Origin of the sequence: Mesorhizobium sp. B3-1-7, assembly GCF_006439385.1 — a bacterium.
Lineage (GTDB): Bacteria > Pseudomonadota > Alphaproteobacteria > Rhizobiales > Rhizobiaceae > Mesorhizobium.
Window position 1 is genome coordinate 168,097 of the sequence record NZ_VFTL01000006.1, and the last position, 53,365, is coordinate 221,461.

Here is a 53,365-nt window from a genome sequence, read left to right on the forward strand (position 1 = left end):
GATCTCGATGGTCCCAGTGGTAGCCCCTTTCGCCCGCTTCCTGCCGTCCTTCGATCTCGCGCCCGCCGCCGCCGTCGCGGCCCTTGTCGGCGCGCTGCCGCCGGCGGCGCCGCCATTCCACGGCCATGATGGCGGCCGAGGGTGGGCGAAAGCTTAACCGATACGTGCTGTTCTGCTTGGCAAGGGGAGGCGCTCTCCCTATGTTAGGCCCAAGCTTCTCCATCATCGCGGGTCCGTACGCGGAACCCCAACGGGACAATAGATGAATCCGAATTATCGCAACCTCGCGCTCTGGGCGATCATAGCGGTCCTGCTCATCGCCCTGTTCAATCTTTTCCAGACGCCCCAGACGCGCGGTGCCACGACGGATATCGCCTATTCGCAGTTCCTGCAGGATGTCGCGTCCGGCCGGGTCAAGAGCGTGACCATCGCCGGCGCCCGCATCTTCGGCAACTACACGGACAACGCCAATGGCTTCCAGACCTACTCGCCCGGCGACCCGTCGCTGGTCTCCAGGCTGCAGGACAAGAACGTCACCATCACCGCCAAGCCCGAAACCGACGGCTCCAACTCGCTGTTCGGCTATCTGATCTCATGGCTGCCGATGATCCTGATCCTCGGCGTATGGATATTCTTCATGCGCCAGATGCAATCAGGCTCCGGCCGCGCCATGGGCTTCGGCAAGTCGAAGGCCAAGCTTTTGACCGAGGCGCATGGCCGCGTCACCTTCCAGGACGTCGCCGGCGTCGACGAGGCCAAGGAGGATCTCGAAGAGATCGTCGAATTCCTGCGCGATCCGCAGAAATTCCAGCGCCTCGGCGGCAAGATCCCGCGCGGCGTGCTCTTGGTCGGCCCGCCCGGCACCGGCAAGACGCTGCTCGCCCGCTCCGTCGCCGGCGAAGCCAACGTGCCGTTCTTCACCATTTCCGGCTCGGACTTCGTCGAGATGTTCGTCGGCGTCGGCGCATCGCGTGTGCGCGACATGTTCGACCAGGCCAAGAAGAACGCGCCCTGCATCATCTTCATCGACGAAATCGATGCCGTCGGCCGCCATCGCGGCGCTGGCCTCGGCGGCGGCAATGACGAGCGCGAGCAGACGCTGAACCAGCTGCTGGTCGAGATGGACGGTTTCGAATCCAACGAAAGCATCATCCTTATCGCCGCCACCAATCGGCCCGACGTGCTCGACCCGGCGCTGCTGAGGCCCGGCCGTTTCGACCGCCAGGTCGTGGTGCCGAACCCCGACATCGTCGGACGCGAGAAGATCCTCAAGGTGCATGTCCGCAACGTGCCGCTGGCGCCCAATGTCGACCTCAAGGTGGTTGCGCGCGGCACGCCGGGCTTTTCCGGCGCCGATCTGATGAACCTCGTCAACGAATCCGCGCTGATGGCGGCGCGCCGCAACAAGCGGCTCGTCACCATGGCCGAGTTCGAGGACGCCAAGGACAAGATCATGATGGGCGCCGAGCGCCGCTCGTCGGCCATGACGCAGGCCGAGAAGGAGCTCACCGCCTATCACGAGGCCGGCCACGCGATCCTGGCGCTCAACGTGCCGTCCGCCGATCCGCTGCACAAGGCGACGATCATCCCGCGTGGCCGCGCGCTCGGCATGGTCATGCAGCTGCCGGAAGGCGACCGCTATTCTATGAGCTACAAATACATGGTCTCGCGGCTCGCCATCATGATGGGCGGCCGCGTCGCCGAGGAGTTCAAGTTCGGCAAGGAGAACATCACCTCCGGCGCCTCCTCCGACATCGAGCAGGCGACCAAGCTGGCACGCGCCATGGTCACGCGCTGGGGCTTCTCCGACAAGCTCGGCCACGTCGCCTATGGCGACAACCAGGAAGAGGTCTTCCTCGGCCATTCGGTGGCGCGCACGCAGAACATCTCGGAAGAGACCGCCCAGATCATCGACGCCGAGGTGCGCCGGCTGATCGACGACGCCTATTCGACCGCGAAGACCATCCTGACCAAGAAGAAGAAGGAATGGATCGCGCTCGCCGAAGGGCTGCTCGAATACGAGACGCTGTCGGGCGACGAGATCAAGCAGCTGATCGCCGGCAACAAGCCCGCCCGCGACCTCGGCGACGACACTCCGCCCAGCCGCGGCTCGGCCGTGCCGAAGGCCGGCACCGGCGGCCGCCGCAAGAAGGGCCCCGAGCCCGAAGGCGGCATGGAACCGCAGCCGCAGGGCTGAGGTTCGGTAGACGATACAAACAAACGCTGCGGATCAAACCGCGGCGTTTTCGTTTTGGGAGCGCCAAAGGTTTAGCTGGCGCGGCTGGTGATTGGCGAAACCCGGCGCGACAGCCAATCTCCCCCCTTGTGGGGGAGATGCCCGGCAGGGCAGAGAGGGGCGCTGTCCCGCCGGCCTCTTTTCATCATCCTCGGGTCTGACCGGCTTGCCGTGACCGTAGCCGAAGGGCGCTTCCAACCTCTCCCTTTGTGGAGGAGATGTCCGGCAGAGAGGGTGAAGGATCGCTACTTTGCGGTCGTCATTCTAGGGCGGAGCAAGGAGCGGAGCGACGCGCGCAGACCCTGGAATCCATGCCGTAATGCTAAGGCGTTGCAACGGTTGAGAATTTTGCTTCGACGCGTAGCCGACGGCGAGCCTCCTTGTAGCGTGGGTATGACCTTTGTGAGCCACCCAACAAAAAGGCCCGCGCATTTTGCGATGCGCGGGCCTTTCTCTGGAAGAGACTAAGCGATCAGCTCTTCAGCTTGGCATTGCACAGGCTGTAGAAGCCGCCGCCCTTCTGGATCCACTTCAGGCCGTTCAGCGTGTTGGCATCCTTGTTGGCGTAGTACTGCTCGAGGCAGGTATGCATGCGGCCCTTGGCCGGGGTCTCGGTGGCGAATTTCGGCGAAATCGCCTTCGGGAAGCTGACGCCCTTCGGCGCGGCGACGGACGGCTTCGCCGGCTCGCTGGTGTAGGTGGCTTCCGTCGGAGCCGGCACGGTGTCGTCATCGTCGGCGCCCGCGCCACACTCGGCCTTGCGGAAGTCGTTCCACTTCATGCCCTTGAGCGTGTTCGCCGTTTTCGCAGCTTGGTACTTGGTGCTGCATTCGGCCATGCTCAGGCCCTTGCCGCCGTCGGCAGCCGCGGTCGAGGTCTTGGCCGTCTTGGCGGGCGCGGTTGCCGCCGCGGCGGTTGCGCCGGCGCCGCACTCGGCCTTGCGGAAGTCGTTCCACTTCATGCCGTTCAGCGTGCCGGCGGATTTCGCAGCCTGGTATTTGGCGCTGCATTCCTTGGAGCTCAGGCCCTTGGCGGCGTCGTCGGTAGCGGCGGCGGCCGCCTTCGTCTTCTTGGCGGGCTTGGTGTCGGCGGCCTTCGTATCGGTCGCCGCCTTGGCGTCTGTCGCCGCCTTGGTGTCGGTGGCGGCGGAAGCGTCGCTGCCGCACTGCGCCTTGCGGTACTGGTTCCAGGTCTGGCCAGCGAGCGTTCCCGCATCCTTGGCCGCGTTATACTTGGTGCTGCACTCGGCCATGGTCAGCGCGTTGGCCGGCGCCGCCAGGAACAAGGTTGCGACGGTGATACCCGTCAAAGCTGCAAGTCTATGAATAAGCATGGCGTTTTCTCCCTTGCTGCCGCCAATAAGTGTCCCTATGCCAAAATCAATAACTCTCAATGTCCGGTTGCGCCAGATGCTTCCGGCATGGGCACCGTCACAAAGTGTGTTGCTCCCGATAAGGTGATGAATTGCTTGCCGGTTCGCCGCCAGTCAAGCTTTGCCGGTGGATAGGGCGCCGAAGAGCCTCGCACGGGCAGGTGTAGCGCCGCCAAGTCAAAGGTGGTGATAGGCTGCCGAATCACTTGCGCCGCCCGCGACAATGTTTTTCTAAGGATTGGTAATATATAATCACGAAATTTGATGATCGGATGCGGCCCCAATTGTGGCAATACGGGCGGCTGAAGAACCGACGGGGACTGTAAGGCACATGGCAGGTCAGTATTTCGGCACCGACGGTATCCGCGGACGCGCCAACAAATTTCCGATGACGGCCGAGGTCGCCATGCGCGTCGGCATGGCCGCCGGGCTCTCCTTCCAGCGCGGCAATCATCGTCATCGCGTCGTGCTCGGCAAGGACACGCGGCTTTCCGGCTACATGATCGAGAACGCGATGGTGGCGGGCCTGTGCGCCGCCGGCATGGACGTGTTCCTGCTCGGTCCCATACCGACGCCCGCGGTCGCGATGCTGGTGCGCTCATTGCGCGCCGACATCGGCGTGATGATCTCGGCCTCGCACAATCCTTACTACGACAACGGCATCAAGCTCTTCGGTCCCGACGGATACAAGCTCTCCGACGAGATCGAGGAGCGCATCGAAGGCATGCTCGACAAGGACATCGAGCTGGCGCTCGCCGATTCCGACGGGCTCGGCCGGGCCAAGCGCGTCGACGGCGTGCATGATCGCTATATCGAATTCGCCAAGCGCACGCTGCCGCGCTCGATGTCGCTTTCGGGCCTGCGGATCGTCGTCGACTGCGCGAACGGCGCAGCCTACAAGGTGGCGCCCGAGGCGCTGTGGGAACTCGGCGCCGAGGTGGTGGCGATCAATGTCGAGCCGAACGGCTTCAACATCAACAAGGAATGCGGCTCGACCCATCCGGCCGGCCTGCAGAAGAAGGTGCACGAGGTGCGCGCCGACATCGGCATCGCGCTCGACGGCGACGCCGACCGCGTCGTCATCGTCGACGAGAACGGCGCGATCGTCGACGGCGACCAGATCATGGCGCTGATCGCCGAATCCTGGCACCAGAGCGGAAGGTTGGCCGGCGGCGGCGTCGTCTCCACCGTGATGTCCAATCTCGGCCTGGAGCGCTTCCTCGGCGACATGAAGCTGCAGCTGCACCGGACCAAGGTCGGCGACCGCTACGTGGTCGAGCATATGCGCGCGCACGGCTTGAATGTCGGCGGCGAGCAGTCCGGCCATATCGTGCTTTCCGATTTCTCGACCACCGGCGACGGCCTCGTCTCGGCGCTGCAGGTGCTGGCCTGCATCAAGCGGCAGAACCGCCCGGTCAGCGAGCTGTCGAAGAAGTTCGAGCCGGTGCCGCAGCTGCTGAAGAATGTCCGCATCTCGGGCGGCAAGCCGCTGGAGGAAGCGCCGGTCAAGGCGGCGATCGAGGAAGGGCGCAACCGGCTCGGCACGTCCGGCCGCCTCGTCATCCGGCCCTCGGGCACCGAGCCGCTCATCCGCGTCATGGCCGAGGGCGACGATCCGCAGCTGGTCGAAGCGGTCGTTAACGACATTGTCGGCATCCTGCAGGAAACCCGCAGCGCCGCCTGAAGCCGGCCGCCGGGTTTCACAAGGTCTTCAAGCCCGCCGTCAGGCGGGCTTTTTCGTCGCCGAGCGGGTCATTCGGACAACGGGGTTCCCTCTAAAATTGTATAGATTCGTGGTTAATCGGTACGGTTAAACGGCTTTTAACCTTTGCAATTCATTATCCACACCCGAGGTCAATCATCTTCGGGCGATGTCGTCCCGAGGCTTCTTAGGGGTGACAGAATGTTCAAAACAGCAAGAATGGCATTGCTTGCCGCGCTGTTCGCGGGCTTGGCCGGACCGCTCTTCGCGGCCGACCTCCCCGAACCGCAAATCGAAGAGGCGCCGCCGCCGGTCGTCGAACAGCAGCCGATCGATGTCGGCGGCTGGTACATCCGCGGCGACATCGACTATCACAAGTCGACCGTGCGCGGCATCGACTACATGACCTACGCTGTCGATCCTTGTAACTGCTCGGTCACGCCCGGCAGCAAGAGCTTCGATTTCGGCAAGCTCAAGGGCGGCTTCTCGCTCGGCGGCGGCGTCGGCTACAAGATCAACGATTATTTTCGCACGGACGTGACCGCGGACTACTGGTTCAAGTCGGACTTCAATGGCCAGACCTCGGACCTCGTCTCGACCTCGACCGAAGTGTCGAGCATGAGCGCCCTGCTGCTCTTGGCCAATGCCTATGTCGATATCGGCACCTGGCACGGCGTCACGCCCTATGTCGGCGCCGGCATCGGCGGCGCGCACGTCAAGTGGGACACGGTCCATGATCCGAATACCACGGAGACCAATCCCGGCTCTTCCAACTGGCGCTTCGCCTATGCTCTCATGGCCGGCGCGTCCTACTGCCTGACCGACAGGGTGATCCTCGACGCGGGCTACCGCTTCACCCATATCCAGGGCGGCCGCATGTTCGACTGGGATGCGAGCAGCGCCGGACCGGGCTTCGATCGCGGCATCAACACCCACGAGGTGCGCGGCGGCCTGCGCTACCAGTTCGGCGGCAACAATGGCTGCGCCGCTCCGGTGGCCTACCAGCCGGAACCGGAACCGATCTACACCAAGTAATCGTCTTCATTATCCCGAAATTCGTCAGCCGCCCGGCGCCAGCCGGGCGGCTTTCGCCTTTTATGACCGCTAAAATCCGATCGAAATCAATTCGGTAACCGGCTGTTATCCTTAACCGCCACTTAACCACTATGGTTAACAATGGCTCCTTGAAACGGCGTCCGCGTTCGCGGCTGGCGCCAATTTCGGGAGCCGGGGACCATGATATCCAGATCGCGTATCGCGTCAGCGCTTGCCGCAACCATCCTGTTGCCGATGACGCCGGGGCTGGCGGCGGACTACGATCCGCCGGTCTATGCCGACCAGGCGCCGGACTACCAGCCGGTCGAGGTCGGCTCGGGCTGGTACCTGCGCGGCGATGTCGCCTATCTGCCGCAGAAGAGCTTCAAAAACGGGGATTTCACCTTCCCGTCAGCGATCGCCAGCACAAGCTTCAGCGAGAGCGAGGACGCCTATTTCGCGAGCGTCGGCTTCGGGTATCATTTCAATGACTATCTCCGCGCCGATCTAAACCTCGGCTACCTGCCCGGCAACAAAGCCAGCTTCAGCTATGACGACACAGCGACCGTGGTGGCGCCGGCAACGGCGACCGTGGGAGCCGGAAGCCTCAAGAACTATGCCTTCTCAGGCATATTGAATGGCTATGTCGACCTTGGCACATATGTCGGCGTCACGCCCTATGTTGGCGCAGGTATCGGCATCGTTCAAAGCAAATACAGTCTTTCGGCGGATTATTTCACCGACAACGGTGACGCAAGCGACGACTTCTCTCAGCGCAGCAGCAAAACGAAATATTCCTTGGCGTACACATTGAATGCGGGCCTTGCCTACCAGGTCTCGAAGAATGTTCTGATCGATCTTGGCTATCAGTATTTCTCCGCGCCCGACGCCGAATATGTTACGGCCGCAAGCCTGAATTCCTTCCCAGTCCACAAAGGCATCAGCAACCATCAGATCAAGCTTGGGCTGCGTTACGATCTCTGGTGAGCGGAGTAGGCGCAGAGGTTTCGACGGCGGGTCCTGAAGGCCCGCCGTTTTCGTTTCGGATCGAGCATCAGTCGAAGGGAATATCCTGACAGCGACAAAAACTTTGTTCTTGACGCCGAAGGTCTAAGCGCATATCGCCGTCCGTGGGCCACCCCTCCCCAACGAGGGGCCACTATCTGGAAGGATAGACCACGATGACGACGCTTACCAAGCCCGGACTCCGTCCGGCAAACCCCAATTTCTCTTCAGGTCCTTGTGCAAAACGCCCCGGCTGGTCGGTCGAGGCGCTCAAAGCTGCCGCGCTCGGGCGCTCTCACCGCGCCAAGATCGGCAAAAGCAAGCTCGAGCAGGCAATCGAGCTGACGCGCGAAATCCTCAAGGTTCCGGCGGACTACCGCATCGGCATCGTGCCGGCGTCGGATACCGGCGCGGTCGAGATGGCGCTGTGGTCGCTGCTCGGCGAGCGCGGCGTCGACATGGTCGCCTGGGAAAGTTTCGGCTCCGGCTGGGTGACCGATGTCGTCAAGCAGCTGAAGCTCGCCGACATGCGCAAGATCGAGGCCGGCTACGGCGAACTGCCCGACCTGACCCAGATCGACTTCGACCGCGACGTGGTTTTCACCTGGAACGGCACGACCTCGGGCGTGCGCGTGCCGAATGGCGATTTCATTCCTACGAACCGCAAGGGCTTGACCATTTGCGACGCGACGTCGGCCGCCTTCGCGCAGCGGCTCGATTTCGAAAAGCTCGATGTTATCACCTTTTCCTGGCAGAAGGTGCTGGGCGGCGAGGGCGCGCATGGCATGCTGATCCTCAGCCCGCGCGCCGTCGCCCGGCTGGAGACCTACAAGCCGGCCTGGCCGCTGCCGAAGATCTTCCGCTTGACCTCCGGCGGCAAGCTGATCGAGGGCATCTTCAAGGGCGAGACCATCAACACGCCGTCGATGCTGTGCGTCGAGGATTATCTCGACGCGCTCCACTGGGCGAAGTCGATCGGCGGGCTCGAGGCGCTGATTGCCCGCGCGGACGCCAATGCCGCGGTGCTCAACCGGTTCGCCGACAAGTCGGCGTGGCTTGGCCACCTCGCCGTCGATCCGGCGACGCGCTCGAACACGTCCGTGTGCCTTTCGTTCACCGACGCGCAAGTGGCGGCGCTCGATGCGGACGGGCAGGCGGCCTTCGCCAAGGGTATCGTGTCTTCGCTCGACAAGGAGGGCGTCGCCTACGACATCGGCTCCTACCGCGACGCGCCGCCCGGCCTGCGCATCTGGTGCGGCGCCACCGTCGAGACCGCCGATCTCGAAGCGTTGCTGCCCTGGCTCGACTGGGCCTTCGCCACGCAAAAGGCGTCGCTCAAGGCAGCGGCCTGAAATCCGTGGCGGCCTCCGGCCGCCACCATTTTCCGACACATCCAATCCCCTTCAAGGAGGCCGTGATGGCGCCCCGCGTTCTCGTTTCGGATAAACTTTCCACCACCGCTGTGCAGATCTTCAAGGATCGCGGCATCGAGGTCGACTACTTGCCCGACCTCGGCAAGGACAAGGAAAAGCTGCTTGAGGTGATCGGCCAGTATGACGGCCTCGCCATCCGCTCGGCGACCAAGGTCACCGAGAAACTGATCAATGCCGCCGGCAGGCTCAAGGTCGTCGGACGCGCCGGCATCGGCGTCGACAATGTCGACATCCCGGCCGCCAGCCGCAAGGGCATCATCGTGATGAACACGCCCTTCGGCAATTCGATCACCACGGCCGAGCATGCGGTGGCGATGATCTTCGCGCTGGCGCGACAGATACCGGAAGCCAATGCCTCGACCCATTCCGGCAAGTGGGAAAAGAACCGCTTCATGGGTGTCGAGATCACCAGCAAGACGCTGGGCGTGATCGGCTGCGGCAATATCGGCTCGATCGTCGCCACGCGCGGCGTCGGCCTGAAGATGCATGTGATTGCCTTCGACCCGTTCCTGTCGGACAGCCGCGCCGAGGAGCTCGGCGTCCAGAAGGTCGAGCTCGACGAGCTCTTCGCCCGCGCCGACTTCATCACCTTGCACACGCCGCTGACCGACAAGACGCGCAACATCATCGATGCGGCTGCGATCGCCAAGATGAAAGACGGCGTGCGCATCATCAATTGCGCCCGCGGCGGGCTGGTCGTCGAGGCGGACCTGGTCGCGGCGCTGAAGAGCGGCAAGGTGGCGGGCGCCGGCATCGACGTGTTCGAGGTCGAGCCGGCCGAGCAGAACGCGCTGTTCGGCATGGATAATGTCGTGGCGACCCCGCATCTCGGCGCCTCGACCACCGAGGCGCAGGAAAATGTCGCGCTGCAGGTCGCCGAGCAGATGAGCGACTACCTGATCAAGGGCGCGGTCTCCAACGCCATCAACATGCCTTCGATCAGCGCCGAGGAGGCGCCGCGGCTGAAGCCTTTCGTCAAGCTCGCCGAAGTGCTCGGCGCCTTTGTCGGCCAGGTCACCGAGGATCCGATCAAGGAGGTCGAGATCCTGTTCGACGGCTCGACCGCGACGATGAACACGCGCGCGCTGGTGAGCGCCGCCCTTGCCGGCCTCATCCGGCCGCAGGTCTCCGACGTCAACATGGTGTCGGCGCCGATCATGGTGAAGGAGCGCGGCATCATCGTTGCCGAGGTCAAGCGCGACAAGTCGGGTGTGTTCGACGGCTATATCAAGCTCACCGTCAAGACCGAGCACAGGACGCGCTCGATCGCCGGCACCTGCTTCTCCGACGGCAAGCCGCGCTTCATCCAGATCAAGGGCATCAATCTCGACGCCGAGGTCGGCCAGCACATGCTCTACACCACCAATGCCGACGCGCCCGGCATCATCGGCCTGCTCGGCACGGTGTGCGGCGAGAACGGCGTCAACATCGCCAACTTCCAGCTCGGCCGCAACCGGCCGGGCGGCGATGCGATCGCGCTGCTTTATCTCGACGCGCCCTTCCCGGAAAAAGTGCTGGAGCAGGTGCGCGCGCACAAGTCGATCGACTCGGCGAAGCGGCTTCGCTTCGACGTCGGTGTCGAGTAGCCGATCATCCATCGTCCGACATGAAATGCCCCGCCTGCAGCAGCAGGCGGGCCGCTAATTTATGATATGGCCGTCACCCGGCGGCTGCTTGGCGCATGATTTGAGACATCATCCCGTCTGCAGCGCTGCTCGGCTGCCGCTGTACTCGGCAAGTGCAATGCCGCCGAGGACAAGCGCCAGCGCGAAAGCCTGATAGGCCTGAAACTGCTCGCCGACGATCAGCACCGAAAGCAGCGTGCCGAAGATCGGCACCAGGTTGATGAACAGCCCGGCGCGGTTGGCGCCGATCAATTCGTTGCCCTTGATGTAGAGGACCTGCGAGACGACCGAGGCGCCAAGCGCTGTGTAGAGCGTGAGCGCCCATCCACGCGCATCCGGCACGATGACGCGGCCAGATGCGACCTCCCAGACGAAGAAGGGCACGGAGATCAGCAGCGCGGCGATCGACAGCGCCAGCATGAAACTCTGCCAGCGGATTGCCGGCTTGAGGCGCAGCCCCACCGAATAGAGGCTGTAGCAAAGCACCGCGACAAGCATGATGGCGTCGCCGAGGTTGAGATCGAGCTTCAAGAGCTGGCCGAGGTCGCCGTGGCTGGCGGTCAGCGCGACGCCGACGATGGTGAGGACGACGCCGACGACCTGCAGAGGCTGCACGCGCAGCCTGAACAGCACGAAATTGGCAAGGATGATGACGATCGGAATGGCCGCCTGCTCGATCGAGACGTTGATGGCGGTCGTGTAGTTGAGCGCCGTGTAGAAGATGACGTTGAAGATGGTGAAGCCGCAGGCGCCGAGGCCGGCAAGCAACCTCCAGTGCCTGCGCACTTCGGGCCAATCCTCACGCAGCGTCCGCCAGCCGACGGGCAGCAGGATCAGCACCGCCATCACCCAGCGCAGGAACACCAGCGTCATCGGCGAGACATGGCCGACGGCAAGCTTGCCCGCCACCGAATTGCCGCCCCACAGGAGCATGGTCGACAGAAGGAACAGATAGGCGGCTCGGTGCATGGAGGTTCCGGCCTCGGTGTTCGAGGGTTCAGCCCGGCCTAAAGTGGAGGCGGCGGCAAGTAAATGATGCGAAAGCCGGAATTTGTTGTGCCTGGATAAGGTTGATGTTTCGCCGGCGGCGTCATTTTGATCCAACTCCTGTGTGGGGCATGGTCACTTGCGAAAGCCGGTTCCCGCTTTTTGGGTTCGCTCACCTTCGGTTCGGGGTCATGCTCCAAGGATGGTTTCGGCGGCAAAGAAAGGGTCGCGCCCGCCTGCGCTAGACGCTATAGAGGCCTGTCGTTTCAGGCCGCCCGCGCGGCATTTCAAGGGAAAAGAACATGGCCAATGTGGTGGTCGTCGGCTCGCAATGGGGCGACGAAGGCAAGGGCAAGATCGTCGACTGGCTGTCGGAACGGGCCGATGTGGTCGTGCGCTTCCAGGGCGGCCACAATGCCGGCCATACGCTGGTCGTCGACGGCAAGGTCTACAAGCTGTCGCTGCTGCCCTCGGGCGTGGTGCGGGAAGGCAAGCTTTCGATCATCGGCAATGGCGTGGTGTTCGATCCGCATGCCTTCGTCGCCGAAGCCAAGAAGCTCAAGGAGCAGGGCGTGGAGGTCACGCCGGAGCGCCTGAAAATAGCCGAAAACACCGCGCTTATCCTGTCGCTGCACCGGGAGCTGGACGGATTCCGCGAAGACGCCGCCTCAAATTCCGGAACCAAGATAGGCACGACCCGCCGCGGCATCGGCCCCGCCTATGAGGACAAGGTGGGACGGCGCGCGGTGCGGGTGATGGATTTGGCGGATTTGGAAACGCTTCCCTTGAAGGTCGACAGGCTGCTGACGCACCACAACGCGCTGCGCCGCGGGCTCGGCCATGCGGAAGCGACGCATGAGGCGATCATGCAGGAGCTGACCTCGGTGGCCGCCGAGATCCTGCCCTACATGGACCGCGTCTGGAAGGTGCTCGACGACAAGCGTCGCGCCGGCGAGCGCATCCTGTTCGAGGGCGCGCAGGGCACGCTGCTCGACATCGACCACGGTACCTATCCCTTCGTCACCTCGTCCAACACCGTGGCCGGGCAGGCGGCTGCCGGCTCGGGCGTGGGCCCCGGCGTCATCGGTTATGTGCTCGGCATCACCAAGGCCTACACGACGCGCGTCGGCGAGGGACCGTTCCCGACCGAGCAGAAGAACGAGATCGGCGAGTTCCTCGGCACGCGCGGCCATGAGTTCGGCGTGGTCACCGGCCGCAAGCGCCGCTGCGGCTGGTTCGACGCCGTGCTGGTGCGCCAGGCCGTCGCCGTCAACGGCATCAAGGGTATCGCTCTCACCAAGCTCGACGTGCTCGACGGGCTGGACGAGATCAAGGTCTGCACGGGCTACAGGCTCGATGGCGAGACGATCGATTACCTGCCGGCCAGCCAGGGCGCGCAAGCGCGGGTCGAGCCCATCTACGAGACGCTCGAAGGCTGGAAGGGAACCACGGCCGGCGCCAGAAGCTGGAATGATCTGCCGGCGCAAGCCGTCAAATATGTCCGCCATATCGAGGAGCTGATCGGCGCCCCGGTGGCGCTGCTCTCCACCAGCCCCGAGCGGGACGACACAATACTTGTGACCGATCCGTTTCAAGACTAGTTTCACAGCCCTTCCCGGCGCTACGTCTGATTTGCGGCCGGCGGGAAAAGAATGCAGGTCACCTGACGCATGGCAGATTTCGTTAGTGTTCTGAAAAAGCAGATCGACAAGAAGGTGGACCCTTCGTTCGAGGTGCGCAAACAGATATACGACGGTGCCCGCGCGGTGCTGGCGAAGAAGCTCGCCGAGTATTCCCCGCCGCTTGCGCCCGATGTCGTCAGCAAGCAGAAGCGCTCGCTGGAAGATGCCATCTCCAGCGTCGAGCGTGAATATGCCAAACCCGTTCCGGCCGAGGATCCGCTGGCGGAGCTGGAGCATATTTTCTCCTCCATCGACCGCAACAAGAACCAGCCGAGCCATTCCCGCCAGCCGGCGGCCCCTGAGCCTGCCAAGCCGGATCCGTTCAAATCCGAACCGTTCAGGCCGGCGCCCGCGCCCGCCAGGACGGAACCAAGCTGGCAAAGTGCGCCGAAGGCGGAGCCCGCGCGGCAGAACCCCGTGAAAGCCGAGCCGGCGTGGCAGAACACGGCAAGGACGGAGCCGAACTGGCAGATCGCGCCAAAGGCCGAACCAGCCTGGCAGAAGGCGCCGCCGCCGATGCCGTCGCCGCGCGAGGACGATGTAGGCCTGACGGGCATGGACGATGCCGATGACGGCGGCGATGTCTTTGCCAATGACGAGCAGCCGGCGGCCGATACCTTCCAGCGCCTGCGGCCACAGCGGCAGGAACGCAAGCGCAGCTATGGCGGCTTGATCGCCGCTCTCATCGCGCTGTTGGTGCTCGCCGGCGGCGGCTACGGCATATGGCTGAACAAGAATGCGTTCGGCTCGCTCTTCGGCCTTGGCGGTGGCAGCAAGACGGTCTCGACCGAGCCGCTGGTCAAGCCGGCTCCGGCCAAGCCGGCGACGGAGACGGCGGCCGCGCCGGCTGCGCCCAGCGCCAGCGAGCCGGCCGACGCGACCAAATTCACGCAACGCCTGACACCCGAGGGCAAGGAGACCGATCCCGGTCCGGCCGGCGGACAGGCCACGATCGGCGAAGGCGAATCCGTCGCGGCGCTGACCTCCCGGCCGCCGGCCGCGCCGGTGACGACACCGCCTGTTCCGGCCACGCAAACGCCCGAGGCGCCTGCCGCAACGCCGGCTCCGACCGACGCCGCCAATCCGACGCCGCCAGCGGCCGGAACAACACCGCCCGCGGCTGATGCGGCAACGCCGCCCGCGGCTGGCACCACGCCACCGGCGGCTGGAGCAACGCCGCCGGCCGCAGGCACGACGCCGCCCGCGCCAGCGCCGACGACTGCGACCGTGCCGGTAGGACAGAAGGCGATCTTCTATGAGGAGCGCACCAGCACGCAGCAGGGCACGGCCGAGCCCGGCAGCATCGTCTGGTCGCTGGTGCAGGAATCGCCCGGCGGCGATCTGCCGCCCGAACCGGCGATCCGCGCCGAGGCGACGATCCCCGGCAAGAATATCCAGCTGCGCATGACGATCCGGCGCAACACCGACCAGACGCTGCCGGCCAGCCACATCGTCGAGATGATCTTCCTGACGCCGGAAGGGTTTGACGGCGGCGGCGTCGACAACATCCTGCGCATCGCCATGAAGAGCTCCGAACAGGACGCCGGCAGCCCGCTGATCGGCATTCCGGCCAAGATCGCCGACGGCTTCTTCCTCGTCGCGCTCAACGACACCAAGGCGGACGAGGACGCCAACCTGACGCTGCTTCGCGGCCAGGACTGGATCGACGTGCCCGTGGTCTACAAGACCGGACGCCGCGCGCTGCTCACCATGGAAAAGGGCATCCCGGGCGAGAAGGTTTTCGACGAGGCGCTGAAGGCCTGGGCGGCGAAGACGTCGGGGTGAGGAACAGCGGCGGTCTTGAGCTACCGCTCAGAAGCCCTGAAACAGCATGTCGAGAGCGGCGACGATCTCGTCGTGATGTCTTGCGAGGTTTCCTTCTGCCGCCCGCAATTCCGAAGCCATTACAGCCGAAATGAATTGAGTGACCATCACGTGGTCTTTGCCATCGATTCTGAAGATCGGATTTAGCCTGCGCGCCGGCAACGGTGCGATGTTGGGCGGCAGAAGCGGAACGACGACGTTGGTGTCGAGGTGTTCCAGTATGTCGGACTGGACATCAAGGAGATAACCGTCGCTTCCTGCGTTCCGATAGAAATCATAACGGGCCATCAAAACAGCCGGTGCTTGGCTAAAGGCAGACCGTTGCGTTTGACATATTCGTTGGAGCTTTCGAGCGCTTCCTTGTTCTCTTCCTGCCAGCGACGCGTTTTCTCGGCAGAAATTGCCTTAGCGATCCCTTGCTCGGCAGCGCGGGACATGTTGATGCCCAATGCCTTGGCCTCCTCGATCAATCTGGAATCAATCGAGGTGTTGACCGATTTGCGTTGCGGTTTTGCAGTTGAATGGAGCATGGCCTACCTCTTCATGCGCATAGAATAAGCGCATATCTGCGTGCAAGCAAGCTGCTCATCCCTCCATCTCTTCCCGTAGCATCTCCAGTTCCAGCCACTCTTCCTCGAGCGCGGCCAGCGTCGTGCGCTCCTTGTCGAGCGCGGCAATGGTCTTCTGGAACGAGGCCGGGTCGCGCTCGTAGAAGGACGGGTCGGCGATGTTGTTCTCCAGCCGCGAGATCGAGGCCGTCACCGCCTCGATCTTCTTGGGCAGCGAGTCCAATGCGAATTTCTGCTTGAACGAGAGCTTTTTGGCGGGGCCTTTGGGTGCTGCCTGTTCGGCTTTCGATCCAGCCTCGCTCGCCTCGGCCTTCGACCTCGCCTTGCGGTCTTCCAGCTTCGAGCCGCCGCGCTGCGCCAGCATGTCGGAATAGCCGCCGGCATATTCGATCCAGCGGCCGTTGCCGTCCGGCGCGATCACGCTGGTGACGGTGCGGTCGAGGAAGTCGCGGTCGTGGCTGACCAGGATCACGGTTCCGGCAAAGCCCGCGACCAGTTCCTGCAGCAGTTCCAGCGTCTCCATGTCGAGATCGTTGGTCGGCTCGTCGAGCACCAGCAAATTCGCCGGCCGCGCCAGCACGCGGGCCAGAAGCAGGCGCGCGCGCTCGCCGCCGGAAAGCTCGCGCACCGGCGTGCGCGCCTGCTCCGGCTTGAACAGGAAATCCTTCATGTAGGAGACGACATGGCGCTGCTCGCCATTGACAACAAGGTTCTCACCGCGCCCGTCGGTGAGGTAATGCGCCAGCGTCTCGGCCGGGTCGACGGACTCGCGCTTCTGGTCGAGCGTCGCGATCTCCAGATTGACGCCGAGCCGCACGGTGCCGGCATCCGGCGCCAGCTCGCCGGTCAGCATCTTCAACAATGTCGTCTTGCCGGCGCCGTTCGGGCCGACCAGGCCGACGCGGTCGCCGCGCTGGATGCGGGTCGAGAAACCCTTGACCACGGTGAGCTCGCCAAAGCTCTTGTCGATGCCCTTGGCCTCGACCACCAGCTTGCCGGATTCGGCTGCATCGCTCGCCACCATGGTGGCAGTGCCTTCGGCGCCGCGATGGCTGCGGAAGCGCTGGCGCATGGTCTGCAACTCGCCGAGGCGACGCATGTTGCGCTTTCGCCTGGCGGTCACGCCATAGCGCAGCCAGTGCTCCTCGCGCACGATCTGGCGGCCGAGCTTGTGCTGCTCGCGCTCTTCTTCTTCCAGCACCTGGTCGCGCCATTCCTCGAAATGGGCAAAGCCCTTGTCCAGCCGCCGCGTCTGGCCGCGGTCGAGCCAGACGGTAGCGCGCGTGACGCGCTCGAGGAAGCGGCGGTCATGCGAGATCAGGATGACGGCGGAGGAGGTGCGGGCAAGCTCCTCTTCCAGCCATTCGATGACCGACAGGTCGAGATGGTTGGTCGGCTCGTCGAGCAGGAGGATATCGGGCTCCGGCGCCATGACGCGGGCAAGCGCGGCGCGGCGCGCCTCGCCACCGGAAAGATCGTTCGGACGCTCCTCGCCGGTCAGGCCGAGATGCTCCATCAGATAGGTGGCGCGATGCGGATCGTCGGCCGGGCCGAGGCCCGCCTCGACATAGGCGCGCACGTCGGCGAAGCCGTCCATATCCGGCATCTGCGGCAGATAGCGGACGGTCGCCGAAGGCTGGCGAAACACCTCGCCGTCCTGCGGCTCGATCATGCCGGCGGCGATCTTGAGCAGGGTCGACTTGCCAGAGCCGTTGCGGCCGACCAGCGCGATTTTCTCGCCTGCGGATGCGCTGAGCGCCGTGCCGTCCAGCAGCGGGGTGCCGCCGAAGGTCAGTTTAATGCCGTCGAGATTGAGGAGTGGCGGCGCCATGTTAGCTTTCTGGAAGAGGATAGGGGTGGGCCAGAAGCAGCGCCCGGCCGCGCTCCAGCGCGATGCCGAGCCGCCCTTTGACCTCGTTTGATATAGTGAGCGAGGAGCCGAACGCCACCTCGACGCAGTCGAGCGGCCATTTCGCGCCGGTCACCGTCAGGCCGGCGAGCTCGGAGAAGCCGAGCACCGAAAACAAGGTGCCGTCGTCATAGTCGAAGCCGGCCTTGCCAGGCAGGATGGGAACGCCTTCCTGCGCGCCGCTGGTCAGCAAGACCTCGGTGCCGGCCTCTGCCAGCCGAAGCGCAAGCGCCAGGTGCAAGAAAGCATGGTCGGCGCGCTTGCCGCCGAAGGCGCCGGCCAGCACCAGGCTGGTGGCGCCACGCTTAAGCGCTTCCGCTATGGCGAGCTCGCCATCGGTCATGTCCTTCTCGGCCGGGAAGACTTTTCGCGGAACGGCGGCGAGATCATCCGGTAGATTGGCAGGCACCGAGTCGAAATCGCCGACCCACAGCTCCGGCACCAGTCCAAGCATGCGAGCATGGCCGATGCCGGCATCGGCGGCGATGACGCGCGAAGCTTCGATCTGGCGTTCGAGCCGGGGCGTGCGAATAAGCTCGCCGCCAAGCAGGATGGTGAATGTGCCCATGGCCGTGGCCCTTACCAGCCCTCCAAGCGAAACGGAAGCCGGACGGCCCGCGCTTCGGTTGCGCGCCTGCTGTCCGAACATTAGCTGCCCGGCAAACTTCCGCTTGCGCGCCGCTTCGGCGGGGCCTATCTGTCGAAACGCTCTAACGGGGTGCCGGACGTGATCCGGCTGAGAGGCGATCAAGCCAACCCGCTGAACCTGATCCGGTTTGTACCGGCGGAGGGATTAGACGTTTCGGACCATCCGGCGCCTCAATCCTTGTCATTCGAACGAAGGAGGCGCCGATGCGCGCAATGCTGTCCAATCTCATTCTCGCAACCGGTCTTGTCTCGCTTCTGGCGAGCGTCGCGCCTGCAGAGGCAAAGGACAAGCTCACCGTCTATACCTATGAGAGCTTCACCGCCGACTGGGGACCCGGCCCGGCCATCAAGAAGGAGTTCGAGGCCGAATGCGGCTGCGATCTCGAATTCGTCTCGGTGGCCGACGGCGTCGCCCTGCTCAACCGCGTCAAGCTGGAAGGCGCCAGCACCAAGGCCGACATCGTGCTCGGCCTCGACACCAACCTGACGGCAGATGCCAAGGCGAGCGGCCTGTTCGCGCCGCATGGCGAAGTCTCCGGCATCAACGTGCCCGGCGGCTGGAGCGACGACACTTTTGTCCCCTTCGATTATGGCTATTTCGCCGTCGTCTATGACACACAAAAACTGAAGACACCGCCCAAGAGCCTGAAGGACCTGGTGGAGGGCGCCGGCACGGACAAGATCGTCATCCAGGATCCGCGCACCTCGACGCCCGGCCTAGGCCTGCTCTTGTGGGTGAAGTCCGTCTATGGCGACAAGGCGCCGGAGGCCTGGGCAAAGCTCAAGACGAAGGTGCTGACGGTGACGCCGGGCTGGAGCGAGGCCTACGGCCTGTTCACCAAGGGCGAGGCGCCGATGGTGCTCTCCTACACCACCTCGCCGGCCTATCACATGGTGGCCGAGAACACCGAGCGCTATCAGGCGGCCTCTTTCGAGGAAGGCGAGTACCTGCAGATCGAGGTTGCCGGCATCACCACGACGGGCGCGAAGAACCCGCTGGCGCAAAAGTTCATCGCCTTCATGACCGGACCGAAATTCCAGGACGTGATTCCGGAGACCAACTGGATGTTCCCGGCCGGCAAGACCGACAAGCCGCTCAACCCGGCCTTCGACAAATTGGTCAAGCCGACCAAGACCTTGCTGTTCAGCCCCGAGGAAGTGGCTGCCAACCGCAAGGCCTGGGTGGATGAGTGGCTGGCGGTGATGAGCAAGTAGGGCTGCGATGCTTGCGCCGAGGCCCCCCTCTCTGTCCTGCCGGACATCTCCCCCTCTAGGGGGGAGATTGGCTGTCACGCCGGCCTTCGCCAATCTCCGGCGTTGCAGGATCGAGCGCGGCGTCGAAGTTGCTAATCTCCCCCCTAGAGGGGGAGATGTCCGGCAGGACAGAGGGGGGCGCGAAGGAACGCGGCGTTTGCTGAATTCCACCAAGGTGCGACGTGCAAGCCGCCGCGCACCCTGACTCCCGCATCCCCGCCGGCGTCATCGCCCTTGCCGCCATCGGCTTCCTCATCAGCGGCGCCTTCGCCGGCCTCGCCGTCGAAGGCGCGCAGGATCTCTCCGGCGCTGCCGCGGCCTTCGACAGTTATCTCTTGCGCGTCGCCCGCTTCACGCTGTGGCAGGCGGCTCTGTCGACGCTGCTGTCGGTCGCGTCGGCGCTGCTGGTCGCGCGCGCATTGTCGAGACATCCGGCTTTTCCCGGGCGTCGCCTGATCCTGCAATTGTTCACCGTGCCGCTGGCCTTGCCGGCGATCGTCGCCGCGCTCGGCATATTGGCGCTCTATGGACGGGCGGGGTATCTTGCCGGCGTCTTCGCCGAACTTGGCGGCGGGGATTGGCCGGGGATCTACGGCCTCTCCGGCATCCTTGTCGCGCATGTCTTCTTCAACCTGCCCCTGGCCACGCGCCTCTTCCTCGAGGCGCTGGGCACCGTTCCCGCCGACCAGTGGCGGCTGGCGAGTCAGCTCGGCATGGGCGCGCGGCCGGCCTTCCGGCTGATCGAATGGCCGGTACTGCGCGCGGCCCTGCCGGGAATCGCCGGGTTGGTCTTCATGCTCTGCATAACCTCCTTCACCATCGTGCTGACGCTGGGTGGCGGTCCGGCCGCGACGACGCTGGAGGTCGCCATCTACCAGGCGCTGCGCTTCGATTTCGATCCCGCGCGCGCCGTGGTGCTGACGCTGCTGCAGATCGCGCTCACCTTCGTCGTGGTCGTCGCGCTCACTCGGCTCGGCGCCAACACGGTCGGCGATGCCAATCTGCCGGTGGCGCCACGCCGCTACCTTTCGGCGGAACGGACCGAAAGCGTGCTGAACGCCGGCCTCATCGCGCTGGCCCTGCTGTTCGTCGCCGGGCCGATGCTGGCGACCGTGCTTTCAGGCCTTCAGGCCGACCTCGGCCGATTGGCGGGTGAAGCGGCGGTGCGTCGCGCGACGCTCACCAGCGCGGGCCTCGCCCTGCTTGCGGCGTTGCTCAGCGTGACGTTGTCGCTGGCGCTGATCGCGGCGCGGCGCGCGCTGGCCCTGCGGCGCCGGGCAGGCGGCGCCATGGGCCTGCTCGAACATGCCGCCGACACCGGCGCCGGCTTCGTGCTGGTCGTGCCGCCAATCGTGCTTGGCGCCGGCTGGTTCCTGTCGCTGCGCCACGTCACCGATGTCTTCGCCATCGCGCCGGCCATGGTCGTCGCCGTCAACGCGGTGATGGCGATGCCCTTCGCCATCCGCGCCATTCGTCCGGCCTATGACGCGGCGAGCGAGCGCCACGAGCGGCTTTGCCTGGCGCTCGGCATATCCGGCTGGACCCGGCTCAGCCTGATCGACTGGCCGTCGCTCAGGCGGCCCCTGGCCACCGGCTTTGCCTTCGCCATGGCGCTGTCGCTCGGCGATCTCGGCGTGATCGCGCTGTTCGGCAGCGATTCCTTGCAGACCTTGCCCTATCTACTTTTGGCGCGCATGGGCAGCTACCGGACAGCCGACGCAGCGGGACTTGCCTTGCTGCTCGGCCTCGTCTGCCTGATGCTGGTGGTCGCCGCCGACTGGCTGGGGCGAGAAGGAAAGTCATGACGACGAGCATCGATGGCGCCGCCGCGCAAAAGGGCCTCACCGTCGCGCTGGATGGCGTCTCGTTCAGCTATGGCGAATCCTCCTTCAGTTTCGACGTCGAATTCGCGGCCGGCAGGATCACCGCCATCATGGGGCCGAGCGGCTCCGGCAAGTCGACGCTGCTCAATCTGATAGCCGGCTTCGAAACGCCCGATGCGGGCAAGGTGCTGATCGGCGGCGCCGATGTCGGCAACACGCCGCCTTCGGCGCGGCCGGTGTCGATGGTGTTCCAGGAAAACAATTTGTTCGCGCATCTTTCGGTCGAAGCCAATGTCGGGCTCGGCCGCTCGCCGTCGCTCAAACTCGGCGATGCCGATCGCGCCGACGTCACCGAGGCGCTGGCGCGGGTCGGTCTTGCGGGCAAGGAAAGGCGGTTGCCGCGCGAGCTTTCCGGCGGCGAGCGGCAACGCGTGGCGCTGGCGCGGGTGCTGCTGCGCGACCGGCCAGTCTTGCTGCTCGACGAACCTTTCGCGTCGCTCGGCCCGGCGCTGCGCGACGACATGCTCGACCTTATGGCCGGCATCCATGCCGAGCGCGAAATGACGGTGCTCTTCGTCACGCATCAGCCGGAAGATGCGCGCCGCATCGGCCAGGACGTGGCTTTTCTCGACGAAGGCACGATCGCGGCAACCGGGCCGGCGGATGATTTCTTCGATCGGTCTGGACCGGACGCCTTCCGGCGCTATATCGGCGATCGAGGCGGCACCGTTGCCGGATCACAACATATTGCCTGGAAGCGGACATAATTTACGGCCAAACCGGCAACGGGCGATCCGGCGTTTGCTTGCCTTGTCCGGGGGAGTGTGGCTAGGTCCGGCCATGCTGGTCCGGCTGGGCCGCGATTTGCCGAAAGAGTTCGAAAGGAAGCCGATCTGTCGACCGGCGCTGAGAAGGTTTGGATGAAGCCGCTGGCACGATTTCTCGCGCTGGCGAGCGTTGCCGTGCTGGCCAGCTGCCAGATGTTCACGCCGCCGGACGTGCAGGAAAGCGGCTTCCAGCCTTCCGACAAGCCGATCACCGTCGACAATGTCGTCGCCAACGCCAAGCTCGCCGAAATGGCGAAGGCGCAGCATCCGCGGATTCTCGCCACCTATGGCGGCGAATATTCCGACCCCAGGCTCGAACGCATGGTGGCCAAGGTCGTCGGCAATCTGACGGTGGTGTCGGCCAACCCTACCCAGACCTATCGCATCACCATCCTCAACTCGCCCAACGTCAACGCCTTCGCGCTGCCGGGCGGCTATCTCTATGTGACGCGCGGCTTGCTGGCGCTGGCCAACGATTCGTCCGAGCTTGCCGCGGTCATCGCGCATGAGATGGGCCACGTCACCGCGAATCACGGCCTGCAGCGGCAGCAACTCGAAGCCGAGGAAGGCTTGGCGACCAAGGTGGTTTCCGATGTGCTCGGCGACAGCCCGACGGCCAAGGCGGCGCTCATCCGCGGCAAGCTCAGGCTTGCGCAATTCTCGCGCAACCAGGAACTGCAGGCCGACGCCATCGGCATCAAGTCGATCGGCGAGGCGGGCTATGATCCCTATGCGGCGGGTCGCTTCCTGCAGTCGATGTCGGCCTATACGGATTTCCGCTCGGTCAGCGGCGCCACCGACGCCAGCCTCGACTTCCTGGCGACGCACCCCAACACGCCGCAGCGCATCGAGTTGGCGCAGCGCCTTGCGCGCAATTTCGGCCCGCCCGGCGTCGGCACGCGCGACCGCGACGCATTTCTGGCCGGCATAGACGGCCTGCTTTACGGCGACACGCCGGAAGAAGGCTATGTGCGCGGCCAGACCTTCATGCACCCCAATCTCGGCGTCTCCTTCACGGTGCCGGACGGCTTCGTCATCGACAATTCGGCGGCCGCCGTCACCGCGACCGGGCCTGGCGACATCGCCATCCGCTTCGACGGCGTGGCGATCGACAAGTCCGTCTCGCTCACCGATTACATCCGCAGCGGCTGGGTGGCGGGGTTGGAAGACGCCAGCGTGCGCCAGGAGACGATCAACGGCAACGATGCGGCGACTGCGCATGCCAGCGCGCAAGGCTGGCAGTTCGACATCGCAGTGATCCGCGCCGGCGGGCAGGTCTACAGGCTGCTGACGGCCGCGCCCTCGGCCAGCACTTCGCTGGATTCAGTCGCGCGCTCGGTCAGCGGCTCCTTCCGTGTGCTGAGCCCGGCCGAGAAGGCGGCGCTGAAGCCGCTGCATATCAGGGTCGTCACTGTCCAGGCCGGCCAGACCATGGGCTCGCTCGCCGCGCAGATGGTCGGTGTCGACCGCAAGCTCGACCTGTTCCGCGTGCTCAACGCCATGTCGCCGGGCGCGACAGTGTCGTCGGGCGACAAGGTCAAGATCGTCACCGACAGGTAGGACTCGCGAATTCGCACCAACCAGGCGCCGTCGGCTATTTGAACAATCGCCCGGGCCGGGAGCCGTTGTCCTTCACAAGCCGTCACTACCGGTGTCGCCGCCGTCACCTTCGCCGTCGCCGGTATTGCCACCGCCGGTGCTGGCAGCGTGGCTACTGCCACCAGTCCAGGATGTCCTCCCGGTTCCCGTTGGCATCGGCTTGACCTTTGGTGCCCCCGGAATTGTCGGTGTGACGGTCTTCGGTTTCGACACGGGCACGCGCACCACTTTTATCTTCGTGATGACCTTCGGGGCCTTGCACGCCATGACCACGGGGGTGGTGCGCGCGGGGTGCGCGGAAAGACCGAGAATGCCCATCGAATAGACGTCTTGCCGCTCCATGCCGGCTTTGAGGAAAGCCAGGGCGCGGGCCGGGTCGGCGGGCACGCCGTTACGGCCTTCCGTGAAGATCACGGCAAGCTCCTTCATGGCGTCGACATGTCCCATCGCCGCTGCCTGGAGCAGCAGGTCCAGGCCCTTGCCGGTGTCGCGCTCGACGCCGATGCCATTGAACAAAGCGCGTCCCCAGGCGGCCAGGGCGTAGGGGTCTCCCTTGTCCGACGCCTTCGAATAGAGGCCGTTCGCCTTCGATGTATCGACAGCCGAGCCGAGCGTGAACAGGGCGCGGATATGTCCCTTGTCCGCGGCTTCCTGGATGGCCTGCCTGGCCTCGTCGATCCTGCCCGCCGCCAGCAGCGCCCGCCCCAGTTCGTAACGGAAGCGCGCAATGTCGGGGTATGACTTCACCGCCGCCTCGCAGCTCTCGAGAGCCCCGCCGCCGATCTCGTTCGGCAACCGTCCCGGGACGACGCCCTGCAGGTCGAGCGGCTCGCCAGCGGCCTGGTCGCAAGGGTCGACGCCCGGCGACAGTTTCATCGTCGCCCGCTTCGCGGCGTTGCCCACGCGGATCTCGAAGCCGACTTCGACGGGAGCGGCCGAGCCGATCTGCGGCTCGTAGCGTAGACTGTCGACCTCGGCGGCCATCAGGCTCGATTGCGGCGACAGGACGCGACCGGGCAAGGACAGCGTTCCGGTCGCCGGGTAGCTCGCAAGCTTGACGCTGATCGAGGCATCCTTGGCCGGAAGATCCAATTTCAGCGGAACCGGGCCGACGCCGACCGGGACGCGGATATCGCGACTTCCAATCGCCTCGGCGACATCGGTAACCTGGATTCCGCGCTCGGCCACCTGCTCGTTCTGCTGCGCGTCGGAAGGCGGTAGCGCTGGTTGCTCCGCCCCGCGCATCAGCACGACATCGTCGATCAGCGAGGAGTTCTCCCACGGAACCTGCTTGCCGTTGGTGGCCTTGACCACGTCGCGGCGCACGGCCGCCATGACCGAGCGTATCTCCTGGTCCGGCGCCAGCGCGCGGCGAGAGAAGGACGACGAGAACGGGCTGAGATCGCCGGAACCATCATAGGCGACCGCCCCCGGCTCGGTTGCATAGGCAATCAGCGTGTTCTGCGAACCTGTTACCTGCGCAAGTCCGCTGTCGCCGGCGACGATCAACTGGTCGCGCAGCCAATAGTCCTTGCGCGGGAAGGGATTGTTGCGGCAGGCGTCGAGGATGATCATCTGGATCTTCGATCTCGAGCGCAGTTGCCGCAATATGTCGTCGACCTTGATGGCCTGGACCTCCATGTCGGCCGCATCTTTCAGCGACGCATCGACCGGAATCAGGAAATTCTCGCCGCCGATCTGAAAGCCGTGTCCCGAATAGTAGACGACCGCGAGATCGGCGCCGTCGGCCGCCGCCAGATAGTTGCGGAACCGCTCTTCGAACTGAAGCCTGGTCAGGTCCTTGGCGGCGAACACCTCGAAGCCGGCCAGCCGGAACGTATTGGAGACGTCTTCCGCGTCCTTGTCCGGATTCTTGAGCGCCGGGATTTCGCGATATTCGGAATTGCCGATGACAAGCGCAACCCTTCGATCGGCGTGCGCTTCGAATGTCGTGAGGCCCACGAGGAACAGGGTTGCAAGGAGCGCGCAGCATCGCAGCATGGCAGATCCCCCATATGTTATGATCTGGAGGCGTCAAAAAAGCCGATTGCGGCGCAGCGGTCTGTTAAAGAGCTCACAATCAATATGCGTTATCGAGGAAAAATCGCCTCGACGGCGAATATATTCTTATTTAATAAATTTCTTATCTTTGATTTTTTAATTACATTAATTTCAGGCCGCTTCCGCCAAAAATTCCGGATTCTGCTTCACAAGGGCCAGCTTCAGCTTTTCCATGGCGCGGGCCTCGATCTGGCGGACGCGTTCCTTGGAGATGCCGAGCTGTTCGCCGAGCGCTTCCAGCGTGGCGCCGTCGTCGCTCAGCCTGCGCTCCTCGATGATGTGAAGCTCGCGGGCGTTGAGCGCGCCGAGCGCGCTCTTCAGCCAGACTGCCCGGCGCTGGATGTCGATCCGGTCGCCGACGATCTCGTCGGGGAGCGGGTCTTCGGAGACCAGGAAATCCATCCGCTCGGCGGCACCGTTCTCGTCGGCCAAAGGCGCGTTGAGCGAGCTGTCGGGCGAGGACAGGCGTGAATCCATCATCGCCACGTCGGCTTCCGGAACGCCGAGCGCGGCTGAGACCTCGCGATAGAGCGTGGCATTGGAGAGCGGCTCGGCGCCGTTGGCGAGGCGGGCGCGCAGACGCCGCAGGTTGAAGAACAGCGCCTTCTGCGCCGAACTCGTGCCGCCGCGCACGATCGACCAGTTGCGCAGGATGTAATCCTGCATGGAAGCGCGGATCCACCAGGTGGCATAGGTCGAGAAGCGCACTTCGCGCGCGGGCTCGAAACGGGCGGCAGCCTCGAGCAGGCCGACATGGCCCTCCTGGATAAGGTCGCCGAGCGGCAGGCCGTAATGGCGGAATTTCGAGGCCATCGAGATGACCAGGCGCATGTGGGCGACGGTGATCCTGTGCAACGCGTGCTGGTCGTTCTCTTCCTTCCAGCGCAAGGCGAGGACGTGCTCCTCGTCGCGCTCGAGATAAGGAGCCTTCATTGCCGCCCGGACCAGCGTCCGTCCTGCCGCGCCCTCGATCATGCCGGCTCCTTTTGGTGGTGAGTGAGCTTACAGCGGTTGAAAAGATGCCGCCGCGCCCTACAACAGCCATGCAACGTGTCAGGCGCATCGATGGTTCCGCCGTCCGAGGGGGCAAATATTGCCAGCGGGAACGTTTTGTTATCGGCCCGAAAGAGTCGCTTGGCGGTTATCAGGCAATTTTGAGAATCAGATTTCTGGCAGAGCCGATTTTTGAAATCTGGTTCCTTATTTCGCGGCCTTCTATCTGTCAGTTTCCGGCTCTTACAATCGCGCCGGGGCACCGGTCAAAACGGGATCACAGAAAAATGAAATGGCTCAAATCGCTCCTTGTCGCCGGAACGTTGCAGGTTCTGGCGGTCACGGCCGGGCATGCCGGCGCCAATCTCGACCAGATCAAGCAGGCGGGCGTCATCAAGGTCGGCACCGAAGGCACCTACGCGCCCTTCACCTATCATGACGAATCCAACGCCCTGGTCGGCTTCGATGTCGAGATCGCCAAGGCCATCGCCGACAAGCTCGGCGTCAAGGTCGAGTTCCTCGAAGGCAAGTGGGACGGGCTGATCGCCGGCCTCGACGCCAATCGCTACGACGCCGTCATCAACGAGGTCGGCATCACCGATGCGCGCAAGGCCAAGTACGACTTCTCCGATCCCTACATCGCCTCGAAAGCGGTGCTGATCGTGCGCGGCGACAACACCGACATCAAGACCTTCGCCGACCTCAAGGGCAAGAAGTCGGCGCAGTCGCTGACCTCCAACTTCGGCAAGCTCGCCGAGTCCAATGGCGCCGAGCTCGTCGGCACTGACGGTTTCGACCAGTCGATCCAGCTTCTGCTCACCGGCCGCGCCGACGCCACCATCAACGACAGCCTGTCCTTCCTCGACTTCAAGAAGCACAAGCCGGACGCCAATGTGAAGATCGCCGCGCAGGAAGAGAATGCCGACTATTCCGGCGTTATCGTGCGCAAGGGCGATCCGGAGCTGGTCGCGGCCATCAACAAGGCGCTGGCCGACATCAAGGCCGACGGCACCTACCAGAAGATCGCCGACAAATATTTCGGCCAGGACGTTTCGAAGTAAGGCAATCGTCCTCTGTTCGGAAACCGGCGGGCCGTCAAAGACGGCCCGTTATTCTTTGCACGATATTCATGCGCCGCCGTCTTTGACGGCCCGTCGGCTTTTGCATGATAGTCAGTCCATACGGAGGAACGCGCCGCCGTATCTGGAAGGGAGAAGCGCTCCGTGCCGCACTGGCTGCAATTGATGCTGGAATCGTTGCCGACGCTGTTGTGGGCGGCGCTGATCTTCACCGTGCCGCTGACGCTCCTGTCCTTCGCGCTCGGGCTCATCGCCGGACTGGCGACCGCGCTGATCCGGCTGTTCGGTCCAAAGCCGCTGGTTGCGCTGGTTCGCTTCTATGTCTGGATCTTTCGCGGCACGCCGCTGCTCGTTCAGTTGTTCCTGATCTTCTACGGCCTGCCGTCGGTCGGCATCCTGCTCGATGCCTTTCCCGCCGCGCTTATCGGCTTCACGCTCAACATCGGCGCCTATACGTCGGAGATCATCCGCGCCGTCATCGGCTCGGTGCCGAAAGGCCAATGGGAGGCATCCTACTCGATCGGCATGACCTGGAGCCAGGCGATGCGGCGCACGATCCTGCCGCAAGCCGGCCGCGTCGCGGTGCCGCCGCTTTCCAACACCTTCATCTCGCTGGTCAAGGATACCTCGCTGGCGGCGGCGATCACGGTGCCCGAGATGTTCCAGGCGGCGCAGCGCATCGTGGCCACCACCTATGAGCCGCTGATCCTCTATGTCGAGGCCGCGGCGCTCTATCTCGCATTGAGCTCGGTGCTGTCGGCGCTGCAGGCGCGGCTGGAGGTGCGACTCAACCGCTATGGCGGGTTCCTGGAGGCCAACGCATGATCGGCCTCACCAACATCGAAAAGCGCTTCGGCGACAATCTGGTGCTGAAAGGCGTCACCGTCAGCCTGGACGAGGGCAGCGTGACGGCGCTGGTCGGCCCTTCGGGCGGCGGCAAAAGCACGCTCTTACGCTGCATCAACCTGTTGGAGATCCCGACGTCCGGCGCTTTGCGCATCGGCGAGGAGAGGCTGGAATTCCATCCGGGCATCAAGGTGCCGGCCAAGGACATCCAGCGCATTCGCCTGCAGACCGGCATGGTGTTCCAGAATTTCCAGCTCTTCCCGCATCGCACCGCGATCGAGAATGTCATGGAAGGGCTGGTGACGGTGCTGAAATGGCCGGAGCCAAGGGCGCGCGAGCGGGCCATGGCGCTGCTCGAAAAGGTCGGCATGGCGCACAAGGCCGATGCCTGGCCGGCGACGCTGTCCGGCGGCCAGCAGCAGCGCGTGGCGATCGCCCGGGCGCTGGCTCCGTCGCCGCGCGTGCTGCTTTGCGACGAGCCGACCTCGGCGCTCGATCCGGAACTGGCGCAGGAAGTGGTCGACGTGCTTGGGCAGCTTGCCCGCGAAGGCACAACCATGGTGATGGCGACGCACGATCTGAGGCTCGCCTCCAAGATCGCGCAGGAGGTCGTCTTTCTCGATGCCGGCTCGATCGTCGAGAAAGGCCCGGCCTCGGTCGTGTTCGACAATCCGGAGCGCGAGCGGACCAAGCGGTTTATCGCTTCGCTGCGGCAGGAAGAAGCGCAGAAGGAGTCTGGCGGCTGAGTCCTTTACCTCCCCTTTTGTGGGGAGACCGGACCGAAGGTCCGGGTAAAGAGCGGGGGCCGCCGCTTCTTCAAGGCTTTGTTTTCATGCATGTCGTTGTCGCAAAACCGCTGCACACTTTTGCGCGACATGCATTAAAGCAGGTCGCGTGAAAAAGGATTCACGCGACCTGCTTTAAGTTTTGATTTTAAGCATGTCTTTGTCCCGAAACCGGGTCCACTTTCGGGAGACATGCTTTAAGCCCAAACAAAAAACCCGACGCGAGGCCGGGTTCTTCGTAGTTCAATGAGCGAAAAAGCTCAGGCAGCTTCTTCCTGTTCGGATTCTTCGTTGTCGGCCTTGGCGCCGCGCTTCGGACCCTTGTTGAGGTTGACCTCGATGAGGCGAACCGCCTCGGTCTCCGACATGCGGTTCACAGCGGCGATCTCGCGGGCCATACGGTCGAGCGCGGCTTCATAGAGCTGACGCTCGGAATAGGACTGCTCCGGCTGGTTGTCGGCGCGGTAAAGGTCGCGCACCACTTCCGAGATCGAGATCAGGTCGCCGGAATTGATCTTGGCATCATATTCCTGGGCGCGGCGCGACCACATGGTGCGCTTGATGCGGGCGCGGCCCTGCACGACCTTCAGCGCGCGGTCGACATAGTCCTCTTCCGACAGCTTGCGCATGCCGATCGAGGTCGCCTTGGCGACCGGTACCTTGAGCCGCATCTTGTCCTTCTGGAAATCGATGACGAACAGTTCCAGCTTGTGACCCGCAACTTCCTGCTCGTCGATCGCCACGATCTGGCCGACGCCATGCGCCGGATAGACGATGAACTCGCCAGTCTTGAACCCGTGGCGGGCCGCGTTGGACTTCTTCTGCGGGGTGATCGTTGCCATTACGCCCTGAACTCCTTAGTTGTGCAGCCGGCATCATGCCGGCTCGAACCGATGGGGTCGGCGATAGCCGACCATTAGCCGCGCAACAGGATGAACCCACCGGAAAAGCAGGGACCGGCATACCGCACGAATGCGGCCGCCTGCCCCAGATCGCTCTGGTCCGGATCTAAAAGCTCACCTTTCAGTGATTTGGGGCGTTAGCGCCATAAATCGACGTTGTGTCACCGGCATGTTTCGTTGATGTAACACAAAAAGTCGGAAGAATCAAGGTTTTGCTGCGTTCGCTAACGCCAAACGGGGTCGCTGCCTGTCAAGACAGCAACCGTATCGGTCGCGTTACGTCGCGTCATGCCGGCGTCGCCGGCGCCAGCATCAATCGCCTTCACCGGGCTCCGGCGAGAAATATTTCTCGAACTTCCCGGCCTCGCCATCGAAGGTTTTGGCGTCCGCGGGCGGCTCTTTCTTGGCGGTGATATTGGGCCACTTCTCGGCGTATTCGGAATTGACCTGCAACCATTTGTCGAGACCGCCCTCGGTGTCCGGCTTGATCGCGTCGGCAGGACATTCTGGCTCGCACACGCCGCAGTCGATGCACTCGTCGGGATGGATGACGAGCATGTTCTCGCCCTCGTAGAAACAGTCGACCGGACAGACCTCGATGCAGTCCATGTATTTGCATTTGATGCAATTGTCGGTCACGACATAGGTCATTGCAGGCTCCGGAACGTCCCGATTTGCTCGGCTTTTTCAGGTTGAGGTAACGCCTTTGCCGGCTGCTTGCAAGGGCAGCGCATTCGGGCACTGCCGGCCCCGGGGAATAGAATTCCAGCGGTCTCGCCGCTGGCGGTCCGGCTGGCCCAATTCAATCTTCGCCGAGCAGGCGGTCGGTCTGCCGCCGTTCGCGTTTGGTCGGGCGCCCGCTGCCGGCCTCGCGCAGACCTGGAATGGCATCCGGAACCGCCTCGCCCTTGGGTGTCGGCGCCGGCGACCTATCCTCGTAAAGCAGCCGCGCCTCGTCGGCCGGACCGCGTCGCGTGCCGCAATTCAGCACCTTCCAGACCAGGATACGGCCCTCGAGCGTGATGGTGAGAACGTCGCCGGGCTTGACCAGATCGGAGGCCTGCGCTGCTTTGTCGCGATTGATGCGGACGCGCCCGGCGACGACGACTTTCGCCGCCAGGGACCGCGATTTCACCGCGCGCGAAAAGAACAGCCATTTGTCGATGCGCTGGCGGCCCTCTCCAACCATCGGGGCTAGCTTTGTTGGAGCGTGATCTTATCCGAAAACCGGTTCCCACTTTTCGCTGGCGCGGTCCTTCGGTTCGGGATCATGCTGGCTCTTTGATGGAGCATGATCTCGCCCGAAAACCGGGTCCCACTTTTCGGGATCATGCTCGAACCTATTTCTTCAGCTGGTCGCGCAAGGCGGCGAGCTTGGCGAAGGGCGAATCCGGATCGAAGCGCTGCGGGCGCTCCTCGCGCGGCTTGCCCTGGAAGGCCGGCTTGCCGCCCTGGGCGTTGCCCTTGCCGTCCTGCCTGTTGCCCTTCCATTCGGGCCGGCCCTCGCGGCGGCCCCCCTCGTGGCGATCTGGCCGCTCGCCTTGCGGTCTGCCTTCGCGCCGTTCGCCACCTTCGCGCCTGTCGCCGGTTTCCGGCCGTGGCTTGAACTTCGAGCGGTCGAAGCGCGGCTTGCCGGCGCCGTCGCGCTGCTCATGCGCCGGCCTGTCACCGGGCTGGCCGCCTCCGGCGCCTGCCTCGCGCGCGGGCTGGCCGCCACGCGGACGATTGTCGCGACGGTTGTCCTGGCGATGGCGCGGACGCTGATGATCGAAGCGCGCCTGGCGCCACAGAAGGACAGGCTTCGGCTCTTCAGCCTCGGCTTCCGTCGTCATTTCAGTCGATGCGGGGGTCTCGCTCTCGGCCGGGGTTTCGGTCTGCAAGGACTCGGCCTGAACCGAGGGCAAGCCTTCCTCCGTCACGGCCTCTCCGGCCGGCTCATCGCTTTGCGCTGCCGGTTCGCTTGCCGCCATGGTTTCCGTGGCCACGGTCTCCTGTCCAGCTGTGTCGTCGACAGGCTCCGCCGCGCTCTCGGCCGGGGTTTCGGTCTGCGAGGACTCGGCCTGAGCCAAGGGCACGCCTTCCTTCGTCACGGCCTCGCCGGCCGGCTCATCGCCTTGCGCCGCCGGTTCGCTTCCCGCCGCGGTTTCCGTGGCTTCCGCGGCCAGTGTCTCCTGTCCGCTTGTTTCGTCGACAGGCTCCGCCGCGCTCTCAGCCGGGGTCTCCGCGGCATGGGTTTCGGTGCTGTCCGTCTCCGGGCTCTCGCCGGACGTTGCCACGGTGGCGGCCTCGGGGGCGGGCGCCTCCGTCGCCTGCGCGGCGCGAGCGGCCTCTTCCGCGGCGAGCTTGGCCGCGGCCGCTTCACGGGCGGCGTCGTCCTGCGCGTCGAGCTTCGCTTTCACCTCGGCGGCCGGCTTCGCCTCGGAGCGATAGCCGAGACCCTTGAGGATCTCCTCCATGTCGTCGGCGGTGGCGCCGAGGATCGACATCATCGGCGGCGTCACCATGAAGGCGTGGCCGTCATAGGCGCCGTCCGGACGCTGGCCGAGGCCAGGCTTCCAGTTGGTCGCCGGGCGGATGAGGTCGGCGAGCCTTTCCAGGATGTCGACGCGCACGGCGCGGCGGCCGAGATTGCGGTAGCCGGCGAGCTTGTAGAAGGTCTTGTCGAAGGCCGGGTCAATGACCACGGAGGTGCGGCCGGAGGCCAGCGCATGCACCACGTCGCCGAAGCCCGGCTTGTCCTTGCCGTCATTCTTCAGCGCCCAGAGCAAGGTCACCAGGCCGGCCGGCGCCGGCTTGATCAGCGCCGGCACGAAGACATGGTAGGCGCCGAAGCGCACGCCGAGGCGGCGAAGTGCCGCGCGGCCTTCCTGGTCGAGAGACTTCATCTCCTCCGCGATGTCGCGGCGATTGATCAGGCCGAAATGCTCGACCAGCTGGAAGGCGATGCCGCGCGCGATGCCGGTGAGTTGGTCGGCATTCTTCAAGTCGACCAGCGGCTTCAAAAGCGACTCGATCTGGAAATTGACGAAACGCTCGGCGCGCGCCGCGACCTTGTCGCGGGCAGGCCCGGTCAGCTGCTCGTCGGCAAGCAGGATCAGGCGCGGCTTCAGCGCCTCGTCGCCGGCGACCAGCGTACCGATCGGCGCGCCGATCCAGCGCAGGACGCCGTCCGAGCCCAAAGCCAGGTCGCCATTGGCGCAAGCGGCAAAGCGTTCGGCGCGCGCCTCGAACTCGGCCGCGAGCGCCTTCTGGGCGGCGGTGCGCACCGCCTTGGCGTCCTCGCCGCCGGCGCTCTGGTCGGCGGTGAAGCGGAACCCCTGCAGCTCGCCGACATGATGGCCTTCGACGAGGACGGTTCCGGTAGGGCTGATTTCGGCTTCAGGCATGGTATTTTCTCTAAGGCGCCGCATGAGGACGGAAGTCCTGCGGTCTACGAAGCGTTTCGTCAACCGCTCATGCAGCGCATCCGACAATCTGTCTTCGATTTCGCGCGTCTTTTCCTGCCAGTGTAGCTGATCGGCCAGCCAGCCGGGGCGGTTGGAGACGAAAGTCCAGGTGCGGATCTGCGCGATCCGGTGCGAGAGCGTGTCGATATCGCCGTCCGTCGTGTCGGCGCGCCGCACCTGCTCGGCCATGTAATTCTCATCGACATGGCCGTGACGCGCAAGGTCCATGTAGATCGAGGCGACGAGGTCGGCATGATGGGCCGGCGCGATCTTGCGGTAGTCCGGCAGGGCGCAGGCTTCCCACAGCAGCGCCACGCGCTCCTTGCCGGTGGCCAAAGCGCGGATGTCGCCATCGCGCGACAGATGCTCCAGCGCCTGCGCGTCCACGGCCGGCAGCGCGCGGGTCAGCCCTTCGACCGGCGCATTGGCCTCGATCGAGCGTTTCAGCGCATCGAGGCTGGAAAAGTCGAAATCGGCGGTGCGCCACTGCAGCACCTTCACCGGATCGAAGTCGTGTCCCTCGATCTTGGCGACCAGATCCTCGTCGAACGGATCGACCTGGCCGGTGACGCCAAACGTGCCGTCGCGCAGGTGCCGGCCGGCACGACCGGCGATCTGGCCAAGCTCGGCGGCTGTCAGGTTGCGGTATTGGTAACCGTCGAATTTGCGGTTCTGGGCGAAGGCGACATGGTCGAGGTCGAGGTTCAGTCCCATGCCGATGGCGTCGGTGGCGATGAGATAGTCGACATCGCCGGATTGGAAGATCTCCACCTGCGCGTTGCGGGTACGCGGCGAGAGCGCGCCGAGGACGACGGCCGCGCCGCCCTGCTGGCGGCGGATCAGCTCGGCGATGGCGTAGACCTCGTCGGCGGAGAAGGCGACGATAGCGGTGCGCCGCGGCAGCCGGGTGAGCTTCTTCGAGCCGGCATAGGCAAGATGCGAAAGCCGCGGCCGCGTCACCACCGACACGCCCTTCAACAGGCGCTGCAGGATGCCGTGCATGGTGGCGGCGCCGAGAAGCAGCGTCTCCTGGCGGCCGCGCAGATGCAGGATGCGGTCGGTGAAGATATGGCCGCGTTCGAGATCGCCGGCGAGCTGCACCTCGTCGATGGCGACGAAGGCGGCGTCGGTTTCGCGCGGCATCGCCTCGACGGTGCAGACCGAATATTTCGCCCCGGCAGGCACGATCTTCTCCTCGCCGGTGATCAGCGCCACCTTGTGGGCGCCGACCTTCTCGCAGACCCGGGCATAGACTTCGCGGGCGAGCAGCCTGAGCGGCAGGCCGATGACGCCGGTCTCATGCGCGACCATGCGCTCGATGGCGAGATGGGTCTTGCCGGTGTTGGTGGGGCCCAACACGGCCGTCACGTCGCGGCCCGAAAGGATCAGCGGCTGGGAGTGTTTCGGCTGGATGTTCATCGGCTCGGAAATAAGGTTTCTGCCGCTTGTAGTCTGAAGCACGGCGGTGCCGCCGCGTGTGACAGGCGACACATAGGGACTTCGGGCGTGAAGCGAAAGCGGAATGTTCCTTTGGCGACAGGCAGAGCGGGCCGGGGTGGGCAAAATCGATCGTTGTTAACGGCTGGAACGAGTCTGGAACGAATCAGCGACGAATCGCTGACTCGCTCTGATTCAGGTTTTGTTCACGGCTATATGTGGTTTTTTTGACGGCGAGTCTCACCACATGCTGAATCGCTGAATTGGCCCGATTCCTGCGTGGCCCCGTCGGGCCGAGACCGCCGTTAACTTTTGCCGGGCAACGGTCGCGGTCGACTTGAGCCTTGTCCTCAAAGTTATGAAATTGTTGATTTTTCTTAATCGCTTTTAGCGAATTCGGTGACGTTTGCGCCGTCCGCCGTTAACTTTCCGGTCAAAGCCAGAACGAATCGGCGACGAATCAGCGATCCGGTTATTTTCCCGGTTTGTTCACCCCTAGATATGGTGTTATCCACAGCTTACCCACCGAGAATTCACAGCTTGTTGGCGGAGTTGCGCATAAAGGAGGCTGCTGCCGTTAACCTTTGCGTGCCGAATTGAGGCAAGGTGTCGCGCCGAGCTTGTCGACGGGGCAAAAAGGCGGCTCCGACGTCGGGGCCGCCTCGGCGCAAAAGGGTATCAGGCGAAGTTGGGTATCAGGCGAAGTATTGGCCGCCATTGGCGGTGATGGTCGAGCCGGTGATGAAGCCGGCCTCGTCGGACGCCAGGAAGACGACGCAGCGCGCGATCTCTTCCGGCTCGCCGAGGCGGCCAACCGGGATCTGCGGGATGATGCGCTCGTTGAGCACCTTTTCGTCGATCGCCTTGACCATTTCGGTCGCGATATAGCCGGGGCAGATGACGTTGACGGTGATGCCCGCGCGCGCGCCTTCTTGGGCAAGAGCCTTACTGAAGCCGATATCGCCGGCCTTGGCGGCCGAGTAGTTGACCTGGCCGGCCTGGCCCTTCTGGCCGTTGATGGAGGAAATGGTGATGACGCGACCGAACTTGCGGTCGCGCATGCCGCTCCACAGAGGATGCGTCATGTTGAAGACGCCGGAGAGGTTGGTGTCGATGACTTCCTTCCACTGCGCGGGCGTTATCTTGTGGAACATGGCGTCGCGGGTGATGCCGGCGTTGTTGACCAGCACCCCGACCGGGCCGAGATCGGCTTCGATCTGCTTGATGCCGGCGGCGCAGGCCTCGTAGTCGGCAACGGACCATTTGTAGACCGGGATGCCGGTCTCGGCCTTGAATTTCTGCGCCGCCTCGTCATTGCCGGCATAGTTGGCGGCGACCGAATAACCGGCGGTTTTCAAGGCGACCGATATCGCCGCGCCTATGCCGCGCGATCCGCCCGTGACGATTGCTACCTTGCTCATGTGGTCCTCCCTTTAAATTCGTCTGAGCGAATAGAGAGTAGCGAATAGCGAGTAGGGGTCCGATGTCCCGCCGCGCGACGCTTCTTCTTCCCTATTCGCTACTCCCTATTCGCTACTCGCTGAACTCACAGCGCTTCCACGCACATGGCCACGCCCATGCCGCCGCCGATGCAAAGCGTGGCGAGGCCCTTCTTGGCGCCGCGGCGGCGCATCTCGTGGACCAGCGTGTTGAAGACGCGGGCGCCCGAAGCGCCGATCGGATGGCCGATGGCGATGGCGCCGCCATTGACGTTGACGATCGAGGGATCCCAGCCCATGCCCTTGTTGACTGCGCAGGCCTGCGCCGCGAAGGCCTCGTTGGCCTCGACGAGATCGAGGTCCTTGACCGCCCAGCCGGCCTTCTCCAGCGCCCGCTTCGAGGCAGGGATCGGACCCGTGCCCATGATCGCCGGATCGACGCCGGCGGTCGCCCAGGAGGCGATGCGCACCAGCGGGGTGATGCCCCGCCTTGCAGCCTCGGCCTCGGTCATCAGCAGCGCGCCGGCGGCGCCGTCATTGATGCCGGAGGCGTTGGCGGCGGTGACCGTGCCGTCCTTGTCGAAAGCGGGCTTCAGCTTGGTCATGGCGTCGAGCGTCGCGCCGTGGCGGATGTACTCGTCCTGGTCGACTGTTGTGTCGCCCTTCTTGCCCTTGATGGTGAAGGCGACGATCTCATCCTTGAACCTGCCGGCCTTCTGCGCGGCCTCGGCCTTGTTCTGCGAGGCCAAGGCGAACTCGTCCTGCGTTTCGCGGGTGATCTGGAACTGGCGGGCGACGTTCTCGGCGGTGTTGCCCATATGATAGCCGTTGAAGGCATCCCAAAGGCCGTCCTTGATCATGGTGTCGATCATCTTGTAGTCGCCCATCTTGACGCCGGCGCGCAGGTGCTCGGCGTGCGGCGACATCGACATCGATTCCTGACCGCCGGCGACGATCACCTTGGCGTCGCCGGTGGCGATCTGCTGCATGCCGAGCGCGATGGCGCGCAGGCCCGAGCCGCAAACCTGGTTGAGGCCCCAGGCGGTGGTCTCCTTCGGCAGGCCGGCATTGATCGAGGCCTGGCGAGCCGGGTTCTGTCCTTGCGCGGCGGTCAGCACCTGGCCGAGGATGACCTCGTCGACTTCCGCCGCCTCGACATTCGCCCGCGCTAGCAGTTCCCTGATGACGACGGCGCCGAGCTCATGCGCCGGCGTGGCGGCGAAACTGCCGTTGAAGGAGCCGACCGCGGTGCGGGCGGCGCTGGCGACGACGATGGAATTGGAAGCGGACATTTTCTTCTCCAGACTTCGAGGTGTCGTATTTTCGAGATCGCTTTAGGACTTTCTTGCCCGTTCGAAACCCTGAGTCAAACCGGAAATGGGCATGACCGCCATGCGCGGCAAGCAGAGCGCGCGCCAGTCGCGGTAACGTGACGTTGGCCATGCGGCGGATTTTGCAATGGCTGTGCAGCATTAATTGATGCCGCAGTGCACAAACCGCTTGGAATTGTGACGCTTTTGCGCGTATCTTGGTTAAAGGGCGCAATCGTTACCGGCCGCTTACTCCTAGAGGTGCCGGTGTCCTGGGGAGGATACGGATGGCCGCAAAAGACGACCCGATCGTCATCAAGAAGTATGCCAATCGCCGGCTCTACAATACCGGCACAAGCACCTATGTGACGCTCGAGGACTTGGCCGAGATGGTCAAGAAGGGCGAGGAGTTCACGGTCCAGGATGCAAAGACCGGCGATGACATCACCCACCCGGTGCTGACGCAGATCATCTTCGAGCTGGAGAACCAGGAAGGGCAGAACATGCTGCCGATCCCGTTCCTGCGCCAGCTCATCTCCTTTTACGGCGATCAGATGCAGATGATCGTGCCGAGCTTCCTCGAACAGTCGATGATCGCCTTCTCCAAGGAGCAGGAGCGATTTCGCGAGCAGCTCAAGGGCGCCTTCGGCAAGACGCCGATCGACATGATGAAGACGCCGATGAAGGCGCTCGAGGAACAGACGCGACGCAATGTCGAGATGTTCCAGAACGCCATGCGCATGTTCACGCCGTTCCCGCCCGCCGGCGGCAATTCGGCAGCACCGGCCGAGCCGCCGAAGAAGGAAGAAAAGGGCGACGATCTGCAGGAATTGAAGGCGCAGATTGCGGCCATGCAGCGCAAGCTGGACACGATGTCCTGACGGGTGGTGGCTGTCGTTGATGGTCGTCGCTGCGCCTGAGATTAGCCGAACCGACCCATCCCTTCGTCATCCTCGGACAGGTTTTGACCGAGACCGACACTTACTTACGGTGGAAATTTGAGGCCGAACAGTTCCAGTGTCGCTTATGGTGCCGATTTGAAGAAGACCGAGGTCGCCGAAAGGCGGCTTTCGGCGTTTCGCGACAGATTAGGCTGTCGAGGCTGCGGACGAGAAGCGCTCCATCTCCTGCACCGCCTGACCGGCCTTCAACCGCATCGAACGGTTGAAGGCCGGTTCAAGGGCCGCCCCAAAGTCCCACCCTCGAAACTCCCGGCCCGCCCGAGCAACAAAGCTCCGAGAGGCGCGTCCTCACCGATTGTGGGCCGTCTACCCTCCTGAATTCGATTCGGATAGGTGACCTCTTCACCCGTCATCGGATCACGTCCGAGCTGATATTTGGCCGACAAATCGACGCGCCTCGTCTTCAATGGCCATAACGGTGCCCGACCGGCGCGTGGACGCAAAATCGAGCCCGGCAAAATAGATTCCGGGAATCGAGGCAACGCCGTCTTCGTGAACCGGCTGGCCTCGCTTGTCGAGAACACCGGATACATCGATCCAACGGAAATCGCCCTGGAAGCCGGTGCACCAGACAATCGCTGAAATGTTCCGCTCTACGAGATCGAGCGACAGAATGGGGCGCTGGGGTAGGCGCGGAGCGACTGCCTCCGCCTCCTCCTCAACGGGTGCGGGGGCATCGAGACCGCTGCGTTCGATAAACTCATCGATACGTTTTTTGAATTGCGCGGAAATCTCGTCGCCGAACCGAATATTCCCAACAAGGTCGTCGGCGAAGACAGGCTGGCCGTTCTCCACGCCGAGAAATCGTCCGAGCAGCATGACGCCTTGGGCGCTGAGGGATTGCAGACTTATCGTGTGCAAAGCGCCAATCAGGGGCCTGCCGGCAACGCGACCGGAGGGATCGACGAAATCCTTGCGCGGCGCATCGACCAATCCGGTCTTCACCATCCATACGACAATGTCGCGCCCGCGATAGCATCGCGGCAGGCGGCCAATATGGCCCGTCGCAAGATAGGTCTCCCTGCCTGCCAGAATCAAATCTTCGGCGATTTGACTGCCAGACTGCGCACTGCCGATGACGAGGATAGCTCCGGCGGGAAGGTCGTCGGCATTACGGTAGTCAGAGGCATCGAGCTGTACTGGGCCATCCGTCAACGCGGAGGCGGAAACTGGCCGACGCGGACGGTTCAAGCTGCCGCTGGCGACAACCACGTTTTTCGCCCGCCACGTCCGCTCCGGCGTCACAATGTGAAAGAGCCCGTCACTTGATTCAGTTTTGTGACCGAGATGCCGTTACGAACCGGGAGTTGGTAGCGCCGCGCATAGTCTTCAAGGAGAGTCGCAAACTCTATATGCGTCATAAACCCTTCTGGGTCCGGGCCATCGTAACGATCGCCCGGCATCACGCTGTACATGTTGGGAAGATTGAAGTGGAAAGAGTCCCAACGCTGGGTCCGCCAGGTTTCGCCGATTCGCCCGCGTTCAAGGACGCAATGCCGGATATCGGATTGGGCAAGCATATAACTGACGCCGAGGCCGGCCCATCCAGCGCCCACAACCACGGCATCCAGAACGCCCATTTCGTTCATGGCCGCCCCCAATGGCCATCGTTCATCTCGTCACCATCCTTCCGACAGCCCCTCGAACGCGCTGGGCGCGCGGTAACCGACCGCGGGCCAGCCCGCGATGCGCGGCGACCTGTCTCCTGCTTGGACGAGCTTGCCCCGACGCCTCGCATGCGAATACTCCACAAAATGTAGTATCTTGCGTTGATACGCTGACAGAAGGAGCGGGCCATTGAGAAGTTACGGGCAGTTCTGTCCCATTTCCAAAGCCGCCGAGATATTCTGCGAGCGCTGGACGCCATTGATCCTGCGCGACCTCGGTAAGGGCGTTTCGCGCTTCTCTGAACTTCAACGCGGTGTTGCGCGGGCGTCTCCGACCCTCCTTTCCAAGCGCCTCAAACAACTGGAGGCGGAGGGACTTGTTGAGCGGCACCGACCGGAATCAGGGCGCGGTTGGACTTACCACCTCACGGCGCCGGGCCAAGATCTGATGCCGCTGGTGCACGCGCTCGGCGTCTGGGGTCAGCGGTGGTCTCGCCGAGAGCTAATGGATCATGAACTCGATGCTGGTCTGCTTCTCTGGGCAATTGAAAGGGGGGCGCATCCGGATGCCTTCGGAGCACGGCGTTCGGTCGTGAAGCTTACGTTCCGCGAGCGACCGGCTCGCTGGCGGCACTACTGGTTTGTCGGCGAGAATGGCGCGACGCAGCTCTGCATCACTGATCCTGCGTTTGATGTCGATCTCTACCTAACCACGACCTTGCGCGACATGATCTACGTCTGGCGCGGTGATCTTCCACTTCACGCCGCGCTCAGCCAAAGCAGGATCGAAGTGATCGGCAGCGCCCGAGCAAGATCGGCCCTGCCACGTTGGCTTGCCAGGTCCAAGTTTGCCGACGTGAAGTCCGAGCGAGTAGAGAGGCGTGTCGCAAAGAGTCCCAAGGCGGCCTAAGCAGCATTGCGTTGGCGGGCCAAGGCGTTTTGCACTTTGTCGATGCGATGATCTCGGGCAAAGCCTCCAATATGGCGATGCCGCCCTGCCATTGCCTGTTCCAGTTCTATGTCTCGGAGGGCAGGCTCTCGTGCCAGCGCTACCAACGCTCGGCCGATATCTTTCTCGGCGCGCCGTTCAACATCGCTTCCTATGCCTTGCTCACCATGATGGTGGCGCAGGTGACCGGGCTGAAGCCCGGCGATTTCGTCCACACGCTCGGCGATGCGCATCTTTATTCGAACCATTTCGAGCAGGCGCAGGAGCAGATGCTGCGTACGCCCCAAGGCCTTGCCGACGATGTGGATCAATCCGGAGGTGAAAGACCTCTTCGCCTTCCGCTTTGAGGATTTCCGGCTCGAGAATTATTTCGCGGATGCGAGCATCAAGGCGCCGATCGCCGTCTAGAGTCCCCGATAGCGCGGCAGCCACACGCTCCGCCCCAGGATGACGACCTCAAACGCGTTCCGGCTGATCTCCAAGGTCATCATCCCGCGCCAATTGGTCCGTCATAGCGGGCGCGGGGCCTGATCAGCCTGTTGCTGGTCACCTGCTCGACGGCATGCGCGGTCCAGCCGACGCTGCGGCCGAGCGCGAACAGGCGGAACGGGGCGTCGGCGGGCAGGCGCAGGCCGCGCGTCATCGCGGCCAGCGCGAAATCGATGTTCGGATGCAGCCCGGTCGCGGCAAGAACCGCCTTGCGCAGTTGCAACAGGCCGTCATCGATCCTGAAGTCGGAAAACAGCCCCTCGGCGCGCGGATCGCCTTCGGGGTAGAGTGGGTGGCCGAAGCCCGGCAGCGGCCGATCGTGGGCGAGCCAGCGGGCGATCGCTTCGTCAGGACCCAGCCGCTCGGCGTCCTCGACCAGCGCGATCGCCGCCGCGCCCGCGCCGCCATGGCGCGGGCCGCTCAGCGTCGCGAGACCCGCGAGCAGGCAGGCGGCGACCGGCGCGCCGGTGGAGGCCGCGACGCGGGCGGCGAAGGTCGAGGCGTTGAGCTCGTGATCGGCGAGCAGCACCAGCGCCTTGCGGATGAGTTTTGCCCCGGCGGCGTCCACCGACCAGCCCTGCGCCAACCTGTCATGCACCGGCTCCGAGCCCGGCGTCGCGCCGAGCGCGGAGGCCAGCGCGCTGGTCGCGGCAGCGCCGTCCTGCTGCAGCATGGCCGGCCTGCGGCCGAGCGAAGGCCAGCCTTCGGCAGCCAGCGCCGAAAGCCTGGCAAATGCCGTTGGCGTGCCGCTTTGCCGGGCAGCCGAGGGGGTCAGCGAAGCGAACGACACCGGACGGTCGGAAGCCCACACGAGTTCGGCGGTCTCCTCGAGCGTCGCCGTCGCCGAAAGCTCCACCGCGTCCCTGCCGCGATAGACGAGGCGGCCATGCAGCACCGTCGAGATGGAGGTGGCGATCGCCGGCTCGCCCCAGGCGATGGCGCTCTCGGCGATCGCCCGCGGGCTCCTTCCGCGGTCGCGGCGCGTGGCGAGCACGGCGATGTCGTCGGCGCGGTACTGGCTGCGGCGCGGGTCAGGGTCGTCCGGCTTCATGCCGATGCGGCCGCGGCTGACATAGGCATAAAGCGTCTGCGGCCGGACGTTCAGCCGCTCCAACGCTTGCTCCCGCGACAGCCATTCCGTCATTTGCCGCCTTACATTGATTATCTTGATCAAGATTGATGCATTGATTGCGCAGCATTAATTGCAATGCACAAAAGGTCAAGGAGACGATCATGGCGAATGGGCTCGATGATGTTGTGGCGGCCGACACGGTGCTTTCCGACGTCGACGGTGTAGGCGGGCACCTCACCATCCGCGGCCATTCGCTGATGGAACTCGCCGGCCATTGGCGCTACGCGCAGGTGGTCCGGCTGTTGTTCGACGGCTTCTTCGACGACCTTCCCAGCGATGCCGAAATGGCGAAGGCGATCGGCAAGGCGCGGGTGGAAGTATTTGATCGTGTGAAACCGATGCTTGCGCAGTTGGCGCCGCTCGATGTCTATAGCAGCATGCGGGCCGGCATGGCCGTCCTGCCGGACGGTGACGGGCTTGCCGACGCGCTGCGGCTGATCGCGGCACCGGCGGTGCTGACGCCGGCGCTGCTGCGCCTCGGGCGTGGCAAGACGCCGATCGCTCCCGACGAAAATGCCGATCATGCCGGCGACATGCTGCGGATGCTTGCCGGCACCGCCTCGCCGGCGCTTGCCAAGGCGCTGGACAGCTATCTGGTGACGGTCTGCGACCACGGCCTCAATGCATCGACCTTCGCGACCCGCGTGGTGGCCTCGACGCAGGCCGGCCTGACCTCGGCGATCCTGGCCGGTCTCGGCGCGCTGAAAGGGCCGCTGCATGGCGGCGCGCCGGGGCCGGTGATCGAGATGCTGGACGCCATCGAGGCCAACGACGACGCCACGGCATGGCTGCGCAACGAGATCGCGCATGGCCGGCGCATCATGGGTTTCGGCCACCGCATTTATCGTGTGCGCGATCCGCGCGCCGACGCGCTGAAGGCCGTCGTGCGGCAGCTCGGTTCCCGCAACGAGACCGGCAGCCGGCTGGCCTTCGCCGAGACGGTGGAGCAGGCGGCGCTCGAAGTGCTCAGGATCGCCAAGCCGCAACGCTCGATCCAGACCAATGTCGAGTTCTACACCGCGCTTCTCCTGGAAGCGGTAGGCTTCCCGGAAGAGGCATTCTCCAACGTCTTTGCCGCCGGCCGCGTTGCCGGCTGGATCGCCCACGCCCGCGAACAGCAGGCGACCGGACGGCTCATTAGGCCGCAGTCGCGCTATGTCGGGCCGGTGCCGGATCTCGTCGCCTGAGGGTAGTTCCTCGCCCCACTTCGTCTACGGCATGCACACATTTCCAAGCGGCTGGCCTTTGGCGATAGCGTGTATGGCAGCTTGGCGCATACATTGGCTAATGTAGCGCTGATCGACCCCCACTCCGTCTCGGCTTCGCCGAGCCACCTCTCCCCCGATCGACGGGGTAGAGGAAAGGCGCCAAGCTTTTTGCCGTCAATGCTCGTCCAGCAACGCTCCCTTCCTTTCCCTCCGGAGGGGGAAGGTGGCGCTGCGAAGCAGCGACGGATTGGGGGAACCACGTGGCAATCAAGCCTCAGGTCTGATCAGTCACGCCAGTCACAGCATGCTGTAGCCCACTTCGTGGGGCGAGGAAAATCCATGATCACGCTTGTGTGTTCGTGTTCTTGCCTTGGTCCGCCCTTATATGCTGCACTGCAACATAGGCTGACTGCACCGGCTCCGTCCAAATGACGCGGCGGTAGGCCAGCGCATCGGGACAAGGAACGCCATGGCGAAGAACGGCAAGGCGGAGGAAAAGAAGAAGATCAACATTGCCCTCCAGGGCGGCGGCTCACACGGCGCCTTTTCCTGGGGCGTGCTCGACCGGCTGCTGGAGGATGGGCGGCTGGAGATCGCGGCGGTGTCCGGCACCAGCGCCGGCGCCATGAACGCGGTGGCGCTGGCCGACGGGTTTGTCCGGGGCGGCGTGGAAGGCGCGCGAAAAAAGCTCGACGATTTCTGGCGGGCGGTGGCCTCGAAGGGCCGTTTCAGCCCGGTGCAGCGCATGCCTTGGGATGTGGTCTGGGGCAACTGGTCGATCGAGAACACACCCGGCTATGTCTTCTTCGACACGATGTCGCGGGTGTTCTCGCCCTATGTCGCCAATCCGCTCGGCCTCAACCCGCTGCGCGACGTGGTCGAAAAGGAGATCGATTTCGACAACGTGCGCGCCTGCAAGTCGATGGAACTGTTCATCTCGGCGACCAATGTCGAAACCGGGCAACTGCGCGTCTTCTCCGACGGCGAGATCGACCTCGACACGGTGATGGCCTCGGCCTGCCTGCCGCAGCTGTTCCAGGCGGTCGAGATCAAGGGCGTGCCCTATTGGGATGGCGGCTATGGCGGCAATCCGGCGCTCTATCCATTCTTCAAGACGGCGGCGACCGAGGACGTGCTGCTGGTGCAGATCAATCCTGTGGTGCGCGAAGGCACGCCGAAGAGCGCCAACGAGATCCAGAACCGCATCGACGAGATCACCTTCAACGCCGGGCTGCTGCGCGAATTCCGCTCGATCGCCTTCGTCAAGGAACTGATCGCGGCCGGGCGCCTGCCGCATGGCGAATATCGCGACATCCGCATGCACCGCATCGATGCCGACGAGGCCTTCAAGGACCTGTCCGCCTCATCCAAGGTCAATGCCGAATGGGCTTTCATCGCCTATCTGCGCGACCTCGGCCGCAGCGCCGCCAGCGACTGGCTGGAAGAAAATTACGACGCCGTCGGCCAGCGGGCCACGCTCGATCTCTCGGGTGAGCTCGACGATGGCTTCAAGCCGCTGCGCGGCCCGGCGCCGGGCCGTCGCGTCAAGGAATTCCTCGCCGCGCGCATCAAGCCGGAATCCGCGCGGCGCCGTGCCTGATTGCGGGGTTCTGAACCTGCAAGACCGAGACCTTGTGGACAGCGGCCGGTCCGTTTTTTGAGTGGACAGGCCGCCGTCAGAGGGCGGCGCTATTTCAGCGGCAGAAACAGCTCGACAATGATTTCAGGCACCGGCGCGTCCGGGGAAAAGGACAGCCGCCGCTGGCAATAGATCGGGAAGTCGCGTGCTTCCTCGCCGCTGGCCGGAAGCCAGTCGCGATAAAGATAAAGCGCGGCCGGCTCCAGATTGTTGGTGTTGCCGGGGTAGCGCAGCACGGCGCAGCGTCCGCCGGGGATCACGCCAGCCTTCATCTGCTCGTCGCCCGCGTCGATCGGCCGGTCGGTGCCGACACAAATGTCCATGCTGTAGTCGGCCGCGACAGCGGGACATCTCTCGGACCGGAAGACGTTGAAGGTCGGGCTCGTTTCGGGCGACAGGCCGGCTGCCTTGCGCCAGGCGATGAACCGCTGGATGGTGTCGCCGAGCGTCGCCCGAGCCCCGCGATGTTCCATGATCGCCACCGGGGTGGGCGGCACGTCGCGGATCATCACGTCTTCCGGTGTAAAGATTATCTGCATGAGCTTTCTCCTCGCGTTGTCGAGCGGCCCGAAGGCCATCAGCCACGAACCCCAGTCGGGAGACCTTCGGAACGACGAGGGCGATTGCCCGCACCGTTGCCGGAAGGCGCGGGCGAAGGCATCAGGTGCGTCGTAACCGGCATCCATCGCTATATCGGTGACGCTTTCGGCATCCGCGCAGCCCAGCCGGCATGAAGCGCGCTTCATGCGGGCGAGCTGGACATAGCGATGCACGGACAGCCCGAAGGTCGCCGTGAACTGCCGGTGGAAATGATATTTCGAGTACGCCGCGACACCGCTCAGCGCGTCCAGGTCCAGATCGTCGTCCAGATGCCGGTCTATGTGATCCAGCACCCTCTGCATCCGGGCATGGTGGTTTTGAACTGCCGCCTTCATCGTTCCATTCTCCGTGGCAGCATCAGCTAAGCCGCGCGGACATGAGGCGCTCGACCGATCTTGCGGTTCTGTCGCGAGCCGCCCACCGCCGCCAAGGACCGTTTGCACGCCAATTCATGCATGAACGGCGAAAAGGGCCGTTTGCGGACCGGTGGCTTTCCTATGTCGATGACGGGTGCCAAATGGGATATCCGGATCGCTTGGATCGGGGCAATGCTGGATTCGGTAGCTTGGCCGATGTAACTTACCTGAACGTAAAGGGGAGGTAAGCGATGCTGCAGACCGGACGGAACGCTCTCGGGGTCAGGTTTGAAGCGCAGTGCAGGGCCTCCGAGAAGGAGCCGTTCCCGACGCTGGCGGCGCGCAAGGACCGGCTGAACCGCCTTCTGGCGCTCACCGAAAAGCATGAAGCCGAAATATGTGCTGCGATCGACAGCGATTTTTCGGCACGCTCGGCTGAGGAAACGCGGCTTGCCGAGCTGTTCGTCGTGCGCGCCGGCATCAGGCATGCGCTGTCGCATCTCGGCGCCTGGATGCGCGAGCGGCGCGTCGCCACCAGCCTGCCGTTCCTGCCGGGACGCAACCGCCTCTTGCCGCAACCGCTCGGCGTCGTCGGCATCGTCTCGCCCTGGAACTATCCGTTCCAGCTCGCCGTTGCGCCGGCGACCGCGGCACTCGCTGCCGGCAACCGCGTTATGATTAAGCCGTCGGAACTGACGCCGAAGTTTTCGGACCTGCTTGCCAGCCTGGTCGAAAAATATTTCGCCGCCGACGAGGTCAGCGTGATGGTCGGCGACGCGGAGGTCGGCAAGGCATTTGTGTCCCTGCCGTTCGATCACCTGCTATTCACGGGTTCGACGGCCGTCGGCCGCCAGGTTGCGCTCGCCGCCGCCGCCAATCTGACGCCGGTGACGCTCGAGCTCGGCGGCAAGTCGCCGGCGATCTTCGATCCCTCCTGCGATCTCGACGCGGCGGTCGCCAGCGTCGCCTATGGCAAGCTGCTCAACGCCGGCCAGACCTGCATCGCGCCGGACTATCTGATGGTCCCGCAAGGCCAGGGCGCGGCGATCGCGGCCAAGTTCGCCGCGGCAATCGCAAAGCTCTATCCGCGCCTTGGCGACAATCGCGACTATACGGCGATCGTCAGCGAGCGGCATCACCGGCGGCTGGGTGACATGGTGGCCGAGGCGCGCGACAGCGGCGCCGACATCACCGAGATCAATCCTGCGAACGAGAAGCTTGGCGTCACCGACCGCAAGATGGCGCCCGTGCTGGTGCGCAATGCCGGCGAGAATCTGCGGCTGATGCGCGAGGAGATCTTCGGGCCGGTGCTGCCGATCGTCGAATATGGCACGGTGGACGAGGCCATCGAGCATGTGAACCGGGGCGAGCGTCCGCTGGCGCTCTACTGGTTCGGCAGCGACAGCGCCAATCGCCAGAGGGTCATGCGGGAAACCGTGGCCGGCGGCGTCACGGTCAATGATTGCATGCTGCATCTGGTGCAGGAGCGGCAGCCCTTCGGCGGCGTCGGCGAGAGCGGTACCGGCGCCTATCACGGCGAATGGGGGTTCCGCACCTTCAGCAAGGAAAAGCCGATCTTCATCCAGTCGAAGCTCAGCGCCGGCGGCCTGCTGCGCCCGCCCTATGGCAAGACCTTCGAGCGTCTCTTCCGGCTGCTGAATCTCATCACTTGACAGCTTCAACCGGGAAATGGCGGGCGTGACTGCGCTCCAGCCGGGCGACTGTCGCTGCATACGGAAGATTTTTCGCATCATGCTGACGGCTGCTGCCAGTAACCTTGGGGAAACCTGTCACCGCGCCTGCAAAAGCGGCAGCCGGCTGGCAGAAAAGCCGATATTTGTCGAGGCACAGCGTTCCACGACGCAACGTTCCCGCAACTTTTCCGGCTATATTGCGCCGCAACTTTCAGGTAGAAGCGGCGCTTCGCCGTTCACGGCAAATTGAACTGGGCCCCGCGCGCACCCATATCGGCCGCGCGCCCGAAGTCGGAAGCGCCGACCTCGCCAGGTCCTGCAACGGAAAAATGACGATGCCGAAAATCAGGTTTCACAAGCTTGCAGCCATTGTCGTGCTCATCGGATTCGCGGCCTGGATGGGGACGGGCGAGTTTTCCTCCGTCGGCAGCGCCGCCGACAAGACGGTTACCGCCAACAAGCAGGCTGACGCCGGCAAGCCGGCGCAGCCTGAAGCCGGGAAGCCGGACACCACCAAGCCGAACGAGGCGCAAACCGAGCCCAAGGCTGCGCCGCGCACCGTCGCGGTGGTGACGCCGCCGCGCAAGACCTTTGCGCGCGCCATCCGCGTTTCCGGGCTGACCGAGGCCGACAAGCGCGCGGTTCTTGCAACCCGCGTCAATGGCGTCATCGAAAAGCTGCCGGTCAAGCAGGGCGATCACGTCAAGACTGGCGACCTCGTGCTGATGCTCGCGGCCGAGGAGAAGATCTCCAATGTCGACAATGCCAAGCAGTTGCTGGTGCAGCGCAAGGCCGAGCTCGACGCCGCCGAGCGGCTGGCCAAGACCGGCAACCTGCCCAAGCTGCAGCTCGACACCGCCCGCTCCAACCTGACGCTGGCGCAATCGCAGCTCGACACCGCGCAGGCGGAGCTTGACCGCAACGAGGTCAAGGCGCCGTTCGACGGTGTCATCGACCGCATCCCGGTGGAGCTAGGCAGCTCGGTGATGCAGGGCGGCGAGGTGGCGACGATCCTGAAGCTCGATCCGGTGATCGCGCGCGGCGAGATCAGCGAGCGCGACCTGCGCTACGTCAAGATCGGCGACGAGGCCGACGTGCGCCTGGTCAACGACCAGAAGGTCACCGGCACCGTGCGCTACATCAGCCGCGATGCCTCGGCGCAGACCCGTACCTTCCGCGTCGAGGTGGCGATCCCCAATGGCGACGGTTCGATCCCCGCCGGCATGACGGCCGAGATCACGCTCAGCGCCGAGCCGACCAATGCGGTCATGCTGCCACGCTCGGTGGTGACGCTGGGCGACAAGGGCGACCTCGGCATCCGCGCCGTCGGCAAGGACGACAAGGTGGCGTTCTTCCCGATCGATCTCGTCGACGACACGCCGCACGGCCTGGTGCTGGGCGGCATCCCGCAGGATGCTCGCATCATCGTCGCCGGCCAGGAATTGGTGAAGGAAGGCGACTTGGTGAAGCCCGTCGAGGCGGACCAGGCGACCATCAGCAAGCTGATCGGCGAAGCCACCGCCGGCACGCAGTAAAGCACGACGCGGCGCGCGCCGGGCCACCCCGGCGACGGCAGTCCGCAGCCTCCGAAGCATAACAGGCCGAAGTCATGGATATCGTCAGACTCGCCATCAACAACGCCCGCCTCACCATATCGGCGCTGCTGTTCCTGCTCGTCGCGGGCTGGGTCGCCTATCAGTCGACGCCGAAGGAAGCGGAACCCGACGTTCCGATTCCGATGATGTATGTCAGCCTGATCTATCAGGGCATCTCGCCGGAGGATTCCGAGCGGCTGCTGCTGAGGCCGATGGAGAGCAAGCTCAAGAGCCTCAAGGGGCTCAAGGAGATGCGCTCGGCCGCCTTCCAGGGCGGCGGCTACGTGCTGGTCGAGTTCCAGCCGCAGACCGACCTCGCGACGGCGCTGCAGGACACGCGCAGCAAGGTGCAGGACGCCAAGGCCGACCTGCCGCAGGCGGCCGAGGAGCCGACGGTCAATGAGGTCAACGTCTCGGAATTCCCGGTCCTGGTGGTGACGCTTTCCGGCGATGTGCCGGAACGCGTGCTGACGTCGGCCGCGCGCGAGCTGCGCGACCGCATCGAGGAAGTGCCCGGCGTGCTCGAAGGTTCGCTGCAGGGGGCGCGCGACGACCTCGTCGAGGTCGTCGTCGATCCGGTGAAGCTCTCTTCCTACGGGCTGCAGCTCGACCAGGTGATCCAGGGTGTCGCCTCCTCGAACAGCCTGGTTGCCGCCGGCAATCTCGAGGGCTCGGAAGGCAAATACGCGGTCAAGGTGCCGTCGCTGATCGAGACGCCTGAGGATGTCGCCAACCTGCCGGTTGTCGCGACGCCCAATGCGGTTGTGCAGGCAAAAGATATCGCGACGATCCGCTCGACCTTCAAGGATGCCGAAACGGTGACGCGCCTCGACGGCAGGCCGGCCATCGCCATCGAAGTGAAGAAGCGCATCGGCGCCAATCTGATCGACACGCTGACCCATGTCAGGGAAGTGTCGGACAATTTCATCAAGACGATGCCCGAGGGCATGCATGTCACCTACACGCAGGACAAGTCGGTCTTCGTCAACCAACTGCTGGGCGACCTGCAGAACCATGTGATGATCGCCGTCATCCTGGTCTTCATCGTCATCCTCTACGCGCTGTCGGGTCGAGCCTCGCTGCTCATCGGCCTAGCCATCCCGTCGTCCTTCCTGATGGGCATCCTGTTGCTCGCCATGATGGGCTACACGATCAACATGATCGTGCTGTTCAGCCTGATCCTGGCGGTCGGCATGCTGGTCGACGACGCCATCATCGTCACCGAATTCGCCGAACGGCGCATGAGCGAGGGCATGCCGAAGGCAGACGCCTTCGCGCTCGCCGCCAAGCGCATGGCCGGCCCGGTCATCGCGGCGACGATGACGCGCATCGCCGCCTTCTCGCCGCTGCTGTTCTGGCCGGGCATCATCGGCGACTTCATGAAGTACATGCCGATCACGCTGATCGTGACGCTGTCGGCCTCGATGCTCTACGCGCTGGTCTTCGCACCGACTTTGGGCGCGATCTTCGCCAAGGCGCCTGAGCATCACGAGGAGGGCAACCGCGACGGCTGGTACATGGCCGTGGTCAAGCAGGCGGTGCGCTTCCCGGTCACTGTCATCCTGCTTACCGTCGGACTTCTGGTCGGCGTCGGCTTCGCCTATTCGAAATATGGCGCCGGCGTCGAGTTCTTCCCCAGCGTCGAGCCGGACTACGGCCTGCTTTATGTGCATGCCCGCGGCAATCTTTCGCTGGCCGAAATGGACGCGGCGACGAAGACGGCGGAGAACCGCCTGCTCGGCTGGCCCGGCGTGAAGTCGGTCTACACGCGTGTCGGCAAGACGCAGGGCGGCGGCCAGGACATCCCGGAAGACGTGGTCGGCGTCATCCAGTACGAATTCGTCGACTGGCGCGAGCGCAAGTCGGCCAACCAGATCCTCGACGACCTGCGCGGCGTGATGGCCGGCATTCCCGGCGTCGACGTCGAAGTGCGCGTGCCGGAAGCCGGCCCGCCGACCGGCAAGCCGATCCAGATCCGGCTGTCGGCCGCCGACCCGGCGGGGCTCGACGACAAGGCACGCGCGGTCGCGGCACGCATCGCCAAGATCCCCAACGTCATCGACATTTCGGACGGCCTGCCGCCGCCCGGCGTCGATTGGGCGATCGAGGTCGACCGCGCCAAGGCGGCGCAATACGGCATCAGCCCGACTTCCGTCGGCACGGTGGTGCAATTGGTGACCAACGGCCTCAAGCTGTCGGAATACAGGCCGGCCGGCGCCGACGACGCCGTCGACATCCGGCTGCGGCTGCCCGAGGACCGGCGTACGCTGTCGACGCTCGACGAACTCCGCGTGCAGACCTCGCAAGGGTCGGTGCCGATTTCGAACTTCGTCGTGCGCAAGCCGGAGCCGACCGTCGGCATCCTGAACCGCATCGACGGCGCACGCACCGTGGTGGTGCAGGCCAATGTCAGCGCCGGCGCGCAGGTCGCGGCGGTGCAGGAGCAGGTGACCAAGGCCGTTACGGACATGAATCTCGGCAGCGGCATCCGCTGGAAGCTCGCCGGCTCCAACGAGGACAGCGCGGAGGCCAGCGCCTTCCTCGGCAAGGCCTTTGGTGCTGCGATCTTCCTGATCTTCCTGGTGCTGCTGGCGCAGTTCAACAAGTTCACCAGCGTGTGGCTGGTGCTGTCCTGCGTGGTCATGGCGACGATCGGCGTGTTCCTCGGATTGCTGTTGACAGGCGAGGCCTTCGGCATCGTCATGTCGGGCATCGGCGTCATCGCGCTCGCCGGCGTGGTGGTGAACAACAACATCGTGCTCATCGACACCTATGACCGGCTGCGCGAGGAAGGCTGGGACAAGATGGACGCGGTACTGCAGACCTGCCGCGAGCGCGCCCGTCCGGTGGTGCTGACGGCGGTGTCGGCCATCCTCGGCGTGCTGCCGATCGCCTTCGGCCTCGGGCTCGAAATCTTTCATCACGAGACGACGATCAACGCGCCGTCGACGCAATGGTGGATTTCGCTGTCCTCGGCGATTGTCTTCGGCCTGTCCTTCGCCACGCTGCTGACCTTGGTGGTGACGCCCTCGATGCTGATGGCGTTCACCCGCGCCAAGGTGAAGCCCGGCCAGCGGCGCCACTGGCTCAGCCGCCTGTTCCGGCGCGGCAAGGGCCAGGTCTCGACCGACGAGCCGGCCGGCGAGGCCGGCGCGGGGCCGGCGGAGGCCTTCCCGAAAGCAGCGGAATAGAGCGCTTTCCAAGCCTAAAGCGCGTCGCGAAGCGGATCCACAGTACACGACGCAAGGGTGAGGACGGCTTGAAGTGATTTGATTGGAGGATTCTTCGCCAAAAGGATCCGCCGAT

General features: G+C 64.3%; 42 protein-coding genes, 1 pseudogene and 1 riboswitch (1 of these 44 cut by a window edge). Of the genes and pseudogenes, 25 read left to right on the forward strand and 18 right to left on the reverse strand.

Translation table 11 applies throughout. The annotated features are described in order from the left end of the window. Both tilS and ftsH read left to right on the forward strand, forming a co-directional pair. Window positions 1-157, forward strand: the 3' portion of a protein-coding gene (gene tilS, locus FJ417_RS07315) for a tRNA lysidine(34) synthetase TilS (protein WP_246687411.1). The gene continues 1,220 nt to the left of window position 1, outside the view; 157 of the gene's 1,377 nt are visible here — the last part of the coding sequence; its start codon lies beyond the left edge, outside the window; it ends in the stop codon at window positions 155-157. A gap of 105 nt (window positions 158-262) precedes the next feature. Continuing rightward, window positions 263-2,197, forward strand: a complete 1,935-nt coding sequence (gene ftsH, locus FJ417_RS07320; RefSeq protein WP_140645850.1) for an ATP-dependent zinc metalloprotease FtsH — start codon at window positions 263-265, stop codon at window positions 2,195-2,197. A 511-nt stretch (window positions 2,198-2,708) separates the two neighbouring features. Here ftsH and FJ417_RS07325 read toward each other — a convergent pair. Then, window positions 2,709-3,569 (reverse strand): hypothetical protein, encoded by an 861-nt coding sequence (locus tag FJ417_RS07325; protein WP_140782986.1) that lies wholly within the window; start codon window positions 3,567-3,569, stop codon window positions 2,709-2,711. A 370-nt stretch (window positions 3,570-3,939) separates the two neighbouring features. Here FJ417_RS07325 and glmM point away from each other — a divergent pair, with 370 nt between their 5' ends. From glmM to serA, 5 genes are all read left to right on the forward strand, one after another. Then, window positions 3,940-5,292 carry a phosphoglucosamine mutase gene (gene glmM / locus FJ417_RS07330; protein WP_140654936.1) on the forward strand — a complete coding sequence of 451 codons (1,353 nt, stop codon included), beginning with the start codon at window positions 3,940-3,942 and terminating at the stop codon, window positions 5,290-5,292. 219 nt (window positions 5,293-5,511) lie between these two features. Further along, complete coding sequence (locus tag FJ417_RS07335) at window positions 5,512-6,345, forward strand: outer membrane protein (RefSeq protein ID WP_140782987.1); 834 nt, start codon at window positions 5,512-5,514, stop codon at window positions 6,343-6,345. Between the two features lie 201 nt (window positions 6,346-6,546). Then, a complete protein-coding gene (locus tag FJ417_RS07340; RefSeq protein WP_140782988.1) occupies window positions 6,547-7,332 on the forward strand; it encodes an outer membrane protein in 786 nt (261 codons plus the stop codon). Between the two features lie 194 nt (window positions 7,333-7,526). Next, the gene (locus tag FJ417_RS07345; protein ID WP_140654944.1) at window positions 7,527-8,702 is read left to right on the forward strand and encodes a phosphoserine transaminase; all 1,176 of its coding nucleotides are present in this window, start codon (window positions 7,527-7,529) and stop codon (window positions 8,700-8,702) included. Window positions 8,703-8,767: 65 nt separating this feature from the next. Continuing rightward, on the forward strand, window positions 8,768-10,369 hold the full coding sequence (gene serA / locus FJ417_RS07350) for a phosphoglycerate dehydrogenase (RefSeq protein WP_140782989.1): 1,602 nt from the start codon (window positions 8,768-8,770) through the stop codon (window positions 10,367-10,369). Between the two features lie 108 nt (window positions 10,370-10,477). Here serA and FJ417_RS07355 read toward each other — a convergent pair whose 3' ends face one another. Next, on the reverse strand, window positions 10,478-11,377 hold the full coding sequence (locus FJ417_RS07355) for a DMT family transporter (protein ID WP_140782990.1): 900 nt from the start codon (window positions 11,375-11,377) through the stop codon (window positions 10,478-10,480). A gap of 320 nt (window positions 11,378-11,697) precedes the next feature. On the opposite strand from FJ417_RS07355, the gene FJ417_RS07360 reads away from it, so the two are divergent. Together FJ417_RS07360 and FJ417_RS07365 are read left to right on the forward strand one after the other, a co-directional pair. Then, window positions 11,698-12,996 (forward strand): adenylosuccinate synthase, encoded by a 1,299-nt coding sequence (locus FJ417_RS07360; protein WP_140645843.1) that lies wholly within the window; start codon window positions 11,698-11,700, stop codon window positions 12,994-12,996. A 69-nt stretch (window positions 12,997-13,065) separates the two neighbouring features. After that, window positions 13,066-14,862, forward strand: a complete 1,797-nt coding sequence (locus tag FJ417_RS07365; RefSeq protein WP_140782991.1) for a hypothetical protein — start codon at window positions 13,066-13,068, stop codon at window positions 14,860-14,862. Window positions 14,863-14,889: 27 nt separating this feature from the next. Here the strand turns inward: FJ417_RS07365 and FJ417_RS07370 are convergent, their stop codons facing one another. From FJ417_RS07370 to FJ417_RS07385, 4 genes are read right to left on the reverse strand one after another with little or no spacing between them, the layout of a single operon-like run. After that, complete coding sequence (locus tag FJ417_RS07370) at window positions 14,890-15,189, reverse strand: CcdB family protein (protein ID WP_140645841.1); 300 nt, start codon at window positions 15,187-15,189, stop codon at window positions 14,890-14,892. Beyond that, on the reverse strand, window positions 15,189-15,431 hold the full coding sequence (locus FJ417_RS07375; protein ID WP_140645840.1) for a type II toxin-antitoxin system CcdA family antitoxin: 243 nt from the start codon (window positions 15,429-15,431) through the stop codon (window positions 15,189-15,191). The genes FJ417_RS07370 and FJ417_RS07375 overlap by 1 nt, the downstream gene beginning before the upstream one ends. A 55-nt stretch (window positions 15,432-15,486) precedes the next feature. Continuing rightward, entirely contained in the window at window positions 15,487-17,301 is a 1,815-nt protein-coding gene (locus tag FJ417_RS07380; RefSeq protein WP_140782992.1) for an ABC-F family ATP-binding cassette domain-containing protein, read from the reverse strand. Window position 17,302: 1 nt separating this feature from the next. After that, entirely contained in the window at window positions 17,303-17,947 is a 645-nt protein-coding gene (locus FJ417_RS07385; RefSeq protein WP_140782993.1) for a thiamine diphosphokinase, read from the reverse strand. A gap of 136 nt (window positions 17,948-18,083) precedes the next feature. Then, window positions 18,084-18,189: riboswitch (TPP riboswitch) on the forward strand. A gap of 42 nt (window positions 18,190-18,231) precedes the next feature. On the opposite strand from FJ417_RS07385, the gene thiB reads away from it, so the two are divergent. From thiB to FJ417_RS07405, 4 genes are all read left to right on the forward strand, one after another. Beyond that, on the forward strand, window positions 18,232-19,242 hold the full coding sequence (thiB, locus tag FJ417_RS07390; protein WP_140782994.1) for a thiamine ABC transporter substrate binding subunit: 1,011 nt from the start codon (window positions 18,232-18,234) through the stop codon (window positions 19,240-19,242). A gap of 221 nt (window positions 19,243-19,463) precedes the next feature. Beyond that, on the forward strand, window positions 19,464-21,086 hold the full coding sequence (gene thiP / locus FJ417_RS07395; protein WP_140782995.1) for a thiamine/thiamine pyrophosphate ABC transporter permease: 1,623 nt from the start codon (window positions 19,464-19,466) through the stop codon (window positions 21,084-21,086). Beyond that, window positions 21,083-21,871 (forward strand): thiamine ABC transporter ATP-binding protein, encoded by a 789-nt coding sequence (thiQ, locus tag FJ417_RS07400; RefSeq protein WP_140782996.1) that lies wholly within the window; start codon window positions 21,083-21,085, stop codon window positions 21,869-21,871. Before thiP ends, thiQ begins: the two co-directional genes overlap by 4 nt. 153 nt (window positions 21,872-22,024) lie before the next feature. Beyond that, window positions 22,025-23,491: a M48 family metalloprotease gene (locus tag FJ417_RS07405; RefSeq protein ID WP_140782997.1), complete on the forward strand. Its 1,467-nt coding sequence runs from the start codon at window positions 22,025-22,027 to the stop codon at window positions 23,489-23,491. Between the two features lie 72 nt (window positions 23,492-23,563). Here the strand turns inward: FJ417_RS07405 and FJ417_RS07410 are convergent, their stop codons facing one another. Together FJ417_RS07410 and FJ417_RS07415 are read right to left on the reverse strand one after the other, a co-directional pair. Further along, complete coding sequence (locus FJ417_RS07410; protein ID WP_140782998.1) at window positions 23,564-25,531, reverse strand: caspase family protein; 1,968 nt, start codon at window positions 25,529-25,531, stop codon at window positions 23,564-23,566. 171 nt (window positions 25,532-25,702) lie between these two features. Further along, window positions 25,703-26,566: an RNA polymerase factor sigma-32 gene (locus FJ417_RS07415; protein ID WP_140782999.1), complete on the reverse strand. Its 864-nt coding sequence runs from the start codon at window positions 26,564-26,566 to the stop codon at window positions 25,703-25,705. Between the two features lie 305 nt (window positions 26,567-26,871). Here FJ417_RS07415 and FJ417_RS07420 point away from each other — a divergent pair, with 305 nt between their 5' ends. The 3 genes from FJ417_RS07420 (at window position 26,872) to FJ417_RS07430 (ending at window position 29,255) form a co-directional block, all read left to right on the forward strand. Then, on the forward strand, window positions 26,872-27,645 hold the full coding sequence (locus FJ417_RS07420) for an amino acid ABC transporter substrate-binding protein (protein WP_140645831.1): 774 nt from the start codon (window positions 26,872-26,874) through the stop codon (window positions 27,643-27,645). 162 nt (window positions 27,646-27,807) lie between these two features. Next, window positions 27,808-28,488: an ABC transporter permease subunit gene (locus FJ417_RS07425; RefSeq protein WP_140645830.1), complete on the forward strand. Its 681-nt coding sequence runs from the start codon at window positions 27,808-27,810 to the stop codon at window positions 28,486-28,488. Continuing rightward, the gene (locus FJ417_RS07430) at window positions 28,485-29,255 is read left to right on the forward strand and encodes an amino acid ABC transporter ATP-binding protein (protein WP_140645829.1); all 771 of its coding nucleotides are present in this window, start codon (window positions 28,485-28,487) and stop codon (window positions 29,253-29,255) included. Before FJ417_RS07425 ends, FJ417_RS07430 begins: the two co-directional genes overlap by 4 nt. 299 nt (window positions 29,256-29,554) lie before the next feature. Here FJ417_RS07430 and FJ417_RS07435 read toward each other — a convergent pair whose 3' ends face one another. The 6 genes from FJ417_RS07435 to FJ417_RS07460 form a co-directional block, all read right to left on the reverse strand. Then, window positions 29,555-30,136, reverse strand: coding sequence for a CarD family transcriptional regulator (locus FJ417_RS07435; RefSeq protein WP_140645828.1), 582 nt, complete (start codon window positions 30,134-30,136; stop codon window positions 29,555-29,557). A 372-nt stretch (window positions 30,137-30,508) separates the two neighbouring features. After that, window positions 30,509-30,847, reverse strand: coding sequence for a ferredoxin FdxA (gene fdxA, locus FJ417_RS07440; RefSeq protein ID WP_140645827.1), 339 nt, complete (start codon window positions 30,845-30,847; stop codon window positions 30,509-30,511). A 151-nt stretch (window positions 30,848-30,998) separates the two neighbouring features. After that, window positions 30,999-31,385: an RNA-binding S4 domain-containing protein gene (locus FJ417_RS07445; RefSeq protein WP_140783000.1), complete on the reverse strand. Its 387-nt coding sequence runs from the start codon at window positions 31,383-31,385 to the stop codon at window positions 30,999-31,001. Window positions 31,386-31,536: 151 nt separating this feature from the next. Next, complete coding sequence (locus FJ417_RS07450; RefSeq protein WP_140783021.1) at window positions 31,537-35,061, reverse strand: helicase-related protein; 3,525 nt, start codon at window positions 35,059-35,061, stop codon at window positions 31,537-31,539. A 713-nt stretch (window positions 35,062-35,774) separates the two neighbouring features. Next, window positions 35,775-36,500: an acetoacetyl-CoA reductase gene (gene phbB / locus FJ417_RS07455; protein WP_140783001.1), complete on the reverse strand. Its 726-nt coding sequence runs from the start codon at window positions 36,498-36,500 to the stop codon at window positions 35,775-35,777. A 125-nt stretch (window positions 36,501-36,625) separates the two neighbouring features. Beyond that, window positions 36,626-37,810 (reverse strand): acetyl-CoA C-acetyltransferase, encoded by a 1,185-nt coding sequence (locus FJ417_RS07460; protein ID WP_140783002.1) that lies wholly within the window; start codon window positions 37,808-37,810, stop codon window positions 36,626-36,628. 305 nt (window positions 37,811-38,115) lie between these two features. Here FJ417_RS07460 and phaR point away from each other — a divergent pair, with 305 nt between their 5' ends. After that, window positions 38,116-38,709 (forward strand): polyhydroxyalkanoate synthesis repressor PhaR, encoded by a 594-nt coding sequence (gene phaR / locus FJ417_RS07465; protein ID WP_140783003.1) that lies wholly within the window; start codon window positions 38,116-38,118, stop codon window positions 38,707-38,709. A gap of 438 nt (window positions 38,710-39,147) precedes the next feature. Here phaR and FJ417_RS07470 read toward each other — a convergent pair whose 3' ends face one another. Beyond that, entirely contained in the window at window positions 39,148-40,002 is an 855-nt protein-coding gene (locus FJ417_RS07470) for a hypothetical protein (protein ID WP_348639923.1), read from the reverse strand. A 29-nt stretch (window positions 40,003-40,031) separates the two neighbouring features. Next, window positions 40,032-40,379 carry an NAD(P)-binding domain-containing protein gene (locus FJ417_RS33920; protein ID WP_348639924.1) on the reverse strand — a complete coding sequence of 116 codons (348 nt, stop codon included), beginning with the start codon at window positions 40,377-40,379 and terminating at the stop codon, window positions 40,032-40,034. A 208-nt stretch (window positions 40,380-40,587) separates the two neighbouring features. Between FJ417_RS33920 and FJ417_RS07475 the strand changes: the two genes are divergently transcribed. After that, a complete protein-coding gene (locus tag FJ417_RS07475) occupies window positions 40,588-41,307 on the forward strand; it encodes a helix-turn-helix domain-containing protein (RefSeq protein ID WP_140783004.1) in 720 nt (239 codons plus the stop codon). A 71-nt stretch (window positions 41,308-41,378) separates the two neighbouring features. Beyond that, window positions 41,379-41,754: pseudogene (gene thyA / locus FJ417_RS07480) on the forward strand (thymidylate synthase); the annotation flags it as partial. A 79-nt stretch (window positions 41,755-41,833) separates the two neighbouring features. Here the strand turns inward: thyA and FJ417_RS07485 are convergent. Next, complete coding sequence (locus FJ417_RS07485) at window positions 41,834-42,979, reverse strand: citrate synthase (RefSeq protein ID WP_140783005.1); 1,146 nt, start codon at window positions 42,977-42,979, stop codon at window positions 41,834-41,836. Window positions 42,980-43,068: 89 nt separating this feature from the next. Between FJ417_RS07485 and FJ417_RS07490 the strand changes: the two genes are divergently transcribed. After that, a complete protein-coding gene (locus FJ417_RS07490; protein ID WP_140783006.1) occupies window positions 43,069-44,154 on the forward strand; it encodes a citrate synthase/methylcitrate synthase in 1,086 nt (361 codons plus the stop codon). 490 nt (window positions 44,155-44,644) lie between these two features. Continuing rightward, entirely contained in the window at window positions 44,645-45,775 is a 1,131-nt protein-coding gene (locus FJ417_RS07495) for a patatin-like phospholipase family protein (protein WP_140645818.1), read from the forward strand. Window positions 45,776-45,864: 89 nt separating this feature from the next. Here FJ417_RS07495 and FJ417_RS07500 read toward each other — a convergent pair whose 3' ends face one another. Then, window positions 45,865-46,749: an AraC family transcriptional regulator gene (locus tag FJ417_RS07500; protein WP_140783007.1), complete on the reverse strand. Its 885-nt coding sequence runs from the start codon at window positions 46,747-46,749 to the stop codon at window positions 45,865-45,867. A 272-nt stretch (window positions 46,750-47,021) separates the two neighbouring features. On the opposite strand from FJ417_RS07500, the gene FJ417_RS07505 reads away from it, so the two are divergent. The 4 genes from FJ417_RS07505 (at window position 47,022) to FJ417_RS07520 (ending at window position 53,250) form a co-directional block, all read left to right on the forward strand. Beyond that, window positions 47,022-48,443, forward strand: coding sequence for a coniferyl aldehyde dehydrogenase (locus FJ417_RS07505; protein ID WP_140783008.1), 1,422 nt, complete (start codon window positions 47,022-47,024; stop codon window positions 48,441-48,443). Window positions 48,444-48,468: 25 nt separating this feature from the next. Beyond that, window positions 48,469-48,714, forward strand: a complete 246-nt coding sequence (locus FJ417_RS07510; RefSeq protein ID WP_140783009.1) for a hypothetical protein — start codon at window positions 48,469-48,471, stop codon at window positions 48,712-48,714. 85 nt (window positions 48,715-48,799) lie between these two features. Then, window positions 48,800-49,999 carry an efflux RND transporter periplasmic adaptor subunit gene (locus FJ417_RS07515; RefSeq protein ID WP_140704611.1) on the forward strand — a complete coding sequence of 400 codons (1,200 nt, stop codon included), beginning with the start codon at window positions 48,800-48,802 and terminating at the stop codon, window positions 49,997-49,999. A gap of 74 nt (window positions 50,000-50,073) precedes the next feature. Then, complete coding sequence (locus tag FJ417_RS07520; RefSeq protein WP_140783010.1) at window positions 50,074-53,250, forward strand: efflux RND transporter permease subunit; 3,177 nt, start codon at window positions 50,074-50,076, stop codon at window positions 53,248-53,250. Window positions 53,251-53,365 lie beyond the last annotated feature (115 nt).

Excerpts from the sequence above, each read along its gene's own strand:
- FJ417_RS07445 (WP_140783000.1), bottom strand. The coding sequence starts at position 31,385 with ATGGTTGGAGAGGGCCGCCAGCGCATCGACAAATGGCTGTTCTTTTCG.
- FJ417_RS07405 (WP_140782997.1), top strand. The coding sequence starts at position 22,025 with ATGAAGCCGCTGGCACGATTTCTCGCGCTGGCGAGCGTTGCCGTGCTG.
- FJ417_RS07420 (WP_140645831.1), top strand. The coding sequence starts at position 26,872 with ATGAAATGGCTCAAATCGCTCCTTGTCGCCGGAACGTTGCAGGTTCTG.
- ftsH (WP_140645850.1), top strand. The coding sequence starts at position 263 with ATGAATCCGAATTATCGCAACCTCGCGCTCTGGGCGATCATAGCGGTC.
- FJ417_RS07505 (WP_140783008.1), top strand. The coding sequence starts at position 47,022 with ATGCTGCAGACCGGACGGAACGCTCTCGGGGTCAGGTTTGAAGCGCAG.
- FJ417_RS07385 (WP_140782993.1), bottom strand. The coding sequence starts at position 17,947 with ATGGGCACATTCACCATCCTGCTTGGCGGCGAGCTTATTCGCACGCCC.
- thiQ (WP_140782996.1), top strand. The coding sequence starts at position 21,083 with ATGACGACGAGCATCGATGGCGCCGCCGCGCAAAAGGGCCTCACCGTC.
- glmM (WP_140654936.1), top strand. The coding sequence starts at position 3,940 with ATGGCAGGTCAGTATTTCGGCACCGACGGTATCCGCGGACGCGCCAAC.
- serA (WP_140782989.1), top strand. The coding sequence starts at position 8,768 with ATGGCGCCCCGCGTTCTCGTTTCGGATAAACTTTCCACCACCGCTGTG.
- FJ417_RS07450 (WP_140783021.1), bottom strand. The coding sequence starts at position 35,061 with ATGAACATCCAGCCGAAACACTCCCAGCCGCTGATCCTTTCGGGCCGC.
- FJ417_RS07490 (WP_140783006.1), top strand. The coding sequence starts at position 43,069 with ATGGCGAATGGGCTCGATGATGTTGTGGCGGCCGACACGGTGCTTTCC.
- FJ417_RS07515 (WP_140704611.1), top strand. The coding sequence starts at position 48,800 with ATGCCGAAAATCAGGTTTCACAAGCTTGCAGCCATTGTCGTGCTCATC.
- FJ417_RS07520 (WP_140783010.1), top strand. The coding sequence starts at position 50,074 with ATGGATATCGTCAGACTCGCCATCAACAACGCCCGCCTCACCATATCG.
- FJ417_RS07460 (WP_140783002.1), bottom strand. The coding sequence starts at position 37,810 with ATGTCCGCTTCCAATTCCATCGTCGTCGCCAGCGCCGCCCGCACCGCG.
- FJ417_RS07430 (WP_140645829.1), top strand. The coding sequence starts at position 28,485 with ATGATCGGCCTCACCAACATCGAAAAGCGCTTCGGCGACAATCTGGTG.
- FJ417_RS07380 (WP_140782992.1), bottom strand. The coding sequence starts at position 17,301 with ATGGCGCCGCCACTCCTCAATCTCGACGGCATTAAACTGACCTTCGGC.
- FJ417_RS33920 (WP_348639924.1), bottom strand. The coding sequence starts at position 40,379 with ATGAACGAAATGGGCGTTCTGGATGCCGTGGTTGTGGGCGCTGGATGG.
- FJ417_RS07360 (WP_140645843.1), top strand. The coding sequence starts at position 11,698 with ATGGCCAATGTGGTGGTCGTCGGCTCGCAATGGGGCGACGAAGGCAAG.
- FJ417_RS07495 (WP_140645818.1), top strand. The coding sequence starts at position 44,645 with ATGGCGAAGAACGGCAAGGCGGAGGAAAAGAAGAAGATCAACATTGCC.
- FJ417_RS07375 (WP_140645840.1), bottom strand. The coding sequence starts at position 15,431 with ATGCTCCATTCAACTGCAAAACCGCAACGCAAATCGGTCAACACCTCG.
- FJ417_RS07355 (WP_140782990.1), bottom strand. The coding sequence starts at position 11,377 with ATGCACCGAGCCGCCTATCTGTTCCTTCTGTCGACCATGCTCCTGTGG.
- fdxA (WP_140645827.1), bottom strand. The coding sequence starts at position 30,847 with ATGACCTATGTCGTGACCGACAATTGCATCAAATGCAAATACATGGAC.
- FJ417_RS07415 (WP_140782999.1), bottom strand. The coding sequence starts at position 26,566 with ATGATCGAGGGCGCGGCAGGACGGACGCTGGTCCGGGCGGCAATGAAG.
- FJ417_RS07345 (WP_140654944.1), top strand. The coding sequence starts at position 7,527 with ATGACGACGCTTACCAAGCCCGGACTCCGTCCGGCAAACCCCAATTTC.
- FJ417_RS07435 (WP_140645828.1), bottom strand. The coding sequence starts at position 30,136 with ATGGCAACGATCACCCCGCAGAAGAAGTCCAACGCGGCCCGCCACGGG.
- thiB (WP_140782994.1), top strand. The coding sequence starts at position 18,232 with ATGCGCGCAATGCTGTCCAATCTCATTCTCGCAACCGGTCTTGTCTCG.
- phaR (WP_140783003.1), top strand. The coding sequence starts at position 38,116 with ATGGCCGCAAAAGACGACCCGATCGTCATCAAGAAGTATGCCAATCGC.
- FJ417_RS07370 (WP_140645841.1), bottom strand. The coding sequence starts at position 15,189 with ATGGCCCGTTATGATTTCTATCGGAACGCAGGAAGCGACGGTTATCTC.
- FJ417_RS07335 (WP_140782987.1), top strand. The coding sequence starts at position 5,512 with ATGTTCAAAACAGCAAGAATGGCATTGCTTGCCGCGCTGTTCGCGGGC.
- FJ417_RS07365 (WP_140782991.1), top strand. The coding sequence starts at position 13,066 with ATGGCAGATTTCGTTAGTGTTCTGAAAAAGCAGATCGACAAGAAGGTG.
- FJ417_RS07325 (WP_140782986.1), bottom strand. The coding sequence starts at position 3,569 with ATGCTTATTCATAGACTTGCAGCTTTGACGGGTATCACCGTCGCAACC.
- FJ417_RS07340 (WP_140782988.1), top strand. The coding sequence starts at position 6,547 with ATGATATCCAGATCGCGTATCGCGTCAGCGCTTGCCGCAACCATCCTG.
- FJ417_RS07410 (WP_140782998.1), bottom strand. The coding sequence starts at position 25,531 with ATGCTGCGATGCTGCGCGCTCCTTGCAACCCTGTTCCTCGTGGGCCTC.
- FJ417_RS07500 (WP_140783007.1), bottom strand. The coding sequence starts at position 46,749 with ATGAAGGCGGCAGTTCAAAACCACCATGCCCGGATGCAGAGGGTGCTG.
- FJ417_RS07485 (WP_140783005.1), bottom strand. The coding sequence starts at position 42,979 with ATGACGGAATGGCTGTCGCGGGAGCAAGCGTTGGAGCGGCTGAACGTC.
- phbB (WP_140783001.1), bottom strand. The coding sequence starts at position 36,500 with ATGAGCAAGGTAGCAATCGTCACGGGCGGATCGCGCGGCATAGGCGCG.